Genomic DNA, 55,753 nt, shown 5'->3' with positions numbered 1-55,753 from the left:
TGCGGTGACCCGTGGATGGGGCAGTACCAGTGGGGTACCGGTGGTCGGATCGGTGATCACGGTGGCCTCGACACCGAAGACGTCGCGGACCATCGCAGCGGTGATGATCTCCTCCGGCGGCCCCTGAGCCGCGATCCGGCCGTCGCGCACGGCGATCAGATGGTGGGCGTAGCGGGCGGCCATGTTGAGGTCGTGCAGCACCAGGACCACGGTGCGCCGGTGCGCCCGGTTGATCTCGCCGAGCAGGCCGAGCACATCGAGTTGGTGCGCCAGGTCCAGGTAGGTGGTCGGCTCGTCGAGCAGCATGACGTCGGGGTCCTGTGCCAAGGCGAGCGCGATCCACACGCGTTGACGCTGACCGCCGGAGAGTTCGTCGATCGGGGTTTCGGCGAGGTCGGTCAGTCCGGTGGATCGCATGGCGCGGGTGACGGCTTCGTCGTCGGCGGCGCTCCACTGGCGGAACCAGCGCTGATGGGGGTGGCGACCACGGCCGATCAGGTCGGCCACGGTGATGCCGTCCGGCGCGGCCGGCTGCTGGGGCAGTAGACCGACTTTCGTCGCCAGCACCCGGCTCGGGATGGTGGCCAGATCGCGGCCGTCGAGGTGCACGACACCGCGCGTCGGGGTCAGCAGGCGGGCCAGGCCGCGCAGCAGCGTCGACTTGCCGCACCCGTTGGGACCGATGATCGCGGTGATCTTGCCCGCGGGCAGCGCCGTACTGGCCGCCTCGATGACGGTGCGGCCGGCGTAGCCGAGGCGCAGCCGGTGCGCAGTGAGGCTGGTGGGGGCGTCGTGATTCATCCGGCACTTCCGATCCGGTGGGCGCGGGCAAGCAGGAACAGCAGGACAGGAGCGCCCAGGACGGCGGTGACCACGCCGACCGGCATGCCGACGGGCGCGAACAGCAGCCGGGCCGCGAGGTCGGCGCCGACGACCAGCAGTGCCCCGATCGCCGCGGCCGGTCCCAGACCCGTGTGCCGTTCGGCCAGCAGCCGCCGCGCGATCTGCGGGGCGACGAGCGCGACGAACCCGATCGGGCCGGCTGCGGCGGTCGCCATTGCCGCGAGGGCCACGGCCACCAGCACCAGGGCAACCCGATGACGCTGACGGCTGCCCAGGGAGGTGGCGAGGTCGTCGCCGAGCTCGAGCAGCCGCAGCTGTCGGGCCAGCACGGCCAGGATCGGCACGGCGATCCCCAGCGCCGCGCCGACGACGGCGACATGCAGGCTGTCGCGGTTGGACAGGCTGCCGGTCAGCCACGCCGCGGCGCTCATCGCCTCGTGCAGGTCGGCGCGGGTCAGCAGGTAGGAGATGCCCGAGGTCAGCATCGCAGCCACGCCGATGCCCACCAGGACCAGACGGAACCCGTATAGACCTCGTCTGTAGGTGATCAGCAGGATGGCGGCCGCGGTGAGCAGCGCCCCGGCCAGCGCGCTGGCGACGAGCAGCGCGCCGCTGCCGCCGATCACGGTCAGGACGAACAACGCGCCCAGCGCGGCACCGGAGTTGATCCCGATGACGTCGGGACTGACCAGTGGGTTACGCGCAATGCGTTGCAGGATCGCCCCGGACAGCGCGAACGCGGCACCTACGCCGAGACCGGTCAGTGCCCGCGGCAGGCGGTCGCCGAGGACGACGTCCCGGTCGATGAGGCTGCCACCGCCTGCGAGCACGTCGAACACCTCGGACACCGTGATCGGGAACTCCCCGAGCGTCAACGACGCGGTCGCCACGGAAAGCGCAGCGGCCCAGCCGATCACCGTGATCAGCGTGGCGCGGCGGCTGACCCGGACCGCCAGCCGCCCGCCACCGGCGGCGAGGACGACGGCGTCCGCGCTCACAGGCCCGACACCTTCCGGTTGCGCACCAGATAGAGGAAGAACGGTGCACCGGCCAGACCGGTGATGATGCCGACCTGAAGTGTCTGCGGCGACACCAGGATCCGGCCCAGGACGTCGGCGGCCAACAGTAGCGTCGGCGCCAGCAGGACCGTCCACGCCATGATCCACCGGTAGTCCGGTCCGGTGATCAGCCGGGCGATGTGCGGCACCACCAGACCGATGAAAGCGATGGGCCCGGCGATCGCGGTGGCACCGCCCGCCAGTAGTACGACCGCCAGCGCGGCCAGCACGCGCGCCGACCACAACGTCGTGCCCAGGCTGCGGGCCATGTCCTCGCCGAGGGCGACGACGTTCAGGGTGCGGCTGGTCGCGAACGCGGCGACGGCGCCGGCCCCGATGAACGGTGCCACTGCGGCCAAGGACGCACCGTCGGCGCGGGTCAACGATCCGACCACCCAGAACCGGAAGTCGTTGAGCGTGGTGACATCGAGCAGCGTGATCGCCGTGGTGAGCGCACTGACCAGCGCCGTGAACGCCGCTCCGGCCAGCGCCAGCTTCACCGGGGTGGCCCCGCCGAACCCGAGCGAGCCGAGCGAGTAGACGAACACCGCGGCGATCGCCGCGCCCGCGAACGCGAACCACACGTAGCCGCTCGCCGTCGTCACACCAAACACCGTCATCGCGATCACCACCGCCAGTGCCGCACCGGAGTTGATTCCCAGAATCCCCGGTCCGGCCAACGGGTTTCGCGTGATGCCCTGCATGACGACCCCGGCGATGCCCAGCGCCGCCCCGGCCAGCAGACCCGCGACGGTGCGCGGGATCCGGACGTGGCGGACGATGCGCTCGGTGTCGGTGTCGGCAGGGCCCGACACCGCGGCCAGGACGTCGTCGACGCCGATCGCGTAGTTGCCGACCAGGGCCGACGCCAGCACGGCGGCGGCCAGGCCGACTGCGGCGACGACGAGTCCCAAAACCCGGATGGGCTTGCCGCGCAACAGTTGTCGGCGACTCGCGGGAATCCGGCGGTTGGGAGGTGCCGTGGAGTGGGTCAGCGCTGCGGACACGGGATGCCGGTCGTCAGTCGACCCGGTCGGGGTGCAGGATCGCCGCCACCACCTCGACCGAATGAGCGGCGCGGACGCCGGCGGCCCGATCGGCGAACAGGAACGGGTGTACCCGGTTGTTCCGGACGGCCGCCACCTCCGCCAGCGCCGGGTTGGCCGCCAGCGCCGCGGCTTCCCCGGCGCCGGTCTCGGCGGTGAAGGAGGCATCGCAGCAGACGCTGGTCAGGATGACGTCGGGGTCGCGACGGATGATCTCCTCGATGTCCACCTCGACATGCCGGCGCTGCTGAAGATCGGCGAACACGTTGACCCCACCGGCATGCTCGATGATCTGGGTACCGAAATCGATGCCGCCGGCGACGCGGTAGCCGCCGTCGTCGTCGAGCAGCATGATCGCGACCCTCGGCCGATGGGCGCCGGCCACGGCCTCCTCGACGGCGGTGATCCGCGCCTGCTGGTCGGCGATGACCTGCCCGGCCCGTTCCCGCGCGTCGAAGATCTCCCCGAGGTCGCGCAGGTCCCGATAGATGGTGTCGATGCGCACCGACGCCGGATCGATGGCCTCGTCGGACATCCCGTCCCGGCTGGGACACAGCGGACTCAGGATCCAGGACTGGATGCCGAGTGCGGACAGGCTGGCCCGGGTGCCGACACTCTCGTCGCCGTCGCCCGCGGCGAAGAAGTTGTTGTAACCGGACAACACGAAATCCGGTCGCGCCGCCAGCAGCCCCTCCCGGCTGGGCAGTTGCGCCACGTAGGGCACCTCCTGCTGGGCCGCGGCGTATTCGGGCAGCACCTGCGAGTCCAGGTAGGCGGTGCCCACCAGGCGGTCGCTGATGCCCAGTGCGTGCGCGACCTCGACGGCCGGCTGATAGGCGGCGTAGACCCGTCCGGGTGGTCCGTCGACGGCCACCTCGATACCGCAGTTCTCGACCACCGCATCAGCGCCCGGTGGACGGTCCTCGGGCGTGTCCGGGGATGAACAACCCGGGACCGCGGCGATGGTGACGACCGCGGCTGCCGCGGTCAGGGTTCGGCACAACGTAGGGACCACTGGTCGCCCGCCTCTCCAGATCCTCGTGGATGGGGTACTGCGTCGCCGTGGCCGGTCTCCTGGCTGACGGGCATGACGCGAGCGCTCCGCCTTCCCAAGACCGGTGTGGTCTCAGTGGCCTCATCGCGACTGGCGCGGTGAGAAGGAACGTCGCAGATCCCGATCACAGTGGCGAGGGCCGCGCCGGTGTCGCACCGGCTTCCCGTTCACCACGGCTGCGCTGACGGTAACAGTCGCCCACCTGGGGCGGGGCCGTAGGGTCGCCGGCCGCCGGTTCAGCCGCGCGGGGGTGTCTGCACCGCGCGCCGAGGAGGGCTTCCGCTGCGCGGGGCCCACGCCGCCACGAGTGCGTGCGCGTCGTCGGGGGTGACCGGGCCCCACCAGTCGTCGTCGGGATGCACCGCGACCACGGGTGCGTGGTTGCACGGGTACAGGCACCCGGTCTGAGTGAGCAGGACGTCGTCGTCGCCGAGTTTGTGCGCCTTGAGTTGTTCGGCAATCGCCTGCGCGGTAGCCGCCGAACCCTTTGCGGTACAACGTGGTCCGCGACAGATGAGAACGTGACGGGCGAATGCGGGGACCTTCTCCCAGGCCGGCGAGGTGAGGCCCGGGCCCCAGCCGGTGACTGCACCGCTGGTGACCTCGATGGTCAGCAGGTCGGGCCGGCGGCGAACCCACTCACCGGCGATGCGGCGCAACCACGACCGCGCGGGCGACGGTGCCCCGCCGGCGGGGAGGGGCAGCAGCCGTACCGCCGATCCCGGTGTCGTAGCCGCGATGTCGTCGAGCACCTCGAACAGCGTCGGGGTGCCGAGTTGCAGGTAAGCCAATCGCGCTCCCACATGCTGGGCGAGCAGAGCCGATTCACTGTGGCGGGTGTGCGCATCGGCGCCCATCCCGACCAGGACGAGGTGGCGGGCATGGTCAGTCATCGACCCACCCCTTTCTCGGGGAGATCCGCCCCGGTGGAAAGGAATCGGCCGTGGTGAGTATCTGGCTCACGAGACGTTGTCTCGCACACAGTGGCGGTACCGCGCCGGAATCGCACCGGACTTCCTCTGGCCAGGGCCGAAGGACAGCTGACTGTAACAGTCCGGCTCGTGGCGATGAGTTCCCGCGCTCGCCGCGGTCTGACTCTCATGACCGAAGAGACCATGATCGTGCACACCACCATCGATGCGCCCGCCCCCACCGTCTTCGCCGTGCTGGCCGACCCCGCCAACCACGCGGAGATCGACGGCACCGGCTGGGTGCGGGAACCCGTCGACGGCGAGCGGCTCACCCGCACCGGTCAGTTGTTTCGCATCGCGATGTTCCATGACAACCACCCCGAGGGGCACTACGAGATGGCCAACAAGGTCATCGCGTTCGAACCCGACCGGGTGATCGCCTGGGAGCCGGGTCAGGCCGGCGCGGACGGCGTCGTCGAATACGGCGGTTGGACATGGCATTACGCGCTCGAGCCGGAGGGCTCGGACCGGACCCGGGTCGTGTTGACCTACGACTGGTCAGCGGTCCCCGCACAGCTGCGCGAGCACATCGAGTTCCCACCGTTCCCCGTCGAGCATCTGTCGAACTCGCTGGCCAACCTCGCCAAGCTGGCGGCCGGCTGACCTGCCGGGCGTCCTCAGGCGGTCAGCTCGCGTTGCAGCACCCGGACCGCTTCGATGCGGGCCTGCAGCTGTTCGCGCGTCGCCGCGGCCACCGGCGGGCCGCCGCAGCGGCGACGCAATTCGTTGTGGATCCAGCCGTGCGGTCGGCCGGTGCGGTGATGGGCCAGTGACACCAGGGTGTTGAGTTCGCTGCGAAGCTCGCGCAGCTGGCCGTGCGTGGTCCGCGGTGCGGGGGGTGTACCCGCTTCGGTGCGTTTGGTCAGCTGCTCTTCCTGCCTGCGCCGCAACAGATCCCGCATCGCCTCGGCGTCCAGCAGGCCGGGGATGCCGAGGTAGTCGGCCTCTTCCTCGCTGCCGGCGGGCGTGGCGGTACCGAACGACGACCCGTCGAAGATCACCTGATCGAGCTCGGCGTCGGCGCCGAGGTACTCGATCTTCTTGTCCTCGTCGCCGGGCTCGTCGCGCTTCTGCTCGGCCAATTCCGCGTCGAGCGGATCCTCGAGTGTCTCTCGGTGCGGCTTACCCAGCACGTGGTTGCGCTGAGCCTCCATCTCGCTGGCCAGCAGGAGCAGGTTCGGCACCGACGGCAGGAAGATGCTCGCGGTCTCACCGGTCCGGCGGGAGCGCACGAACCGCCCGATCGCCTGGGCGAAGAACAACGGCGTCGACGCGCTGGTCGCATAGACGCCGACGGACAGCCGGGGCACGTCGACTCCCTCGGAGACCATGCGCACCGCGACCAGCCACCGCGAGGTACCCGCCGAGAACTCCGAGATGCGGTCGGAGGCGCCTTTGTCGTCGGAGAGCACCACGGTCGGTGTCTCGCCGGTGATCGTGAACAGCAGCTCGGCGTAGGCGCGTGCGGTGGTCTGGTCGGACGCGATGACCATGCCGCCGGCGTCGGGCACGTGTTGGCGTTTCTGCTGCAGTCTGCGGTCGGCCGCGGCGATCACCGCGGGCATCCATTCGCCCTTCGGGTTCAGCGCGGTCTTCCACGCCCGCGCGTTCTGCTCGGCGGTCAGCGGCTCGCCGAGGCGGGCGGCGTGTTCCTCACCGGCGCTGTCGCGCCAGCGCGCCTCGCCGGAATACGCCAGGAACACCACCGGGCGCACCACACCGTCGGCCAGCGCGTCGCTGTAGCCGTAGGTGTAGTCGGCCTGTGAACGGGCGAAGCCGTCCGGACCCGTCTCGTACGACACGAACGGGATCGCGCTGTCGTCGCTGCGGAACGGTGTCCCGGTCAGCGCCAGTCGGCGCGTCGCATCGTCGAACGCCTCGCGGATGGCGTCGCCCCAGCTCTTAGCGTCACCGCCGTGGTGGATCTCGTCGAACACCACCAGCGTCCGGCGGTTCTCGGTGCGGATCCGGTGCCGGGCCGGGTGCGTGGCCACCTGGGCGTAGGTGACGACCACACCGTGGTACTCCGAGGACGTCTGCGCGTTGGAGTTGGAGAACTTCGGGTCCAGCGCGATGCCGTGCCGGGCGGCGGCCTGCGCCCACTGGATCTTGAGGTGCTCGGTGGGCACCACGATCGTGACGGCGTCGACGGTGCCCTCGGCGAGCAGCTCGCCCACGATGCGCAGCGCGAAGGTGGTCTTGCCCGCGCCCGGGGTCGCCACCGCCAGGAAGTCCCGCGGTTTGGCGGTGAGGTACTTGACCAGAGCCCGCCGTTGCCAGCCCCGCAACGCCTGGGTGCTGGGCGCTGCATCAGCCCGCACCCACGACTCCTTTCTCAACGGAATGCAGTCTAGGCCAACCGGTTCCGTGACCGCACTTTCGCGGCGTGTCCGGGCCCGGCGTGTCTGTCGGTGATCAGTCGACCCAGTGGTTGTCGTGCCGGGTGAACCACTCCCGGCGCTGCTCGTCGGTCAGCTCGCTCAACTGCGCCAATCCCTCGAAGTAGTACTTGCGCGGCGCACCCGGTGCGAACAGGATCAGGATCGCGGCGGGCTCGTCGGTTTCGTTGCGGAAGCCGTGGACGCCGCCGGGCGGGACGTAGAGGAAGTCGCCGGTGTTCCCATCGACCCATTCCGTGCCGTCATAGAGCGACAGCGTGCCCGACAGCACGTAGAACGCCTCGGACATGGTGCGGTGGAAATGCGGGCCAGGTCCGCCGCCGCGCGGCGCGATCTGCACCCGGTAGAGGCCGTAGTCACCGCCAGTGTCCTGCTGCCCCGCCAGATACCGGTATTGCACCTGGCCGAACGCGTCGTAGTCCGGCGGCTCGTCTGCCCGTTTCACCCAGGCCGAGGCCTCGGGTTCATCGGCGGTGTAGCGCAGCGGCGGGTAGGGCGGCACCTGCTTGGGGTCCCACAGAGACACCGCGTCAGCATAGGCACGCCCGTGGTGCCGGCTCCGGCGAACCGGCCCGCAACCTGCCCCGCCGTGACATGCTTTTTGCATCTCCGCCGGAGCGGTCGAGCGGGAGAAGTGAGATGGCCGTATCGCGCACGTGGCTCGTGGCCCTGGTCGCGATGGCGTCGGTGTTCGTGTCGGGCTCGACGGTGGTGAGCCCGGCCGGTGCGGCTGAGCGAGCCGTGCTGATCCCTGGAGCCACCGTCTTCAAGAGGATCAACCCGATCTATCCGATCATCGCGGCCACCTACCCGTACATCGGTATCGACTTCCACGCTGACGACCACCCACAGGTGGTCGACTATTCGCAGGATGCGCTGGCGTCGGACCGCGCCCTGCGCGACGGGGTCGCCAAAGCCGACATCGCGGTGCGCGACGTCGACGGTCCGGTGGTCGTGATCGGCGAATCGATGGGCAGCATGGTCGCGTCCCGGCTTGCTGCACAACTAGCCGCGAGCTCGGAGCCTCCTGCGCAGAATGAGCTGCGGTTCGTGCTGATCGCCTCGCCGGAGGAGGGCGTCGCCCAGTACTTCAAGGTGGGCACCTTCATCCCGATCCTGAACTATCGGGTCCGGCGGGTGGCGCAGTCGCCCTACCCGACGGCGGTGGTCATCGGCGAATACGACGGCTGGGCCGATCCACCCGATCGGCCGTGGAACCTGGTCGCGCTCGCCAACGCGCTGTTCGGGGTGCTCTACGTGCATGGACCGCCGTCGTGGTTCATCGATCCCGCCGACGCGCCGGCCGAGAACATCACCGTCAACGGCAATGTCACCACTTACTTCGTGCCCACGGAGCATCTTCCGCTGACGCGGCCGTTGCGGGACATCGGTGTCCCCGCCCCGGTCGTGGACCTGGCCGATCGGTTTCTCCGTCCCGTCGTCGACGCCGGCTACCGCCGCCACGACGAGCCCGGCGACACCCGGCCGTACCTGGCTGACGGTGAAATCCAGCGCGGCGCCGCCCTCCCGCAGATTCCGGACAGGCGACGTCGGGAGGACGCCGACACCGAACGACGTCCGCATCTCGGTCGGCAAGAGCCGTTGGCGGACGGGCGTCGTGCCGAGATGCGGCAGCGGCGCGCCTCGGAGTCGACGGCACGGGAGACCCGACGCCAGTCAGCGGAGCGGGCCGGCGTCAGCTGAGCGGGAAGGTCACCTTGGTCAACTCCTCGGACACCGTCCATAGCCGCTGCTGGAGAGCGACGTCATAGGACTGGTTGCTGGACGCCACCACGACCGGGTTGCCGCGCTGCTGAGCCACGCCATCGGGTCCGTAGTACTGCCCGCCGAGCACTCCGGGGTCGGTCGCGGCGCGCAAGGTCGGCAGCGCACCGTGGTCGGGGGTCTGGGCGAACAGCGTGGGCGCGGCGGCCAGGAAGGCTCGCTCGATCGGCCTGGGCAGGTTGCGGGCCAGCTCGGTGGTCGAGGTCCCCGGGTGCGCCGCGACGGCGATGGTCTTGCCGCGTGGAGCGAGGCGACGCTGCAACTCGTAGGTGAACATCAGGTTGGCCAGCTTGGACTGGGAATAGGCGCGCATCCGGTTGTAACTGCGCTCGCCCTGCAGGTCGTCGAAGTGGATGGCGCCGCCCATCTTGTGACCGTTGCTGCTGACAGTGACCACCCGGGCGCCGGGCACGTCGAGCAGCCGCTCCAGCAGCAGCCCGGTCAGCGCGAAATGGCCCAGGTGGTTGGTGCCGAACTGCAACTCGAAGCCGTCGGCGGTCCTGCTCTTCGGGGTCGTCATCACCCCGGCGTTGTTGATCAACAGGTCGATACGGTCGTAGCGGCTCTTCAACGCGTCGGCCGCGGCGCGGATCGACTCCAGCGACGTGAGGTCGAGCTTCTGCACCACGACGTCGCCCGACATCCGTGCGGCGGCCGCCTCACCCTTGGCGGTGTCGCGCACCGCGAGCACGACGTGCGCACCGTGGGCGGCCAGCGCCTTGGCCGTCTCGAAGCCGAGGCCGGTGTTGGCTCCGGTGATGACCGCGGTGCGGCCGGTCTGGTCGGGGATGTCGGCGGTCGTCCAGTCGGTCATGTCGTCGACTTTACGGAGCAGGTCATCGGTCGGGTGGTCTACCGAGCCCGAACCTTGCACTCGCCCTGGTCGAGTGCTAAGAATGCAGTTGGCACTCGCGACCGGCGAGTGCTAGGTCGGGACGGTGAGGCCGGGGCGCAGCAGAGTTCTGCGAGCACACCTCGGTCGTCCGTCGCGGGCACTGCGCCCGACCAGCAAGACGTGCATCCCCAATCCGGAGGAACACTTCGCAATGGCCAAGACAATTGCGTATGACGAAGAGGCCCGTCGCGGCCTCGAGCGCGGGCTCAACGCCCTCGCCGACGCGGTGAAGGTGACGCTGGGCCCCAAGGGTCGCAACGTCGTCCTCGAGAAGAAGTGGGGCGCCCCCACGATCACCAACGATGGCGTGTCCATCGCCAAGGAGATCGAGCTCGAGGATCCCTACGAGAAGATCGGCGCCGAGCTGGTCAAGGAAGTCGCCAAGAAGACCGACGACGTCGCCGGAGACGGCACCACCACGGCCACCGTGCTGGCCCAGGCGCTGGTCCGCGAGGGCCTGCGCAACGTTGCCGCCGGCGCCAACCCGATGGCCCTCAAGCGTGGCATCGAGAAGGCTGTCGAGAAGGTCACGGAAGGCCTCCTCAAGAGCGCCAAAGAGGTCGAGACCAAGGAGCAGATCGCTGCCACCGCCGCGATCTCGGCCGGCGACACGCAGATCGGTGAGCTCATCGCCGAGGCGATGGACAAGGTCGGCAACGAGGGTGTCATCACCGTCGAGGAGTCGAACACCTTCGGGCTGCAGCTCGAGCTCACCGAGGGTATGCGCTTCGACAAGGGCTACATCTCGGGTTACTTCGTGACCGACGCCGAGCGCCAGGAAGCCGTCCTGGAGGATCCCTACATCCTGCTGGTCAGCTCCAAGGTGTCGACCGTCAAGGATCTGCTGCCGCTGCTGGAGAAGGTCATCCAGTCGGGCAAGCCGCTGCTGATCATCGCCGAGGACGTCGAGGGCGAGGCCCTGTCGACCCTGGTGGTCAACAAGATCCGCGGCACCTTCAAGTCCGTCGCCGTCAAGGCCCCGGGCTTCGGTGACCGCCGCAAGGCGATGCTGCAGGACATGGCGATCCTCACCGGTGGCCAGGTCGTCAGCGAAGAGGTCGGTCTCTCGCTCGAGACCGCCGACGTCTCGCTGCTGGGCAAGGCCCGCAAGGTCGTCGTGACCAAGGACGAGACCACCATCGTCGAGGGCGCCGGGGACTCCGACGCCATCGCCGGGCGGGTGTCTCAGATCCGCGCCGAGATCGAGAACAGCGACTCCGACTACGACCGCGAGAAGCTGCAGGAGCGCCTGGCCAAGCTGGCCGGCGGTGTTGCGGTGATCAAGGCCGGCGCTGCCACCGAGGTGGAGCTCAAGGAGCGCAAGCACCGCATCGAGGACGCCGTGCGCAACGCCAAGGCCGCGGTCGAGGAGGGCATCGTCGCCGGTGGCGGCGTGGCTCTGCTGCAGTCGGCCCCGTCGCTGGAGGAGCTCAAGCTCGACGGTGACGAGGCCACCGGTGCCAACATCGTGCGCGTCGCGCTGTCGGCTCCGCTGAAGCAGATCGCCCTCAACGGTGGTCTGGAGCCCGGCGTCGTCGCCGAGAAGGTCACCAACTCACCTGCCGGCACCGGCCTGAACGCCGCCACCGGTGAGTACGAGGACCTGCTCAAGGCCGGCGTCGCCGACCCGGTGAAGGTGACCCGCTCGGCGCTGCAGAACGCGGCGTCGATCGCGGCGCTGTTCCTCACCACCGAGGCCGTCGTCGCCGACAAGCCGGAGAAGGCCGCCGCACCTGCCGGCGACCCGACCGGTGGCATGGGCGGTATGGACTTCTAAGTCCAGGTATTTCCGGAAGGCCCGGTCTGCTTCGGCAGGCCGGGCCTTTCGCAATGTCGGTCTGAGAGCGCCGCCATGGATATATCTGCGCGACACTGCCCTCAGGGTGACATTGCGGTGGGAAAGCGATGGGCGCGCCGGCGGATGACAAGCAGGATGTCCTCGAGAATCACGTCCCAGCGATAAACGACGTCCTCATAGGTCAGTCGAATCACCAAGTAGCCCAATCCGATGGCCACTCTGTCCCTCGTTCGGTCAGATTGATACTTGGGGAGGTGGTGCTCGCGGCTGTCGGCTTCGATGATCAGTCGATCGCCCACCAGAAAGTCGACTCGCCCTACTCCCGCGATGTTCACCTGAGTTCGAACGTGGATTCTCCTGGCGCGGAGGCGTAGTCGGATGATCGTCTCGGTACCGGATTCACTGTTGGCATCGCATCGCTCGGCCAGATTCGCCCGTGCGAAGGGCGATGCCGCCACGATCGCTCTGGCGTCGGCGATCTCGATCATCCGCTTGTTGAGCATCGAGTCCAGCACAATGACCACTCCCTCGGCGTCGAGGCAGTTGGCCGCCGAAGCGACCGCAATGTTGATCGGGTCGACCGCGCCGACGATGGGTGGATCCAGACGATACGGATGGCAAGATCGAACTCCCGGACGGGATTGGCGTGCCCGCGACGGATACCGGATGTGGAGGGCGGAGTCCGGTACCCAGACCTGGGAGCGGCGCAGCGCGGAGACACAACCCAGTACACCGCCGGCGGAGACGGCGCGGACGACCTCCGGGTTGGCGACCTGACTGGCGTACCAGCCTCGTCGCAGGCGCCGCCAACCCTGCTCGGGCAATTGCCTGATCCGTTGATGCGTCCAGCCCGCGGCCCGCAGCTGCGCGGTGGACACCACCCCACCATGTGCCGCGAGGACGTGTGCGATCCCTCCCACCGCTCCATAGCAGCGAACGGTTCCTGACAGCGGTAGGCCGATTCTGCGATCTGGGGATAACCGAGTCGCGTAGCCGCGCCCTCGGAGTGGACGGCGCTAAAGCGGCACGCAGTCGTCGCCGCAACCAGAGGCCGGTGCGGGGGAGTCGGGACCCGCTTTGCGGTGCAGCACCGCGCCGGCCGGCCGGACCTGCAGGCCGCCGCCGTCGATACCGGCCTGGCCGTCGACGATCAACGTGTAGCCGCCGGGCTCACGGGGCGGCCATACCAGCGTCACGTCCGGATGCGCGGACGCGTTGCGTCGGGTGCGGTTGCCCACCGACTCGATCCGCAGCACGCCGTCGGCCAGCACCGGGTCGACGGCGACGGTGTGGGCGTGGAAGTCGTCGTCGACAGTGACCAGATAGGCGTACGCGAAGTCGCCGAGGGTGTCGGCCAACCGGTCGATGTCCACCTTGACGCTCATGGGCCGAGCGTACGTTTATCGGCATGCCTCTCCCCGCCCCCTCACCTGACACCACCGCCGTGGTCACCGGAGCCTCCGCCGGGATCGGTGCTGATCTCGCAACGCGAACTCGCTGGGCGGGGGCATGGCGTCACGCTGGTGGCGCGCCGCGAGGACCGGCTGCGTGCGCTGGCCGAGGAACTGTCCGGCGCGGTGCGCGTCGAAGTGGTCGCCTGCGACGTCGCCGACGCGGCGGCCCGCGCCGATCTGCTCGCGGAGGTGGCGCGCCGCGGCCTCACCGTCGACGTGCTTGTCAACAACGCCGGCATCGGCACCATCGGGCCGGTGGCCGAGTCGACGCCGGAGGCCGAGGTCGCCCAGGTGCGGGTCAACGTCGAGGCCCTCATCGACCTGACCACCCGGGCGGTGCAGCAGATGGTGCCGCGTGGACGCGGTGCGATTCTCAACGTCGGTTCCACCGCGGGTTTCCAGCCGTTCCCCGGCCAGTCCGGGTATGCCGGCACCAAGGCGTTCGTCCGCACCTACACCGACGGGCTGCGCGGGGAGCTGGCGGGTACCGGCGTCACCGTGGCCGCGTTGCACCCTGGCCCGGTGCGCACCGAATTCCTGCAGACCGCCGGCATGGACGAGCGCACCTTCGCGTCGGCGTTTCCGAAGCAGCTGTGGATGCCGTCGCGCGCCGTCGCCAAGGCCGGTATCGACGCCCTGGCCGAGGACCGTGGTGCGGTGATCCCGGGTCTGCAGAACGAGATTCCGGCGCGGCTGTTCGAGTTCATGCCGCGCCGGCTGCTGCTACCGCTGTTGGCCAGCCGCCATCCCGCGCTGCGCCGCCGGCGCCGCTAGATCGGCCAGCGGCGCATCCACTCCTCGATCGGCAGATCGAGTCCGTTGCACAACGTGCAGATGGTCCGGTACCAGCCGACAGCGATGAGTAACTCCATGCGCTGTTCCTCAGATAATGTGGCGCCCAGAGCATCCCAGGTCTGTGCTGCCCAGGATCCGGTGCGCTCCACCTCGTCTACCGCGGCGATGAGCACGCGTTCGTCCTGTGACCATCCCGGATCGATTCCGGTGACCAGTGCGTCGCACTCGGCGCCGGACACCCCGGCCAGCGGACCCCAGAAGGCGGCCTGCCCGCCCCACTCGTAGGCGCAACCGAGCAGAGCGCAGATGCGCAGGATCGCCAGGGTGCGCACTCGCGGCGGCAGCTGAGCATCCACATACAGCGACTCGCCGAGTTTGCGCAGCTTGGCCGCCAGAGCCGGATGTCGCTGCAGGCAGCGGACCAGCAGCAGCGGCTCGTAGGTGCGGTCGGGATGCCCCCAGCTGTTGATGCCTGCTGCATCGGCGTCGCTGTACGGCGGGCGCAGCGGCGCGACCCGGCTCATGCGGAAGGCTCCGTCTCGCTCTCGGGGGCGGGCTCCGCGTCCTCGGCTTCGGTGTCGACCCCGTCACCGGGGTCGTCGGGGTCATCGCCGGTGAGCAGGCGTTTGCCGGCGCTGTTGATGAAGGCCAGCAACGGCACTGCCAGCAGCGCGCCGATGATCCCGGCCAGCACCGCGCCCGCGGTGATCGCCAACAACACCGCCAGCGGGTGCAGGCGCACCGCGCGACCCATGATGAACGGTTGCAACACATTTCCCTCGAGCTGCTGCACCGCCAGCACCAGCGCGAGCGTCAGCGCGGCGATCAGGAAGCCCTTCGACAACAGCGCGACGACGACGGCCAGGAACCCGGTGACCACGGCTCCGACCACCGGGATGAAGGCGCCGAGGAAGACCAGCGACGCCAGCGGGAGCGCCAGCGGCACACCCATGATCGCCAGGCCGACGCCGATGCCCACCGCGTCGACCAGCGCAACGAGGAAAGTGGCCCGCACGAACCCGGTCAGGGACCCGAAACCGGTCTTGCCGGCCTCGCGCACTCGTTCGCGTGCCGTCTCCGGGATGATCTGGGTGACGTAGGCCCAGATGCCCCGCCCGCCGTAGAGCAGGAAGATCACGGTGAACAAGATCAGGAAGGTCGCGGTGACGATCTGGGTGACGGTCGTCGCGGTGGAGATGGCACCCGTGGTCAGCCGCGTCTGGTTGTCGGTGATCGCCGAGATCGCGGCGTTGGCCGCGCTGTCGATCTGCTCGCGGCTCAACCCGAGAGGACCCTCGGTGAGCCAATCGGTGAGCGCGGCGATGCTGCGTGTCACCTGACCACTCAGTTCGGGCAGGCCCGCGATCAGCTGGGTGACCACGAACGTCAGCACCCCGCCGAGCAGTGCGCCGCTGATGACCAGCACCAAGGCCACCGACAGGCCACGCGGGACACCCCACCGCGTCAACCGGTCGACCTGCGGCACGAACAGGGCGGTCAGGATGATCGAGATCGCCACCGACACGACGATGAGCTGCACCTGAGCGACCACCCAGATGACCGCAACCAGTGCAGCGCCGATGACGAGCAGCCGCCACGCCCACGCTGTCGTCTTTCGTACCAGCAGCGGAACTGCGTCGAGCACCGGGTCGGAGGCGGGGGAGTTTTCCATCGGTCCAGGCTAGCCACTGCGGGCCCGGGTAAACAGGTTGTGAGACAGCGTTATTGCATTCGCCACCTCGGGGTCATCAGACTTGCGGGACCGGCCGGCGCCCGCGGATCAGCCGGCCGGGCCGGGCGTCGGTGGGGATCCCGTTCTCGGCGATCACCGCGCCGGAGACCACGGTGGCGACATAACCGTCGGCAGTCTGGTCCAGGCGGCGGCCGCCCGCGGGCAGATCCCGGCGGATCACCGGCCGGTGCAGACGTATCGCGTCGGGATCGATCACGTTGAGATCGGCTTTGTAGCCCACCGCGATTCGTCCCCGGTCGTGCAGCCCGGCGACCCGCGCGGGCACCGAGGTCAGCTCGCGGACCGCCTCGGGAATCGACAACCGGCCCGTCGGCCGGTCGCGCACCCAGTGGGTCAGCATGTAGGTCGGAAAGCTTGCGTCGCAGATCATTCCGTAGTGTGCGCCCCCGTCGCCGAGGCCCAGAACCACATCGTCACGGCGGATCAGGTCGGCGACGGTGTCCAGGCTGCCGTCGCGGAAGTTGGCCAGGGTGACCAGGAGCATGGCGTGGCCGTCGTCGTCGAGCAGCCGGTCGTAGGCTTCCTCGAGCGGGCTCACCCCCCGTGCGCGGGCGCGGGCGCCGATCGAATCCGACGGCGCCGGTTCGTAATTCGGCGGGTCTGTCAGTGGGAACATGTAGTCCCACGCTTGCGCCGCGAACATCAGCGGGTGCCCGTCGGAGGCCGGCTTGTCGCCCAGGATCCGTTGCCGCACCTCGGGTTTGCGCATCTCGGCGACCTTCTCGGCCAGCGGGAGCGCGGCGATCTCCCGGAAGCTCGGGTACATCACGAACGGGTTGCCCGACAGCTCGAGGCCCAGCACCAGGCCGATGGGCCGGGGGAAGATCTGCGCGGTGATATCGCCTCCGTTTGCGTTGGCCTTCTCGACCATGGTCAGTGCGTCGAGGAAGAACGGCTCGCCGGCGTTGCCGATCGCCAGCGTGAAGGTGACCGGCAGGCCGACTTCGGCAGCGACGTCGAAGACCGTGCGCAACACCGGCTCGTAGTCACCGGCGACCAGGTCGGGCACGAACTGGATCAGACCTCCGCCCCCCGCTTCGACGCCCCGGGCGATCGCCTCGATCTCCGACCGGTCGGCGTCGTAGCTGGGAATCGGCCGGCCGCTCTCGGTCTTGTGCAGCGTGAAGCGTGACGACGCGAAGCCCAGCGCGCCGGCCCGGACCGCCTCCTCGGCCAGCTTGCGCATCAGGTCGAGGTCTTCGGTGGTGGCCGGTTCGCGCTCCACCCCGCGCCGGCCCATCACGTACACCCGCAGCGGCGAGTGCGGCAGCAGCGCCGCCACATCGATGTCGCGCGGCCGCGATTCCAGCGCGTCGAGGAACTCCGGGAACGTCTCCCAGTGCCACGGCAGCCCGTCGACCATCACCACACCCGGGATGTCCTCGACGCCGGCCATCACGTCGACGAGCACGTCGTGGTCCTCGGGCCGGCACGGCGCGAAGCCGACGCCGCAGTTGCCCATGACGGCGGTGGTGACGCCGTGTGCCGACGAGGGGGTCAGCCGGTCCGACCAGATGGCCTGCCCGTCGTAGTGGGTGTGCAGATCGACGAAGCCCGGTGTGATCAGCAGCCCGGTGGCGTCGATGACGCGGTCGGCGTCGCCGTCGAGGCCGGCGCCGATTCCGACGATGATCCCGTCGCGCACCGCGACGTCCCCGACGACGGGTTCGCCGCCCGATCCGTCGACGATGGTGCCGTTGCGAATCAGCAGATCGAATGTCATACGACGAATGTACGGTGAGGCCATGATCGACCACTTCGGAATCAACTGCGCCGATTGGGACAGCTCGAAGACCTTCTACGACAAGGTGCTCGGGGTCCTCGGTTACTCCAGGCAGATGGACGTCGGAGTGGCGATCGGGTACGGCGCGGACGGCCACCCCGCCTTCTGGATCGCCGACGCGTCGGAGGGCAACGTCGCGGGCCCGAACCGCGAGGTGCATGTCGCGTTCGCCGCCAAGGACCCCGAGTCGGTGCAGGCGTTCTACCAGACAGCGCTGGCGCTGGGGGCCGAGCCGCTGCACGAGCCGCGGCTGTGGCCCGAGTACCACCAGAACTATTACGGGGCGTTCGTACGTGACCCGGATGGCAACAACGTCGAAGCGGTGTTCCACGGCGGCGGGCCGGAGCGGCGGGCGTAGCGTGGAGTGATGTCCGACGCTGACGCTTCCCGCGAACTGCTGCGCGACTTCTTCACCCGGCTGATCGAGCATGTCGACGACCTGACCGACGGCCTGACCGACGAGGTCGCCCTGTACCGCCCGACGCCGGAGGCCAACACGATCGCGTGGCTGATCTGGCACAGCGCGCGCATTCAGGACGCCCAGGTGTGCGACCTCGCCGGCGCCGAGCAGGTGTGGTTCCGTGACGGCTGGGTGGACCGCTTCGCGCTGGACCTGCCGCGGGATGCGCACGGGTACGGCCACACTCCGGAGGACGTCGGCAAGGTCAAGGCGCCGGCCGACCTGCTGGCCGGCTACTACCACGCCGTGCACCGGGAGTCGCTGCAGTATGTCGCCTCGGTGACGGCCGAAGAACTGGGCCGCGTCGTCGACCGGAACTGGAACCCGCCGGTGACGGCCAGCGCCCGGTTGGTCAGCATCGTCGACGACGCAGCCCAGCATCTGGGCCAAGCGGCCTACCTCCGGGGTATCACGCCCAGGCCTTGACGCCTGTCAACACGGCGCGAGACCCATGTCACAGCGGTCGTTAGCATGGACGTCATGACCGCGACGCCCGACGTTGAGTTGCCCGACCCGTTCACCGGCACCGGCACCATCAGGAACCCGGCGACCGGCGCAGTGGCCGGTGAGGTGCACTGGACCGATCCGGCCGACGTGCCGCACCTGGCCGCGGGGCTGCGCGCGGCCCAACGCGAATGGGAGGCGCGCGGCGCCAAGGGCCGCGCCAAGGTTCTGGCCCGCTACGCGGTCTGGCTCGGGGACCACCGCAGCGAAATCGAGGAACTGCTGATCGCCGAGACCGGCAAATCAGCCGTCGACGCCGCGCAGGAAGTCCCGCTGATCCTGATGATCACCTCGTACTACATCCGGACCATGGAGAAGGCGCTGGCGCCGGAGACGCGGCCGGCCGCGCTGCCGTTCCTGTCCATCAAGAAGATCTCGGTGCACTACCGCCCCCGTCCGGTCGTCGGCATCATCGCGCCGTGGAACTATCCGGTCGCCAACGCGTTGATGGACGCGATCGGCGCGTTGGCCGCCGGTTGCGCGGTGCTGCTCAAACCGTCGGAACGCACCCCACTGACCGCGGAGTTGCTGTTGCGCGGGTGGCTGGACTCGGGCGCGCCGGACGTGCTGGCGCTGGCGCAGGGGGCCCGGGCGGTCTCCGAGGCGGTCATCGACAACTCCGACTTCATCCAGTTCACCGGGTCGAGCGCGACCGGCGCCAAAGTGATGGAGCGCGCAGCGCGTCGGCTCACGCCGGTGAGTCTCGAACTCGGCGGCAAGGATCCGATGATCGTGCTCGAGGACGCCGACGTCGACCTGGCGGCACACGCCGCGGTGTGGGGAGCGATGTTCAACGCCGGCCAGACCTGTGTCTCGGTGGAGCGGGTCTACGTGCTCGAGCAGGTCTACGACCAGTTCGTCGACGCGGTGGTGCGCGATGTGAAGAACCTGGCGGTGGGCAGCGGCGCGGGCAACGACATCGGTTCGATGATCGACGAGAGCCAGGTCGACGTCGCCGAGCGGCATGTCGCCGATGCACTGGCCAAGGGAGCGCGGGTGCTGACCGGCGGTAGGCGCGGCACCGGGTCGGGTAGCTTCTTCGAGCCCACGGTGCTCGTCGACGTGGACCATTCGATGGCGTGCATGACCGAGGAGACCTTCGGTCCGACGCTGCCGATCATGAAGGTGTCCTCGGCCGACGAGGCGATCCGGCTGGCCAACGACAGCCCCTACGGGCTCTCGGCGGCGGTGTTCTCCAAGGACGTCGACCGGGCCAAGGAGGTTGCGCTGCAACTTGATTGCGGCGGGGTCAACATCAACGACGTGATCTCGAACCTGATGTGCACCACCGCGCCGATGGGCGGCTGGAAGACCTCCGGTATCGGAGCGCGGTTCGGCGGCCCGGAGGGGCTGCGCAAGTACTGCCGGGTGGAGACCGTCGTCAGCCCGCGTACCGCCGTCGGTGCGGGCGGCAACTACTACAACAATTCGCACCGGGCGTTGCAGCGGATGAACACGATGATGACCAAGCTCGCGCTGATCCGGCCCCGCCGGATGGCCAAATAGGCGCTCTCGCAACACCGATGCGCTTTCTCGCTGCGCTGCTGTTGTGGCTGCTCACGACCGTCGCGCTGGCTGCGGCCGTGCCGGCGCTGTGGGCGCAGGCGACGGTCGTCGACGAGGACGGGTACGCCTCGCTGGCTGCCTCGGCCGCTCGGGACCCCCGGCTCCAGCAGGCGATGGCCAGTGAGCTCGCCACGCAAGCGGTGACGCTGGCCGAGGACAACGGTTACTCCCTCAACCCGCGCCTGGTCGGCCAGGTGGCCGACTCGTACACCCACAACGAGGGCTTCGCCGGACAGTTCGGCCAGGCCAACCGGATCGCGCATCGGTGGATGTTCACCGGCGCGGTGCCCAGTGGCAACTCGACAGATCAGTGGCTGATCGACGTCGCGCCCATGCTCAACGACCCGTCGTTCGACGCGACACTGGGCAGTCTGGATCTGCGGGTGCCCGACACCATGACCGTCCCGATCACCGTCGACTCCCCGGAACTGCGCCCCGGCAAGTTGCGGTGGCTGGCGTCGTGGGGCCCCTGGATCAGTATCGGGGCCGCCGCGGTGACGGTCCTGCTGGCGTTGCTGACGGTCGCGGCAGCGCGTTCGCGTGGCAAAGCCCTGACAGCGCTGGGGGTTTCGGCTCTGTTGGTCGGTGCTGCCGGCTGGGCGGGCATCGAGGTCGCCGACCGGCCTCTCGACGCGGCGCTCGATCGCACCACGGGCGACATCCGCACGGTCGCCGAGGTGATGGTCGAATCCGCCATCGACAGCCTGCATCACTGGCTCAACGTCACCATCGTCGCGGGGGTCGCACTGGTGGTGCTCGGCGCGGTGGCGGCGGGCCTGGGTAGCGTGCTGCGCCGCGGCACGTGAATCAGCTTGGTAGCAAGCCGATCTGCCGGTACACCGCACGCAGGTACCGCCGCATCTCGGGGGTGTCGGGCGGGTCGGGCTGCAGCACCCGGTAGGTGATGGCGCCCACCATCATGTCGATCGCGACCTCCACGTCGGTGTCGGCGGACACCGTGCCGAGGTCGCGGGCCCGCTCGAGGAGCGCCGCCGCCAGCTTCCGGCGCGGGACGATGTAGTGCTGCCAATAGGTGGCCATCAATTCCGGATGGCTGACCGCCGATCCGAAGACCCGCGCCACCAGCGCCCGGTACTGCGCGGTGGTGGTGGCCGCGGCCGCGCCGTCGATCGCGGCTTCGACGAGGGCATAGGGCGATTCGGTGGCGATCTGCTCACTCGACGCCCACTGCACCTCGTCGGCGACCAGGGTCTCCATCGCCGCGGCGATCAGCTCCTCCTTGCCCGACCACCGGCGGTAGACCGTGGGCTTGCCCACCCCGGCCTTCTTGGCGATCTGCTCGATGCTCGTGCCCTCGACACCGCGCTCGATGAACAGTTCCAGGCCGGCGCGCAGGATGGCCCGGTCGGCCTCGGCGTCTCGTGGCCGTCCGCGACCGACCGCACCGGCGGTCACCGGGCCCGACCGGTGTGCAGAGCGTCGGTCAACCAGCGGGAAAGACCGGCGACGTCACCGGCCGCACCGCGCCAGGCCAGATGCGCGTCGGGACGGATCAGCCACATCTGTTCTCCGGTGTGGTGCAGGCCGGTCACGAAGTCGCCGAGATGGGTGCGGGCCACGTCGATCGGGGCCTGACCGTCGGCGCCGGCCGGCAGCAGCAACACGAACCGTCCCCCGAGTTCGCGGTGCACGCTGGTGGGGGTGCCGTCGCGGCGGCGACACGCCAGATCGGGCACCCGATCCCCGGGCCGGGGTTTGCGCCCGGAGCCGCCCAACGGGCCTTTCCGGTAGCTGACCCACAGCTGAGACGCGGTGTAGGTGGTCCAGCGCTGCACCGCCGGCAGGCGGAAGATCCGTGCGGCGACGCGATCGCGCAGGAACCGGCCGACGGGATGGTTGGCGATGTTGACCCGGGTCACCGCACTGGTGCCGCGCAGCACCTCGGTGGCCAGCGGCCGGCGTTCGGCTTCGTAGCTGTCCAGCAGCGGCTCGTCGGCGCGCGCATGGACCACCAGAGCCAGCTTGAAGGCCAGATTCTCGGCGTCGCCGATACCTGTCAACATGCCCTGCCCGCCGAAGGGCGCGTGCGCGTGGGCGGCATCACCGGCGATGAACACCCGCCCCTGCCGGTACCGGTCGGCCAACCTGCGGTGCACGGTGAACACCGACAGCCAGTCCGCGCCGTCGATGCGTGCCTGCCGGCCGGTGCGTTCCGGCAGGATCCGGCGGATGCGTTCCAGGATCTCGTCCTGGTCGGGGCGTTGCGCGAGGCCGGGGTCGTAGGCGAACAGCCGCCAGAGGTTGTCGCCGCCGGACTCGTCGGGCATGGGCATCGCTCCGACGACACCGGCGGGATGGACCCAGCCCGTGGTGCCGGTGCGGTCGACGTCCCAGTCCAGGCGGAGATCGGCCAGTAGCCAGCGTTCGGTGAGTTTGACGCCCGGGAAACCGATACCGGCCAGGGTGCGGGTAGTGCTGGAGGTGCCGTCACAGCCGACCAGCCACCGCGCGCGGATGCCGGTGCCGTCGTCGAGCTCGGCGAGCACGGTGTCGCCGTCACTGCGCAGGCCCGCCAGTCCGTGACCCCATTCGGGGGTCACGCCGAGGTCGGCGAGGCGGGCGCGCAGGGCGGCTTCCACCTTGGCCTGCGAGATCACCATCGGGGGCGCGGCGGTGTGCATCGCGGGATCGCCGAACTCGAGGGTCGCCAGGGGCCGGTCACCCAGATAGTTCGTGATCCGCATGGCGCGCAGCGACTCGTCGGGCAGGCTGCCCAGCGCGCCGATGCGTCCGAGCACCTCGGATCCGCGGGCGTGCAGAAAGTTCGCGCGCGACGTGGTCGCCGGTCCAGCGGCGCGGTCGACGACGCGCACGTCGACGCCGTGCAGGCGTAACCCGCAGGCCAGCGTCAGACCGGTCGGTCCCGCTCCCACCACGACGACATCGGTGTCGATCATGCGTCCAACATAACGAAACGGTTCCGTAACGAAAAGGGTTAGGGCTCGATGATGTGGGACGGATCGGGGCGGCGATGCGGGGGAGCCTGGCTGTAGTCGCCCCAGGGGCCGTCGCGACGGGTGACCGCCGCGCGCACACCGTCGGTCGCGGCGGTGTCGACGAACCGCAACGCATCGGGGGTGTTGCGCATCAGCCCGTCGAGGATGCCGCCGAGGGTCTGCGTCGACGCGAGCCCCATGTTCTCGTAGGCCTGGTTGACGATCAGCTTCTGCGCCTGCAGCTGGGACAGCGGAATCGTGGCGAGCTTGCCGGCGATCTCTGCCACGCGCGCCTCGAGGCGGTCGAACGGGACCGATTCGTTGATCAGCTCGACCGCGGCGGCCTCCCGGCCGGTCAGCGGTTCACCGGTGAGCGCGTGCCATTTCACCTTCGCCAGGGACAACCGGTACAGCCACATCCCGGTCAGGTAGGCGCCCCACATCCGGGAGTAGGGGGTCCCGATGACCGCGTCGTCGCTGGCGATGACCAGGTCAGCGCACAGCGCGTAGTCGCTGGCCCCGCCGACACACCAGCCGTGGACCTGTGCGATCACCGGTTTTGACGCTCGCCAGATCGCCATGAACTTCTGCGTGGGGCCGGTTTCGCGGGCGCTGACCATCGCGAAGTCCTTGCCGGGGTCCCAGCGGCCGTCGGTGTTCATCGCCTCGCCCCAGTGGGTGAACCCGCCGCCGAAGTCGTAGCCGCCGGAGAACGCCCGCCCCGCGCCACGGAGCACGATGACCTTGATGTCGGGGTCGCGTTCGGCCAGACCCACAGCGGCCTCGATCTCGTCGGGCATCGGCGGGACGATGGTGTTGAGCTGCTCGGGCCGGTTCAACGTGATGGTCGCCACCGGCGGTTGCGTCCGGTACAGGATGGTTTCGAACGACGCCATGCCCGACAGTGTGCCCCGCTGGGGTCACTGCGCCGTCGGTACTCTCGGAAAGGATTGTGCCGTCGATCGTCGCGGCGCACGGATCTCGCCACGGAAGGCTGCTCGTTGTCGACAGATAGCATCGCCGAACTCGACGGCCTGGCCGGCTGGACCGTGGATGTCATGGAGCTGCTCGGCGGCCCGGGCGCCGGACTGGCGATCTTCCTGGAGAACATCTTCCCCCCGTTGCCCAGCGAAGTGATCCTGCCGATGGCCGGCTTCGCCGCTCACCTCGGCGTGTTGTCGGTCGCCGCGGCGATCATCTGGACCACCCTCGGCTCGGTCCTCGGCGCCTGGTTGCTCTACTGGCTGGGCGCGAAGTTGGGCCATGACCGCATGCGCCGGGTGCTGAGCCGGTTCCCGTTGATCGACACCGAGGACATCGACAAGTCATCGGCGTGGTTCGCACGGCACGGCACCAAGGCCGTGTTCTTCGGCCGGATGTTGCCCCTGTTCCGCAGTTTCATCTCCGTCCCCGCGGGCACCGAGCGGATGAACTTCCTGGTGTTCACCCTGTTCACCGCGCTGGGCAGCCTGGTCTGGAACAGCGTGTTCGTCGGGCTGGGGTACGGCCTGGGGGCCAATTGGCGTTACGTCGAACCGTATTCGGCGATCTTCCAGTACATCGTGCTGGCAGTCGTCGCGGCGCTGGTGGTCCGGTTCGTGTGGTCGCGGCTGCGCCGCCGCAGGCAGCGGGCGGACGACGACGCGATGGCGGCTAGCGACCGGGTGCCGGCGGATCCGGTATCCGGTGCGCTGGCTGCGCCGAACGAATCCGCCCACCGATCTTGAGGTACGGCGTACGGAAGTAGGCCCATCCGGTCATCAGGATCGCCGCGGCGGCCAGGAACGCCACCGCGCTCTGCAGATCGGGGAGCCCGCCGGCGAACAGCAGGGCCGCGCCGATCGCGCTGCCCGACCAGTAGATCCGCCGCTTGACCGCCCGCGCCGGAAGGTGGGCGGTATCGCGACCGGGGACGACGGCGGCCAGCACCAGCGCCACGGCCCCGGCGATCAGCAGCACATTCGATGCCTGATCCATGTCAGCGCAGCAGCATCTGGAAACCGTCGACGATCTGCTCGGCGTCCCGCTGATACGTCGGGTTCGCACCGTCGGAGGTCTGGATGGTCACCGTCGCCAGATAGGTGGCGTTACCGCTCTGCGCGACCACGGCGTGCATGATGATCGGGCGCCGTGGCGCCGGCCCCATCGGCGGGGCCATGTAGGTCGTCGTCTCCGAGGGCAGCCCGCAGGTGGTGTTGTCCTCGGTCTGCAGATCCGTGGCGTTCATCATGCGGATCAGGTTGGCGCGGTTCTCGTCGAACACCTCTGCGGGGTCGGCTACGCCTCGGGCTTGCTCGAGCGTGACGACGGCGTTCGGCGCGAAACCGTTGGCGATCAACTCCTCGGCGACGATCGCGTACCGGATCACCTGGCTGTCCATCATCGAATTGCGTTTCCAGCCCGCCGGGACCGGGATGCGCAACTGCGGTTCGCGGGGACTCACCGCGGGGATGTCGGCCAGCGGTGCGTCGACGGTCGTGCACTCCGCGGACGATCCCGACGGCCCGCCGGCATCCTGGCCGCCGGCCAAAACCGGTGTCCCGGTGATCTCGCGGGCGCATCCCGTCACCAACAGCGTGGCCGTACAGGCGATCAACACCAGGGCCCGGGTCATGGTCGACATGTCAGCTCCCGTCGAGGATTCGGAGGAGGAACTCGTAGATCAGTGCGGCGCGAAACGCGGTCTGCGGGTTGTCGGCAGCGCCGGCGTGCCCGCCTTCGATGTTCTCGTAGTAGAGCACCGGGTGGCCGGCCGCCTCCAGGGCGGCGGTCATCTTGCGCGCGTGGCCGGGATGGACCCGGTCGTCGCGGGTGGACGTGGTGATCAGCACCGGGGGATAGCGGTGGTGCGCCGAGATGTTCTGATAGGGCGAGTATTTCGAGATGAACGCCCAGTCGTCGGGGTCGTCCGGGTTGCCGTACTCGGCCACCCAGGACGCGCCGGCGAGCAGCAGATGGAAGCGCCTCATGTCCAGCAGCGGCACGCTGCACACCAAAGCGCCGAACAGGTCGGGGTACTGCGTGAGCATGATGCCCATCAGCAGCCCGCCGTTGCTCCCGCCCTGGGCGCCCAACTGTTCGACCGTGGTGATGCCGCGGGCCACCAGATCTTTGGCCACCGCGGCGAAATCCTCGGCGACCAGGTGCCGGCCCTCTCGCATCGCCTGGGTGTGCCAGGTGGGTCCGTACTCGCCGCCGCCGCGGATGTTGGCCAGCACGTAGGTGCCGCCGCGGGACAGCCACAGCCGGCCCAGCACCCCGTCGTAGGACGGGGTGCGGGCCACCTCGAAGCCGCCGTAGCCGCCCAGCAAGGTCGGTCCCGGGCCTTGCGAGTGCCGATGGCCGACAACGAAATACGGGACCGAGGTCCCGTCGGCGGAGGTGGCGAAGTGCTGAGTGACCTCGAGATCGGCCGCATCGAAGAACGACGGGGCCCGCTTGATCTCGCGGAGCTCCGCGCCGGCCGTGCCGTGCAGCAGTCGGGACGCAGTGTCGAAACCCGAGGAGTCGAGAAAGATCTCGTCGCCGTGTTCGTCGGCGGCGACGATCACGGTGTTGGTGTTCTCCGGCAGCCCGCGCACGGGTTCGCTGCGCCACGAGCCCGGCGTGTAGATCTCGACCCGGCTGGCCACATCGGCGAGCGTGACGACCACGAGGTGGTCCCGGGTCCACGCGTAATGATGCAGGCAGGTGTGCGCGTCCGGCTCGAAGACCGTCGTCAACTCGGCGGTGCCCGCCAGGAATTCGTCATAGGGCGCCGCCAGGAGCGAGCCGGCCCGGTACAGCCCGCCGCCGCGCTGCCAGTCGGTGCGCAACTCGATCAGCAGCCACTCCCGATGCAGCGAGATACTCGCATCGGTCGGGGTGTCGATGCGGATCAGCTCCCCGTCGCGCAGCTCGTAGACCTCCTCGTTGAAGAAGTCCAGCGCGCGGGCGATCAGGGTGCGTTCGAATCCCTCGGTACGGTCCACCGACGCCGCGACCACGACGTCGTCGGAGGAACCGCTGAACACGAGCTCGGCCTCGGCAAGGGGTTGGCCGCGCCGCCAGCGGCGCACCTGACGCGGATATCCGGAATCGGTCAGCGAGCCGTCGCCGAAATCCGTTCCGACCAGCAGGGTGTCGTGGTCGGCCCAACCGACCTGCGACTTCGCTTCGGGAAGCTGGAACCCGTCGGTGACGAATTGCCTTGTCACCATGTCGAATTCGCGGACAATGGCGGCGTCGGAGCCGCCGCGGGACAGGCTGACCAGCGCGCGGGAGAAATCCGGCTCGATGACGTGGGCGCCGGCCCACACCCAGTTGGTGTCGTCGGCGGCGGCGAGCGCGTCGACGTCGATCACGACGTCCCACTCGGGTTGCTCCTGCAGATAGCTCTCGAGCGTGGTGCGTCGCCACACGCCTTTCGGGTTGTTCGCGTCGCGCCAGAAGTTGTACAGGTGCTCGCCGCGGCGACGTACGTACGGGATCCGGGTATCGGTGTCGAGCACCTCCAGCGCATCGGCGCGCATCTGTTCGAAGCGTTCACCGCCGAGTTCGGCGAGCGTGGGCTCGTTGTGGGCGCGCACCCAGGCGAGCGCGTCGTCTCCGGTGACGTCCTCGAGCCACAGGTGCGGATCCTCCGTGTCGGCCATCTCCCCATTCTGCGCACCCCGCCCGCGCGCCGCCGTGCCGGGCCGGGCCCCCGGCGTTATCGTCAGAACCGTGATTCCGCTGCCGAGAGCGTCGGCGCTGGCCGGCGTGATGATCGTCGGAGTGGCGATCGGCATGATCGGCGCCATCGCCGCGGCGGTCGAGATCACCGCGACCGTGCGCCCGGACATCGTGATCGCGCTCGTGGTCGGCATCCCCGGAGTGATCGGCCTGATCACCATCCTGGTCTCCAAGCGCCGCTGGGTCACCGCGGTGGGCGCGATGATCCTGGCGATCGGGCCGGGCTGGTTCGGCGCGTTGACCGCCATCCAGGTGGCCACCGGTGGCTGACATCGACCGCGACGGCGGGCCCGGCGAACCCACCGAGGCCTTCACCCCCGAGTTCACCGGTGCCTTCACCGCCGCGTCGGTGCTCGACCAACCCGCGTCCGAGCCGGACGTCTCCCCGCACCCGGCGCAACCGGTCCTGGTCCCCGGGGCCGCCCAGTACCTGAGCCGCTGGCGCTTCGTGTTCGTCATGCTGGCGGTCTGGGTGGTCGCCGCGGCGGCCGGTGCAGGTCTCTACTACTGGTGGTTCCATTCGCTGGACAAGACCATGCCGGTGTTCGTCGTGCTGGTCTACGTGGTGGCCGCCACGGTGGGCAGCCTGCTGACCGCGCTGGTCCAGAACCGGCCTCCGATCGCCGCACTGGCGATCGGCTTGATGTCGGCGCCGATGGCTTCGGTCGCCGGGGCGGCCCTGCTGTACGGCGGGTACGTGTTCGGTTTCCTTTCGGTCTAGCTCGCCGCGCCGGAACCGCCGGCGTCTCCCGAAGTTCCGGCTGTGCCGGCGCTGCCGGCTGAACCCGTCGCCCCGTTGCTGCCCTTGGTGCCACCGGATGTGCCGTTGCCGCCGGTGCCGACCGACCCCGGACTGCCGGCGGTGCCGCCGCTGTTGCCGGAACCGGCAGCACCACCGGTGCCGCCGACGGATGCGCCGCCGTTACCGCCGTCGCCGCCGGGCCCACCGGAGCCGCCGTCGCCCGCGTCTCCGCCATTGCCGCCGTCGCCGCCGCCGGAGACCCCGGTGCCGCCCGCGGTGCCGTTACCGCCCCGCGCGCCGTTCCCGCCCCGGCCGCCGGTACCACCGGCACCGCCCTTGCCGGAGCCGAGGTTCTCTCCACCGTCGCCGCCTCGGCCACCGGCACCACCATCACTGGCGTCACCGCCGCTACCGCCGTTCTGGCCGGTGCCCGCAGCGCCCGCGACACCGTTGCCGCCCACGGCGCCGGCACCGCCGTTGCCGCCGTTGCCGCCGACCCCGGCCGTGCCGCCGCCACCAAGCACGTCGCCACCGTTGCCGCCGTGACCGCCGCTGCCGCCGCCCACCGGTGAGTCGGTGCCCGAGGCTCCGGCGCCGGACCCGGCCGTGCCCGGCGTGCCCGCGGCGCCGTTGCCGCCGTTCCCGCCGCGACCACCGTTGCTGTTGAGCGTGCCCCCGGTGCCACCGTTGCCGCCGTTGCCGCCATTGCCGCCCGGGGTGGTCGCGGTGTAGCCGCTGCCACCGGCACCGCCACCGCCGTTGTTCAAGGTTCGCGGCGGTCCATCGGGGCCGTCGGTACCGTCGACCGACCCGCTGCCGCCCTGGCCACCGGTACCGACACTGCCGACCAGGCCGGCATTGCCGCCATCGCCGCCGTCGGGGTGCGCGGCCGTGCCGGCAGCACCGGCACCACCCCCGCCCGCACCGCCCTGGGTGCCGCCGTTGCCGCCGTTTCCGCCGACACCGTCGGTGCCTGCGGCCCCGTTGGTGGCCGTGCCCGCGGCGCCGCCGTTGCCGCCGTTTCCGCCATCTCCGCCGTCCCCGCCGCTGCCGCCGTCCCCGCCGCGCCCGTCGTTGACGTCGAACGTGCCGGCGCCACCGCTGCCGAGCGCGGTGCCCCCGTCACCTCCCCAGCCGCCGTTACCACCGCGTCCACCGTCGCCGGCCGCGCCCGAGATCACCCCGCCGTTGCCACCGGAGCCGCCGTTACCGCCGGCTCCACCGTCGCCGCCATCGGTGCCGTCGCCTCCGTTGGCACCCAGCTCGGTGGCTCCGGCGCCCTTGGTGCCGACGCCGCCGTAGCCGCCTCTGCCGCCGTTGCCTCCGTCACCGCCGTCGCCGAGGTTTCCGGCGTCGCCGCCGTTGCCACCGGTGCCGCCGGGCTTACCGCCGACGACGGGATCGGTGTAGTTGCCGGTCGAATTGCCGCCGCTGCCGCCGGCGCCGCCGTGACCGCTGGGGATGCCGGGGAGCTGGCCGTCGGCGCCGTCCGCGCCGCGGGTGCCGTCGCCGTTGTCGCCGCCGACGCCGCCGGCGCCGACCAACCCGGCGTTTCCGCCGGCACCGCCGTTGCCTCCGGCACCGCCGGCGCCCGCACTGCCGGTGCCGTTGACGAGGTTTGCGCCACCGATTCCGCCGGCGCCGCCGACACCCCCGTCGCCCCCGGCTCCGCTGTCGCCTCCGGTTCCACCGGACCCACCGGCCCCGTGCGCACCGTCGGAGTAGCCGGCGGCCTGGGCCGATCCTGCGGCGCCGCCCGCACCGCCGGCACCGCCTGCGCCTCCGGCGCCGCCGTTTCCGCCTGCCCCGCCATCGCCGCCGGCCCCGGCAGTCGCGTCGCCGCGCGTGGACGGAACACCCTGAGGCGTCGTGGGATCCTGCAAGCTGCTGACGGCCTGGCCGCCGGTCCCGCCCGCACCGCCGTCACCGCCGCCAGCGCCGTCACCTCCGCTGGCACCGCTACCGCCGGCGCCGCCGTCACCGCCGCTGCCCCGGATGGCTCCGCCGAGCCCACCGGCGCCACCCGCGCCGCCGGCCCCACCGGCCTGGCCGGCCGCTCCGTCGCCGCCCTTGCCGCCGTCCCCGCCGTTGCCGCCGGCCGCGTCGTCATACGCGTCCGCGCGGCCGCCATTGCCGCCGGCGCCGCCGGTCTGCCCGGCTCCGCCGTTACCGCCGCTGCCGCCGTCACCGGCGGTGGCATTGCCGGTCTCCGACACCACGCTGTCACCGACGCTGCCGTCGGCCGCCGGATCTCCGGGATCGGGGTTGGCCCCGTTGTCACCCGCCGCGCCGCTACCGCCGGCGCCGCCGTCACCGCCGTTGCCGATCAGCCCGCCGGCCCCACCGGCACCACCGGCTCCGCCGTTTCCGCCCGCGGCGGTCGCATGGCCGCCGGCGCCGCCGTCGCCGCCGTTGCCGAACAGCCCGGTCTCCGGTCCGGCGCCGCCGTCTGCCCCGTCGGCAGCGTGCACACCTCCGCCGCTGAGCCCACCGGCGCCACCGGTACCGCGGGCGCCCGTGTCACCGCCGGAGCCGCCCGCGCCGCCGGCCCCGCCTGTCGCGCCATCAGCGCCCGCAGCGCCGTTACCGCCGTCACCCGGGGTTCCGCCGTTACCGCCGTCACCTCCCACGCCGCCGACCCCGTGTCGGCCGAAGAATCCGCCCACTCCACCGGCGCCACCACTCCCACCGGCACCCCCGGCGCCGCCGTGGCCGCCCCGTGAACCGTCTCCACCGGCACCGCCCGCGGTGGTCGCGGCCAGACCGTCGGCGCCCCGACTCCCGATCCCGCCGTCACCGCCCACACCGCCGGCGCCGCCGTTGCCTGCGACGCCGAACAGGCGTCCGCCGTTGCCACCGTTGCCGCCGTTGCCGCCGGCGAAACCGGCTCCGCCGTCGACGTGACCGTCGGTGCCGGCTGCACCGTCAGCGCCGTAGCCGCCGTCACCGCCGTCTCCGCCGCGTCCGAAGAACAGCCCGCCGTTGCCGCCGTTGCCGCCGTCGAGTCCGGGGCCTGCGGCATCCCCGCCGTTGCCGCCGTCGGAGTAGAAGAGCCCGCCGTTTCCGCCGTTGCCACCGTTGGCGCCGTTGCCGCCGTTGCCCCAGAGGAGGCCGCCGTTGCCGCCGTTGCAGGCATCGCCGGTGCAGTCGATGGCGGCGTTGAGACCGTTGCCGATCAGCCAGCCACCGTCGCCGATCATCGGCCGCAGCGGGACGCCCGCAGTCAGCAGCGGGTTCGGCGTCGGTGTGGATGACCCGCCGATGAAGCAGTCGACGGCACCGGGCCGGCATTCCGACTCGGTGGACATCAGCGCGATGTTCGCGGTGACCGGGGCCGGGTCGCCGGGCGGGGAAGCGACCAAGACGCCGATCCCGACCAGAGCGGCACCGGCCATCCCGGTGCCCAGAGGTGAGTGACCGCTGGTCCTGACCGCCCGATGTTTTCCGGTCTTGCGCTGCGTCGACATATCTGAGCCTCCCCGGTCGCCCCCGCGACCGTGTACGGAACGCGCGACCGAAATCGACATGATCCGTCGACGACAGCAACGCTGCGGGAGATCGGCGTAGCAATTGCACCGAAAGGCTAAATAACAGCTCTACGTGGCACAAACGGCCGATCCACGGGGAGGTTAGCATCGACTATTACGGTCCCGTCAATATTTCAGTGAATTTCGTTACTCACAGTCGCGATAGCGGCCGGGGGTCTCTGTCGACACTCTTGTCATCATGTGTTCAGATAGACAGATGAATTTGCGGGGACCGCGCGGCACGGTGCTGATGCTGATGGCGAGCCTCGCGCTGCTGGCGGGCTGTGCCACGCCCGCCGGCGATCCGGAGTCTGACCAGATCGTGCTCGCCGAGAGCTATGAGCTCGGCGGCTACAACCCCGTGAACGGGTACTCCGAGTCCGGGGTCTCACCGATCTACGACGGTCTCTACCGCCCCAGCGCGACCACCGACAGCGTCGTCCCCGACCTGACTCCGGCGCTGGCCGCCCGGGAACCCGAGCCGGCCGGCCCGAACCGCTGGCGTATCCCGCTGCGCACCGGCGTGGTGTTCTCCGACGGGAGCTCGTTCGATTCGGCCGACGTGGTCGCCACCTACGCCGCCGTCGCTGATCCGCGGGTCGCCTCGGAGATCTCCACATCGGTGTCGCCGATCGTGTCGCTGACCGCCGATGGTCCAGAGGCCGTCACGGTGGAGTTGACCACCGCGGCCGACCCGCGGCCCTACCTGCTGATCGGGATCCTCCCCTCCGAGCGGGTGGAGGACGCGCCCGCGGCCGACTGGGCGGTCAACACCGCGCCGGTGGGCACCGGCCCGTACCGATTGGAAAGCCTGCGACCCGATCAGGCCGTCATGGTGGCGCGCGACGACTACTGGGGTGAGCCCGCCCAGGTGAACCGACTGGTTTATACCTACACTCCCGACGACAACGCCCGAGCCCAGAGCATGGTCTCCGGCGCCGTCGACGGCACCACCCTGCCGCCGCGGCTGATCGACTCGGTCCGCAGCGACGAGGTGCAGACCGTCGGCGTGCAATCCGCCGACTGGCGCGGTGTCGCGCTCCCGGCCGGCAACCCGTTCACCGCCGACCCGGCGGCCCGGCTCGCAATGAATCTCGGAGTCGACCGCGAGGCCATCGTGGGCGACGTCCTTCGCGGCTACGGCCGCCCCGCCAGCACCCCGGTGGCCGAGGCGTACGGCGATGCGTACAACCCCGATGCCCGCTTCGCTTTCGACCTCGATCGCGCCAAAGCCGTTCTCGACGAGGCCGGCTGGCGCGCCGATGCCGGACAGGTCCGCGAAAAGGACGGCGCACGAGCATCATTCGAGCTGCTGTACAACGCGTCGGACACCCTGCGCCGCGATCTGGCCGTGGCGTACGCCGCGGCGATGAAACCGCTCGGCATCGAGGTGCGGCCGCGCGGCAGCAGCTGGGACGAGATCGACACCCGGTTCGGCGACTCGGCGGTGCTGCTCGGCGGCGGCGCCACGCCCTACAGCATCGATTCGCAGGTCTACGACACGCTGCACACCCGGGTCGCGAACTCCTCGCCGTACTCCAACCCCGGGAACTTCACCGCCCCCGGGCTGGACGAACTGCTCGAGCGCGCGGTCCGGTCGGCGCCCGGACCGGGCAAGGACCAGCTCTACCGCGACATCCAGGCCGGCTACGCCGGCGAACCGTCGCACGTGTTCCTGGTGTTCCTCGACCACACCTACAGCTACCGCGACCGGGGCTGGACGCAGACGCCGCCGATCATGGAGCCGCATTCGCACGGGGTGTCGTGGGGGCCGTGGTGGAACGTGGCGGCATGGACACGCTGACGCCGACCGCGGTCATCGAGCACGCCCCCGCGGGGCGGGGAGCCCGGCCGCTGCGCGCCGCCGGGCGACTGCTGGCTGTGCGGACCGCGATCGCCGTACCGCTGACGGTGGCCCTGTCGGCGGCGATCTTCGCGGTGGCCTCCCTGTCGCCGTTCGACCCGCTGGCCGCGTATCTGGGCAGCAACTACCAGTTCGCCACACCGGCGCAGCGCGACGCCATGCGCGCGGCCTACGGCACCGACCAGTCCTGGTACGCGGCGTGGTGGCAGTGGCTCGGTGGACTGGCCCGTGGCGACCTCGGCTGGTCGTCGACCCAGTCGCAGCCGGTCAGCACCGTGCTGGCCGAACGGCTGCCCTTCACCCTCGCGCTGTCCGGGGCGGCACTGCTGACCGCGACGGTGCTGGCGATCGTGCTGGGCTGTCTGGCCGGCATGCGCCGCGGTGGTGTGCTCGACCGGGCGCTGACGGGACTGTCGGTGGCGTTCGCGGCGGTCCCGCCGTTCGTGGTGTCGCTGGCTCTGGTGGTCGTCGTCGCCGTGGGGCTGCGCTGGCTGCCGGCATCGGGAGCCGCGGCGCCGGGGGCCGACTACACCGTGGCAGGAGTGCTGCGCTACGGGATTCTGCCGTGGCTCGCGTTGACGGTGTCGATGATCCCGTGGCTGCTGTTGACCACGCGCGCGGCGGTGGTGGCGAGCATCGACTCCGACGCCGTGCGCGGGGCCCGAGCGCGCGGCGTGCACGGCTGGGCGTTGCTGCGCGGCCACATCGCGCCGGTCTCGGTGCTCCCGACGCTCGCGCTGCTGGGCACCCGGCTGCCGGAGCTGATCGCCGGTGCGGCGATCGTCGAGACCGTCTTCGGCTGGCCCGGCATGGCCGCGGTGTTGGTCGATTCCGCTGCCGCACTGGACTTTCCGCTGCTGGCCGCGCTGACGGTCGCGGCTGCGGCCGCGGTGCTGGCCGGCTCGGCGCTGTCCGACGCCGCCGCGGTGGCCATCGACCCCCGGATCCGGATGGCCGGATGAGTACCCCCACCCTGCAGCGCGTCCGGTCCGGTCTGACCTGGCCGTGGATCGTGCTGGGCGTCATCGCGGTTGCCGCGGTGGGGATTCCGTGGGTCGCCGGCGAGCAGGTGGCCGACTTCTCGGCTGCGCTGGCACCGCCGAGCACCGAACATCCTGCCGGGACCGATCATTCGGGATATGACCTGTTGACCCGCACCGCCGAGGGTCTGCAGATGTCGCTGCTGATCGCGGTGGTCTGCGCGATCGCCGCCACCGTGCTGGGGGTGGTGATCGGGGTGGCCGCGGCGCTGGTCGGCGGCTGGCCGGACGCGGTGGTGATGCGTCTGGTCGATGGTGTCAACGCGCTGCCGCATCTGGTGGTGGGCATCGTCATCGCCGCGATGTGGCGCGGTGCGCCGCTGGCGATCATCGCCTCGATCGCGCTGACCCACTGGCCCGCGGTGGCCCGGGTGGTGCGCGCCGAGCTGCTCGCGGTCGCCGAGGCGGGCTGGGTCGAGACCGCGCGCTTGGCCGGCGCCTCGCGGTGGTTCGTGGCCCGCCACCACCTGCTGCCGGCGGTGACGGCCCAGGCGCTGGTCGCCATGGTGGTGCTGCTGCCGCATGCGGTGTGGCACGAGTCGACGCTGTCGTTCCTCGGTGTCGGGCTCTCACCGGACCGCGCCAGCCTCGGCACCCTGCTCAGCGAGGCCCGCGGCGACGTCCTCACCGGCGCGTGGTGGACCCTCGCAGTCCCCGCGGCGGCACTCGTGGCGACCGCTCTGGCATTCGCGATGGCGGGCGCCACGCTGCGCAGCCGCAACCGACCACCGACGGGAGCAGTGTGGTGACCTTCTCCGCGGCCCTGACCGGACTGACCGTCGACATCGACTTGCGGCGGGGCCGGCGCTGCGCTGCCGTGCCGGTCCTCGACCAGGTGAACCTCGAGGTCAACGCCGGTCGGGTCACCGCGCTGATCGGCGAATCAGGGTGCGGCAAATCGCTTGTCGCCGCGGCGCTTTCCGGCCTGATGCCGCCGGGGTCGCGGGTCCGGGGTCAGGTGCGCATCGGCGACCGCGAACTGCGCGCCGGCGACGAAGCGGGCTGGCGGGCGCTGCGGGGCCGGCACATCGGCGTCGTCCCCCAGTCGGCCGCGACATCGCTCACCCCGGTGCGGACCGTCGGATCCCAGTTGGCCGAGATCTGCTCGCGGCTCGGCGCCGATCGCACGCCCGAGCAGTTGTGCGCCGCCGTCGCACTCCCTGCCTCCGTGGTGGGGCGCTACCCGCATGAACTGTCCGGCGGGATGGCGCAGCGCGTCGCGATCGCCGCCGCGCTGGCCGGACGTCCCGCCCTGCTGATCGCCGACGAACCGACCTCGGCGCTGGATCCCGACAACGCCGCGCTGGTGTGGCGGCTGCTCGGCGAGGCGGCCGCCGACGGGGCTGCCGTGCTGGTGATCACCCACGATCTGCCGTCGCTGCTGCGCGCCGCGGTGTGCGATGAGGTCGCGGTGATGGCACGCGGCACGGTGCTGTCGCACGAACCGCTCGAGGACACGTTGAGCAGCGCCGACCCCTATCTGCGGGCGCTGCTCGGCACGGTGCCGGTGTGACCGGGATCCGCGCCGCCGGCGTCTCGGTCACCCTGGCCGGCCGGACGGTGCTCGACGGCGTCGACCTGGTCGCCCCGGCCGGTGCCGTCACCGGCGTGACGGGGGCGTCGGGCAGCGGAAAGACCACGCTGTTGCGGGTGCTGGCCGGCCTGCGCGCACCCGACGCCGGCGAAGTCCGTTACGACGGCGGCCCGGTGCCCCCATCCGGCTCGATCGCGCTGCTCGCCCAGCATCCGCGCCAGGTGTGCAACCCGCGCTGGACGCTGGCGCAGATCATCGCCGAACCCGCCGCGATCCGCGGTGCATCGTCGGCCTCGGCGGCCCGGCAGACCCTGGACGAGGTCGCGTTGCGGGTCGGCCTGGAACCGGAGTTGCTGGACCGATATCCCGGCCAGGTCAGCGACGGCCAATTGCAGCGCGCCTGCCTGGGCCGGGCGATGCTCGCCCAGGCGCGTTTCGTGCTGTGCGACGAACCGACGGCGATGCTGGACCCGATCGCCACCGGCTCCGTCGTCTCGGTGCTGAGAGACTTCGCCGCCGCCGGCGCGGCCGTCGTGCTGGTCAGCCACGACCCCGGGTTGGTCGAGACCCTCGCCGATGAGGTGCTGGCCTTGCCGCGACCACTAGGGTTGAGGACGTGACTCACTATGACGTCGTCGTCCTCGGAGCCGGCCCCGGCGGATACGTCGCAGCCATCCGCGCCGCCCAACTCGGGCTGAAGACCGCCATCATCGAACCCAAGTACTGGGGCGGTGTGTGTCTGAACGTCGGGTGCATCCCGTCGAAGGCCTTGCTGCGCAACGCGGAACTGGCCCACCTCTTCACCAAGCAGGCCAAGACCTTCGGCATCACCGGCGAGGCCGAGTTCGACTACGGCGCGGCGTTCGACCGCAGCCGCAAGGTCGCCGACGGCCGCGTTGCCGGCGTGCACTTCCTGATGAAGAAGAACAAGATCACCGAGATCAACGGCTACGGGAAGTTCACCGGCGCCAACAGCATCGAGGTCGATCTCAACGAGGGTGGGACCGAGTCCGTCGAGTTCGACAACGCGATCATCGCGACCGGGGCCAGCACCAAGCTGGTTCCGAACACGTCGCTGTCGGAGAACGTCGTCACCTACGAAGAGCAGATCATGGAGCGCGAACTGCCGGGCTCGATCATCATCGCGGGCGCCGGAGCGATCGGCATGGAGTTCGCGTACGTGATGAAGAACTACGGCGTCGACGTGACCATCGTCGAGTTCCTGCCCCGCGCGCTGCCCAACGAGGACGCTGAGGTCTCCAAGGAGATCGAGAAGCAGTACAAGAAGCTCGGCGTGAAGATCCTGACCGGCACCAAGGTCGAGTCGATCCGTGACGAAGGGGCCGATGGGTCCGTTTATGTGAAGGTCAGCAAGGACGGCAAGAGCGACGAGCTCAAGGCTGACAAGGTGCTGCAGGCCATCGGCTTCGCGCCCAACGTCGAGGGCTTCGGCTTGGACAAGGCCGGCGTGGAGCTGACCGAGCGCAAGGCCATCGGCATCGACGACTACATGCGCACCAACGTCAGCCACATCTACGCGATCGGCGACGTCACCGGCAAGCTGCAGCTGGCCCACGTCGCCGAGGCGATGGGCGTGGTGGCCGCCGAGACCATCGCCGGTGCCGAGACCCTGGCGCTGGGCGACTACCGGATGTTGCCGCGCGCCACGTTCTGTCAGCCGCAGGTGGCCAGCTTCGGGCTGACCGAGGACCAGGCCAAGGACGAGGGTTACGACGTCGTCGTCGCCAAGTTCCCGTTCACCGCGAACGGCAAGGCGCACGGTCTGGGAGACTCCACGGGCTTCGTCAAGCTGGTGGCCGACAAGAAGCATCTCGAGCTGCTCGGCGGGCACCTGATCGGGCCGGACGTCTCCGAGCTGCTGCCCGAGCTGACGCTGGCGCAGAAGTGGGATCTGACCGCCCACGAGCTGGCCCGCAACGTGCACACCCACCCGACCTTGTCGGAGGCGATGCAGGAATGCTTCCACGGCCTGGTCGGCCACATGATCAACTTCTAGTTGAGAGCGGTCTGGGTCGCCGGTCTCGGCGGACTGCTGGTCGGCCACATCCTGTGGCTGGCCGGCATCTCCGCGGCCATCGCGACATCGAACGTGTCGACCTGGGTGCTGGTGGTCGCCGCGGCGTCACTTTTGCTCGGCGCCGCCGCGGGCTGGGCGGGCCGGACCACCTGGCAGCGTCGCGCCAACCCGAACTGGCGGGTCTGGACCGCGTTCTGGTGGACGCTGCCGATATCCCCGGTCTTGCTGTCGCTCGTCGTCCTCGGCGTGACATACCTTTAGCTGTCGTAGACGGGATTTGTCGATGACGTCGAATGTTGCTGCTTGACGTTGTTCACCGGCGACTTCGACAATGAGCCGGTGAGCGATGGCGCTGTGGGGGGCCTGCTGCGCCAGTGGTGGCGTCAGCGTGACGACTATTCGTGGCGCATCGAGTTCCTCCGAAGTCGCGGTCTGCTGCCGGTGCTGCGCTATGTGATCGCCGGCATCGGCGCCGTGATGGGTGTGTTGTCGGTGATCAACGCGGTGCAGCCGCCCGGTGTGGACAGCGCGCTGCTGCGGGCGGGCTGGGCGGTGGTGGCGGTGGGCTCGCTGGCCTGGGCGGCACGCTGGGCGCTGCTGCCGTGGCCGGGGGTGCGGGCATCGGCGGCGCTGGTGGTGTACGTCGACGTGCTCATGACGCTGTCGACCCTGCTCTTCGGGGACCCCAATCTCGCCATGTCCGGCATCCCGATCCTGCTGTGTGCCGGCGGCTACGTCGTCTTCTTCCACGGTCCACGCCTGCACCTCGTGCACATCGCCTGGTGCACGGCCAGCGTGGTCGGCATCGCCGTGTGGCTGGCGGCGACCACCCCGGACTACGGCCTGCAGGTCGCGGTGTCGCGGGCGGTGATCGCGTTGCTGGTCACCGTGTGCATCCTGCCGGCGCTGCAATTCGGTTTCTGGCTGCTGCAAGACAGTTCGATGCAGTCACTGACCGATCCGCTGACCGAACTGACCAACCGGCGTGGTCTGGGAACCGCGGTCAAGCGGCTGCACGAGGCCGCGCGCGCCGATGCCGACCTGTCTGCGCTGCTGATCGACGTCGACGGCTTCAAGAACGTCAACGACAGCCTCGGTCATGCGGTCGGGGACGAGGTGCTGATCCGCACGGCGCGGCGGATCCGGTCGGCCGTGCGCGGCGATGCCGTCGTGGTGCGCTGGGGCGGTGAGGAATTCCTGGTGCTCGACCGGATATCGGCGCGGAAGGCCGGCGCGCTCGCCGAGCGGATCTGCGCGGCGGTGTCGGCACCCGCCGAACCGGCGGTCAGCGTCAGCATCGGGGTGGCGACCTGCGCCGCGGGTGACCGCGACCAGCTCGACCAGGTGATCAAGGCGGCCGACGCGGCGATGTACGAGGCCAAGGAACGCGGCGGGAACTGCGTCGTGGTCTCCGCCGACGGGTTCAGTCCGGGAAGTCCAGCGGTACGCCCAGCGTGGTGATGGTGGCCGCCAGGCCGTCGTATTGCGCTGCCAGCATGCAGAATTCGATCAGCTGCGTGGTGCTCAGATGCGTGGCCAGCCGCTGCCAGGTCTGGCCGGACACCCCGCGGGTGACGACGAATTCATCGGTGGCGGTGATGAGGGTCCGCTCCCGGTCGGACAGGCCGTCGGCGTCCGGGCCGGTGAAGATGCGCACCTGGGTGTCGGCGTCCAGGCCGCGGCTGCGCGCCAGGCGCCGATGCTGCTGTAGTTCGTACTCGCACCCGCGCAGATGGCCGACCCGCAGGATGACGATCTCGGCGTCGCGGCGGGGCAGCTTGCCGGCGTAGAGCAGGTAACCCGACAGCGGCAGCCACGCCCAGAACAGCAGGCGGTGCCGGCCCAGCACGTTGAACAGGCTGAACCGCGGGGCGCGGATACCGCGGGCGCCCAGTTTGGCGGCGACCCAGTTGATCGGGCCGAGTTCCTTGAACCCGCCGGGCGCGACGCGGACGGGGTACGGGTCTGGGGCAGTCATGCGGGCCTCACGAGGTAGGGCGACACCGTCGAGCGGTGTTCGTCGATGTCGAGGGCGCGGCCCAGCGCGGGGAACGCCCGCTGCGGGCAGTTGTCGCGTTCGCAGACGCGGCAGCCGGCGCCGATCGGGGTGGCTCGAACGTTGGAGTCACTGGTGACCAAACCTTCCGAGTAGACCAGCCGGTGGGCGTGCCGCAGTTCACAGCCGAGGCCGATCGCGAACGTCTTGCCCGGCTGACCATAGCGCGATGCGCGCCTTTCCACGGTGCGCGCCACCCACATGTAGCTGCGCCCGTCGGGCATCTCGGCGATCTGCACCAGGATCTTGCCCGGGTTGGCGAACGTCTCGTAGACATTCCACAGCGGGCAGGTGCCGCCGCTGGAGGAGAAGTGAAAGCCGGTGGCGGACTGGCGTTTCGACATGTTGCCGGCGCGGTCCACGCGGACGAAGGAGAACGGAACGCCGCGCATCGAGGGGCGCTGCAGCGTGGACAGCCGGTGGCAGATGGTCTCGTAGCTGGCCGAGTAGTACGCCGAGAGCCGTTCGATGTCGTAGCGGAACTGTTCGGCGACCTGATGGAACTGCCCGTACGGCAGCACCGTCGCCGCGGCGAAGTAGTTGGCCAGGCCCATCCGCGCCAGCCGGCGGGACTCGTCACTGGTGAACTTGCCGTCGTCGGTGAGCTTTTCGATCAAGTCGCCGTACTCCAGGTAGGCGAGTTCGGCGGCCATCCGGAACACCGTCTGCCCGGGTGCGAGTTGGGCACTCAGGTGCAGTGTCTTGGATCCGGGGTCGAAGCGGTGCAGCACACTCTCGCCCAGGTCGTGGCGGCGGATCGTCACGCCGTGCACGAACCGCAGCCGGTCGGAGAGGTCTCCGGCCAGTTCGCCGCGCTGGATCCGCATCCCGGAGGTCAGCTCCTCGGCGGCGGTGTCGAGGTCGTGCAGATAGTTCTGCCGTTGGTAGAAGTAGTCGCGCACCTCTTCATGCGGCATGGTGATCGCCCCTGAGCCCGAACCGCTTCCGTCGTCGAAGCGGCCCTCGGTGGCCGCGGCGAGCTGTGTGGTGGCCAGCTGGTAGCGCCGGTGCAGGTTGACCATCGCGCGGGCCAGCGCCGGGTGGGCGCCCACCATGTCGGCGACCTCGGCGGCGTCGGCGTCGACGTCCAGATCACGGTCGAGCAGCACCTCGCGCAGTTCGGCGATCAACCGGGTGTCGTCCTGGGAGGCGAAGAACGTCGCGTCGACGCCGAACACCTCGGTGATGCGCAGCAGCACCGGAACGGTCAACGGCCGGACGTCGTGTTCGATCTGGTTGAGGTAGCTCGGCGAGATCTCGAGCATCTGGGCCAGCGCCGCCTGGCTGAACCCGCGTTCACTGCGCAGCTGACGCAGGCGCGCGCCGACGAACGTCTTGGCCACGGAACCACCATAGCTGCGATGCGAAGCATGGATTCGCAAAGTTGGGAACCGCCGGCGGTGTGGCAGTATCGATTTTCGTGAGCTTGGCCAAGACCCTGATGCCGGTGCCGGACCCGCACCCTGACGTCTTCGACATCCAGTGGCCGCTGCGGGTCGCCGACGTGGATCGCGAGGGCAGGCTGAAGTTCGACGCGGCCACCCGCCACATCCAGGACATCGGTACCGATCAGCTGCGCGAGATGGGCTACGAGGAGACCCACCCGCTGTGGATCGTGCGGCGCACCATGATCGACATGATCGAGCCGATCATGTTCAAGGACATCCTGCGGCTGCGGCGCTGGTGTTCGGGCACCTCGAACCGTTGGTGCGAGATGCGGGTGCGCATCGAGGGACGCAAAGGCGGCCTGGTCGAATCCGAGGCGTTCTGGATCAACATCAACCGCGAGACCCAGGGGCCCGCGCGCATCTCCGACGACTTCATCGAGGGCCTGCGCCGCACCACCGACGAGAACCGGTTGCGCTGGAAGCCCTACCTGAAGGCGGGCAGCAGAGACGACGCCGAACACATCCGCGATTTCCCGGTCCGGGTCAGCGACATCGACATCTTCGACCACATGAACAACTCCGTGTATTGGAGCGTGGTGGAGGATTACCTGCTCTCCCAGCCGGAGCTGATGCGCGCGCCGCTGCGGGTGACGATCGAACACGATCTGCCGGTTGCCCTCGGCGACAAGCTCGAGATCATCCGCCACGTCTACCCGCCCGGATCGACCGACAAATTCGGTCCGGAGCTGACCGACCGCACTGTTACAACGCTCACATATGCGGTCGGCGAGGAGACGAAAGCGGTCGCCGCCATCTTCGCTCTGTGATCTTGATCGCTTAACAGTACGGGCGTACTGACCTGCGGATATTCGCTACTGTTGGGTAACTTCTGAACCGGTCCAGCTGTTGCAGTCTTCGCAAACTTTGCAAGTTCGGCGTCGCCGTTGGCGAAAGTTCACAACGGAAAGTTCTGGACCTGCGGTTATGGCTTGAGGCATTCTCGGGTTAACGCGCCAGTCATCTCACTGGAGCATTAACAACGGCGACAGGCCCCGGCCTGGACGCTATTTGCAAACCGAAGGAGTTGCGCAATGTCGACCGTTGGCATGCCGAAGAGTCCGGAGCAGATCCAGCACGACTGGGACCACAACCCCCGCTGGAAGGGCGTCACCCGCACCTACACCCCGGCCGACGTCGTCGCCCTGCAGGGCCACGTCGTCGAGGAGCACACGCTGGCCCGCCGCGGCGCGGAGGTGCTCTGGGAGCAGCTCCACGACATGGACTTCGTCAACGCGCTGGGCGCGCTGACCGGCAACATGGCCGTGCAGCAGGTGCGCGCGGGCCTCAAGGCCATCTACCTGTCGGGTTGGCAGGTCGCCGGCGACGCGAACCTGTCCGGCCACACCTACCCCGACCAGAGCCTCTACCCGGCCAACTCGGTGCCGCAGGTGGTGCGCCGCATCAACAACGCGCTGCTGCGCGCCGACGAGATCGCCAAGGTCGAGGGCGACACCTCGGTGGAGAACTGGCTGGCCCCGATCGTCGCCGACGGTGAAGCCGGCTTCGGTGGCGCGCTCAACGTCTACGAGCTGCAGAAGGCGATGATCGCCGCCGGCGTCGCCGGTTCCCACTGGGAGGACCAGCTGGCCTCGGAGAAGAAGTGCGGTCACCTCGGTGGCAAGGTGCTGATCCCGACCCGGCAGCACATCCGCACCCTGACCTCGGCCCGGCTCGCCGCCGATGTGGCCGGCGTGCCCACCGTCGTGATCGCCCGCACCGACGCCGAGGCCGCGACGCTGATCACCTCCGACGTCGACGAGCGCGACCGTCCGTTCATCACCGGCGAGCGCACCTCCGAGGGCTTCTACCGGATCAAGAACGGTCTCGAGCCGTGCATCGCCCGCGCCAAGGCCTACGCGCCATACTCGGACCTGATCTGGATGGAGACCGGCACTCCGGACCTCGAGCTGGCCAAGAAGTTCGCCGAGGGCGTCAAGAGCGAGTTCCCGGACCAGATGCTGGCCTACAACTGCTCGCCGTCGTTCAACTGGCGCAAGCACCTCGACGACGCGACGATCGCGAAGTTCCAGAAGGAACTCGGCGCGATGGGCTTCAAGTTCCAGTTCATCACGCTGGCCGGCTTCCACGCGCTGAACTACTCGATGTTCGATCTGGCCTACGGCTACGCCCGCAACCAGATGAGCGCCTACGTCGACCTGCAGGAGCGCGAGTTCGCCGCCGAGGAGCGCGGTTACACCGCCACCCGCCACCAGCGCGAGGTCGGCGCCGGCTACTTCGACCGGATCGCCACCACCGTGGACCCGACCAGCTCGACCACCGCGCTGACCGGTTCGACCGAAGAGGGCCAGTTCCACTGAGCCTGTAGGCCCTGGTGACTGCCATCAGGCCCCGTCCCTATATTTGGGCGGGGCCTGATGCCGTACTGAGGAGAACTTGTGAGCATGGAACGTGTGGGCGTCGTCGGCGCGGGGCAGATGGGCAGCGGGATCGCCGAGGTGTGCGCGAAAGCCGGCGCGAACGTCGTCGTCTACGAACCCAGTGACACCCTGGTCAATGCGGGGCGCAATCGCATCACCTCGTCGCTGGAGCGCGCGACCACCAAGGGCAAGCTCTCCGAGGACGAGCGCGACGCCGCACTGGGCCGGCTGCGGTTCACCACCGACCTGACCGACCTCGCCGACCGCCAGCTCGTCATCGAGGCGATCATCGAGGACGAGGCAGTCAAGGCCAAGGTCTTCGCCCAGCTCGATGAGGTCGTCACCGACCCCGACGCCGTCCTCGCGTCCAACACCTCCAGCATCCCGATCATGAAAATCGCAGCGGCGACCAAGAATCCGAGCCGCGTGCTCGGGCTGCACTTCTTCAATCCGGTGCCGGTGCTGCCGCTCGTCGAAGTGATCAACACCCTGGTGACGTCCGACGAGGCGGTGGCCCGGGTCGAGCAGTTCGCCGGCGAGGTGCTCGGCAAGAAGGTCGTCCGCTGCGGCGACCGCTCGGGCTTCATCGTCAACGCGCTGCTGGTCCCGTACCTGCTGTCGGCGATCCGGATGGCCGAGGCGGGCGTCGCGACGGTCGAGGACATCGACACCGCCGTCGTGGCCGGGCTGTCGCACCCGATGGGGCCGCTGCGCCTGGCCGACCTGATCGGTCTGGACACCATGAAACTCATCGCCGACTCGATGTACGAGGAGTACCGCGACCCGCACTACGCACCGCCGCCGCTGCTGCAGCGCATGGTGGAGGCCGGCCAGCTCGGCAAGAAGACCGGCAAGGGCTTCTACACCTACTAGGGGGACCTCCTAGCCGCGCCTCGACCGCCGAGTGTGCACTTGTTGGAGGCATTCTTCGAGTGAGGCGTGCGAGATCTGCACTTTCGGCGCAATACCGAGAGCGGACGCGACGCGCTCGACCACCCGTTCGGGTTGGTCGCGAAGCTGGGCCCAGCTGACGCGGACGATCGTCCAGCCCTGCTGCGAGAGGAACTCGAGTCGCTCGATGTCGTGAGCGCGCTGGCGGGAATCGGTCCAGTGCTGTTCGCCGTCGTACTCGACTGCGACTTCGGGTGTCTGCCAGCCCATGTCGAGTCGATACAGGCGCCCATGGCCGCGGACCGGAATCTGAGTTTCGGGCCGAGGCAGTCCGGCTGCGACGAGAAACAGGCGCGTGAGCGTCTCGGGCGGCGACTCCGAGCCGGCATCGACGAGTCGCAGGGCATCCTGCGCGCGCCGAACTCCGCGGGCACCGGGATGGCGTCCGATGACGGCGAGCACGTCGGCCGGGCGGCAACCGGTCGCGTTCAGCAGGGCGTCGATTCGCTGCACGGCGACGAGGAGCGGGGCACGGCGACCGATGTCGAACGCCGTCCGGGCGGGCTTGGTGACGGGCATGTCGCCGATGTGGAAGATATCGCGCGCGCTCACCGTGTCGCTGAAGACCGAGACACCCGCCGGCGCGCGACGGTGGGTGCGGATCAGTTCCGCGGGTGCAGATCCGTCAAGGTAGCGGCTCCCGAGCAAGGCAGCCGCACTCGTGCCGGCGATCGTCGCTGACCGTCCCGACCACAACCACGCGGCAACTGCCTTGTCGCGCGCGGTCACACGGGCTCCGGTGCGCACGTACACGTTGCGGAACAGTTTGGTGTAGTCGCGCGCGAGTTCGCGGCGTGTGACCTGGCCCACCTGCAGTGCTTCGCTCGCCACGATGATGTCGTGTCGCATGGTCGCATCGTCGTTTCCGCCCCCGACGAATCACGTCGACCGTGCTGTAGTTATACACAACCCCCAGGTGAAGCGTGCACCACCTGCACACTCGGCGCACCGCGACTACGCCGAGGCCAACCGCTTCTTCTCTGCCTCGACGTCGAAATCCGGTGGCGGCCAGGCCATGTTGAGTCGCTTGAGGGCCTCGATGAGCAGCTCGGTGACCGCCAACCGGCTGTACCATTTTCGGTTGCACGGCACGATGTGCCAGGGCGCGTAGGGGGTGGACGTGCGGTCCAGCATGGCCTGATAGGCCTGTTCGTAGAGCGGCCATTTCAGCCGCTCATCGATGTCGGCGGGGTTGTACTTCCAGTACTTGTCCGGCCGTTGCAGCCGTGACGCGAGCCGCTTCTTCTGCTCGGCGAGAGAGACGAACATCGCGACCTTCACCAAGGTTGTTCCGCTGTCGGTGAGTTCGCGTTCGAAGGCGTTGATCTCGTCGTAGCGCGGTTCCCAGACCTCCTGCGGCACCAGGTTGTGCACGCGCACGATGAGCACGTCCTCGTAGTGGGACCGGTCGAACACCCCGATATGGCCCGCTGCGGGTAGCGCCTTGCGGATTCGCCACAGGTAGTGGTGGGACAGCTCCTCGGGGGTCGGCTTGCCGAAGCTGTGATACTGGATGCCCTGTGGATTCGCTCCTCCGACAACGTGCTTCACGATGCCGCCCTTGCCGGCGGTGTCCATCCCCTGCAGCACGAGCAGCACCGATCGGTGATCACCGGAGCGGCTGTTCGCGTAGAGCTTCTCCTGCAGCTCGGCGAAGCGGACATTGCGCTCCTCCTGCAGGGTCGGCGCATCTTGCTTGTTGCCGCGGAAACCGGGGGTGGCGTCGGCATCGATGTCGGCGACGAGGTCGCCGGGACGGAACTTGAGGTGCTCGTGCGGTTCGTGCGACCACAGCGACGGCAGATCGAGAGGTTCGCTCATCCGCTCAGTCAAGCAGGAAGGATGGGCGACGGGTGCGGGCTCTGACGGAACCGCTCCAGGGACCCGTTCACCTCGACGATGCCGCACAGCGCGCTCCACGACAGCATCGTCAGGTAGTCGATCAGCTCGTCGGCGGTCATCCTCGGATGCGACATCCACGAGTGCGTGGCCAACTGCACCCCGCCGACGATGTGGAAGGCCCACGGCTCCACGCCGCCGGTGTCCATGCCCACGGCCACCATCCGCCGGCGCAGCATCACCGCCAGCATCCGCGCGATGATCTGTTCGGACTCGGCGACGGCCTTGCTCTTGCTGGCCGAGTTGTTGGCCATGACGAAACGGTAGGGCTCGGGTTCGGCGGCGACGGTCGCGACGTAGACGCGGATGATCTCGCGGGTGAGCTCGTACCCGTCGAGGTTTGACGACAGTGCGGCGGCCATGTTCGGGATCAGCGTGGTCTGCGCGAACCGCATCATCACCGCGGTCGTGAGGTCGTTCTTGTCGACGAAGTAGCGGTAGAGCACCGTCTTCGACACGCCGATCTCGGCGGCGATCTCGTCCATGCTGACGTTGCTGCCGAGCCGGCGGATGGCCTCCAGTGTGCCGTCCACCAGCTCGTTCCGACGCTCGACCTTGTGTCGATGCCAGCGGCGTTTGCGCCCGTCGGTCTTGACCGCCACCTGCGGTGATGTTTGTGCCACGTTCGCGCTGATCCGTTCCGTTGTCCCTGCCGATAATACGGTGACCGACCACCTGCGGCATTGCTGGGACGGAGCAGTCGGTGACGTAGCGGATGATGGTGGACGTGGCACACCGACTACCAGCCGCCGGACCCGCGCGGACGAGCTTCGCCGAGGCGCTCGCCGGTGCCGATTCGGCGGGCGACGCCGAGCGGCGCCGTTCGCTGCGCCGGATGAAGATCGTCGCGCTCAGCTTCCTGCTCGGGGCGACGGTGATCTTCCTGCTGTGCAGCTGGGCCCAGTCCCGCGGTGCCGACCCGTGGGTCGGGTACGTGCGCGCGGCCGCCGAGGCCGGCATGGTCGGTGCGCTGGCGGACTGGTTCGCGGTCACGGCGCTGTTCAAGCATCCGCTCGGGATCCCGATCCCGCACACCGCGATCATCAAGCGCAAGAAGGACCAGCTGGGGGAGGGCCTGGGCACCTTCGTCCGGGAGAACTTCCTGTCCCCGGAGAACATCCGCACGAAGCTGCGTGACGCCGAGGTGGCCGGCCGGGTCGGAAAATGGCTGTCCGACCGTCGGCACGCCGAACGCGTCGCGGCCGAGACGGCGACCGTGCTTCGCGTGCTCGTGGAGATGCTTCGCGACGAGGACGTCCAGCACGTGCTGGACCGGATGATCGTCAAGCGGATCGCCGAACCCCAATGGGGCCCGCCCATCGGCCGGGTGCTGTCGACGATGCTCGCCGAGGGCCGCCAGGAGGCGCTGTTGCAGCTGTTGGCCGACCGGGCGTTCCAGTGGTCGCTCAACGCCGACGAGATCATCGAGCGGGTGGTTGAGCGGGACTCGCCGACCTGGTCGCCGCGTTGGGTCGACCACCTCGTCGGTGACCGCATCCACCGCGAGCTGATGGACTTCACCGACAAGGTGCGCCGCAATCCCGATCACGAGTTGCGCCGCTCGGCGACGCGGTTCCTGTTCGACTTCGCCGACGATCTACAGAACGACACGGTGACCATCCAGAAGGCCGAGAACGTCAAAGAGCAGATCATGGCCCGCGACGAGGTGGCGCGCGCCGCCGAGACGGCGTGGGGGGCGGCCAAGCGGATGATCCTCGAGGGGGTCGACGACCCGTCCTCGGCCCTGCGGGCCCGCACGGCCGACACTGTGGTGCGCATCGGCGAGTCGCTGTGTGAGGACGCCGAGCTGCGCGACAAGGTGGACAACTGGATCGTGCGCGCGGCCGAGCACCTGGTCGGTCAGTACGGCGTCGAGATCACCGCGATCATCACCGAGACCATCGAGCGCTGGGACGCCGCGGAGGCCAGCCGGCGCATCGAACTGCACGTCGGACGGGACCTGCAATTCATCCGCATCAACGGCACGGTGGTGGGCGCGCTCGCCGGGCTGGTGATCTACACCATCGCCCACTTAGCCTTCTGACCTGCGCTAACTAGTGCTTGCAAAAGTTAGCACCCGCGCGTACCGTGGTGATTGTCGGTAACGGATACCCATCGCACGAGGGGGCGACTCATGGCGCAGGAGGAGAATCTCGCCGCTGTCGTGTCCAACGCTGCGCAGGACATCGGTTCGTTCATCCGGAGCCAACGGGAGGCCGCCCAGGTCTCCGTGCGGCAGTTGGCCGAGAAGGCCGGTGTCAGCAATCCGTACCTCAGCCAGATCGAGCGCGGTCTCCGGAAGCCGTCGGCGGACGTGCTCAACCAGATCGCCAAGGCGCTGCGCGTCTCTGCGGAAGTGCTCTACATCCAGGCTGGGATTCTCGAGCCGAGTGAGACGAGCGAGGTTCGGGACGCGATCGTCACCGACACGGCGATCAATGAACGGCAGAAGCAGGTGTTGCTCGACATCTACACCTCGTTCTGTCAGCAGAACGAGGCGGCCCTTGACGCAGCAGGGGCGCTCGACACTGTCAGCAACCCAGACGAGGAGTCGACCACTGAAGCCAAACGCCCATTAGCAATTACGAACTCAGTGTTGATTGACCCCACGCACGTGAATTGAAAGGAACGACCATGGCTGATGACAAGAACCAGTTCGACATCGACGATCTGAAGGCTCCGCTGCTCGCCGCCGTCGGCGCCGCGGACCTCGCCCTCGAGCGCGTCAACGAGATCGTCGCGACGCTGCGCGAGCGCGCCGGCGAGGCTCGCACCGACGCCGAGACCCGCGTCGAGGAGAGCCGCGCCCGGATCAACCGGCTGCAGGAGGACCTGCCCAGCCAGTACGCCGACCTGCGCGGACGGCTCAGCTCGGAGGAACTGCGCAAGTTCGCCGAGACCTACGCCGACGCCGCGCAGACCACCTACAACAAGCTGGTCGAGCGTGGCGAGGCCGCGCTGGAGCGGCTGCGTGCCCAGCCGGCGCTGGAAGAGGCCGCCAGCCGGGTCGAGGGATACACCGACCAGGCCGTCGAGCTGACCCAGGAGGCGCTGGGCAACGTCGCGTCGCAGACCCGCGCGGTCGGTGAGCGGGCCGCCAAGCTGGTCGGCGTGGAACTGCCCAAGCGCGCCGAGGAGACCGCCGAGCCGGTCAAGCAGGCCGCTGAGAAGGCTCCGGCCAAGAAGGCTCCGGCCAAGAAGGCCCCCGCCAAGAAGGCTGCGGCGAAGAAGGCCCCCGCCAAGAAGGCTCCGGCCAAGAAGGTCACCCAGAAGTAATTCGACGCCGACGTTGACGCCCGCATAGGCTGGTGAGGTGATACTTGCCGACCTTGCGGGCGTCATCATTTTGGCGTTGACCCTGATCGTTCTGGTCGTGGGTGTGTACTCGTTCGTGCACGCCGCGATGCAGCGACCGGATGCCTACACCGCAGCCGATAAACTCAGCAAGCCCGCTTGGCTGGCGATCCTGGGTATCAGCATCCTGTTGCTCCTGCTGTTCCGCGGCGTGTTCGGCGCGGCCATCGCGGCCGTCGCCGCGGGCGTCTACCTCGTCGATGTTCGGCCGAGAATCCTCGAGGTGCAAGGGAAGTCACGATAGTGCGGCGCGCCGTGCTCGCCGCCGTCGCGGCGGCGGGTGTGTTGCCGGTCGTCCTCGCACCGAGCGCGGCCGCCACCCCGGCGGGGTCCCCGCCGCCCTATGTCGACCACGTCGAATGGGCCAAGTGGGGCGACCTGTCCAGCCTGCGCGTCTACCCGACGCCGGCGGGGCGGGACACCTCCGGACGGCCCGGCGCCGCCCCCGCGGGTGAACAGGCCTGGGCCGAGGTGCTGACGTTGTCGCCCGACGCGGAGATCCCCGGGATGAAGGAACAGTTTTTCTGCCACTGGAAATTCGCCGAGATCTTCGAACCGGGCAAGACGAGCTGGAATCTGGAACCGTGGCGCCCGCTGGTCAGCCCCGACCAGCTGGTGGCCACCGGCTGCAACCCGGGCGGCACCGAAGAACCCTTCTGATGGGTTCCTACACCCGCGCCCAGGTGGCGGCGCTGATCGATCACACCCTGCTCAAACCCGAGGCGACCGAGCACGACGTCACCGCGTTGGCCGCCGAGGCCGCCGAACTCGGCGTGTTCGCCGTCTGCGTGTCCCCGACGCTGGTCGCCGCGGCCGTCCAGGCCCTGCAGGGGCCGCAGGCGGTGGCCTCGGTCGTGGGATTCCCGTCCGGAAAGCACTTCTCGGTCGTCAAGGCGCAGGAGGCGTCGTTGGCGGCGGCCGCCGGCGCCGTCGAGATCGACATGGTGATCGACGTCGGCGCCGCGCTGCGCGGCGACACCGCCGGAATGCGTGCCGATATCGCCGCCGTGCGCACCGCCGCGCCCGATACCGTGCTCAAGGTCATCGTCGAGTCCGCGGCGCTGCTGCGTCTCGGTGGCGATGAAGCGCTGCGTGGCGCCTGCCGGGCCGCCGAGGACGCCGGCGCGGACTTCGTGAAGACCTCCACCGGTTTTCATCCCGACGGCGGCGCCTCGGTGCATGCGGTCGCGGTGATGGCCGACGCGGTGGGCGCCCGCCTGGGCATCAAGGCCAGCGGCGGGATTCGCACGGCCGCCGATGCCGCGGCGCTGCTCGACGCCGGCGCGACCCGGCTGGGCCTGTCCGCCAGCCGGACCGTGCTGGACGGCTTCGGCTAGACGGTCACAGCCCGCTGAAGCAGGGGTCCTGCGACTGCTTCGGGATGGTGGCGTTGCGGGTCGAGAATTGGCTCACCACACCGGAATCGGTGACCTCGACCGAGTCGGCCTTGATGTCCATGGGGTAGTTCTGCGTCAGCTCGGAGGTGAACGCGTCGAGTGCGGGCTGGACGGCTTCGCGCGGCAAGGTGAAGCCCAGACCGGTGACGCGCTGCACCTGCAGCGCGATGCCGCCGTCGACGACCTGCGGGCGCGCGGTGATGCTGCCCAGCGCACCCTCGAGCTCGATGGTGCCGTCGCTGGGGTTGGTGGTCACGCCGTTGACGAAACTGCCCACCAGCGGGATGGCGCCCTGAATGGTCTGCTTGATGCCTTCGGCGCTCCAGGTGATGTGGGCCAGCAACGACCCCACCGTGCCGCTGGAGGTGGCGGAGTCCTCCAGCCGGACGTCGTTGATGTCCAGCTCGACCTTCATGCCCTGGGCATCGCGGACCTGATTGCCCGCGGTCTCGATCCGGATATTGGTGTAGTGCCCCGATACGTGCTGCAGCAGGAAGGGCGGCAGGGCGCCGAACGACGCTTCGGCGTCGTCCTGAACGACGCACTCGACCACGCCCGCCACCACCGAGTCGGCGCGGTTGCGCGCATACAGCTCGACGGCGAGGAACCCGGCGAACACCAGGGCCACGACGATCACGACCGCCAGGACGACCGACAGCGGGTCGGAGAAAAAGTTCTTCAGCTTGGCCGGCAACGAGGACTCCTCGTGGTCGGTCGGGGGCGGCGGATACCCGGGTGCGGTGCCCGGTGCCGAACCCTGCGGAGCGTTCGGGGGGAACTGTGGTGGCGGTGGGCCGGGTTGCTGAGGCTGACGGGCCCAGGGATCGGTCACGCCCGCGATTCTGCCTTACCGACATGAGCGAACGCTGAGCGGTTGTCCATGACCGCGACGGTGGCGCGTGCCTTGCGGGCCGCGTCGAGGTCGACGTCGCAGACCAGAAGCTGCGGGTCGGCGCCCGCTGACGCGACCACCTCGCCCAGCGCCGACGCGACCACACTGCCCCCCACGCCGGTCGGGCCCAGCTTGGCCAGCTCGTCGCCGGGGTAGGCCTGTCCCACCGCGGCGACCACGCTGCTGGTGTCGATGGCCCGGGCGCGGGCCAGCAGGGTCCATTGGTCGAGTTTGCCGGGACCGGTGCCCCACGACGCGTGCGCGGTGATCACCTCGGCCCCGCGTTCGGCCAGCTCGACGTAGAGCTCGGGGAAGCGGATGTCGTAGCACAACGTCAACCCGACGGTCACGCCGTCGACGGTGATGAGGCAGGGCTCGGTGCCGGGCGCGACGGTCTTGGACTCGGTGAATCCGAACGCGTCGTAGAGGTGGATCTTGTCGTACCGTGCGTCGACGCCGGGCCCGGTGGCGATCAGCGTGTTGGTGACGCGACCGTGGTCGGCCGGCACGAACATCCCCGCGACCACGACGACGCCGGCCCGCTGCGCGATCGCGCGCACCCCGGAAGCCCACGGGCCGTCGAACGGTTCGGCGATCGGGGCCAGCGGTACGCCGAACCGGCACATCGTCGCCTCCGGGAACAGCACCAGCGACGCGCCGGCATCCACGGCCTGCCGGGTGTACTCCTCGACCAGGGCGAGGTTGGCGGTCGGCTCGTCGCTGCTGCGGATCTGGGCCAGTGCGATACGCATGCCACCAGCGTAGTGAGCGGTCCGGGTCCGCGTGGTCAGCCGACCGGCGCCACCGACGACCACGGCACCGTCAGCACGGCGTCCCGGATGCTGCGCCGCGGCGTGGCCACCGGAACACCCTGCCCGGCAAGGACTTCGGTCATCGCTCGCCACCGGGCGCGCGGTCCGAAAACCCCGTGACCGGCCACCGTGGCCCAGGCCTGATCGGCGGCGCTCAGCAGCGCGTGGACGGGCTGGCCCTCGACGTTGTGGTGGATCAGCGCCTTGGGCAGACGTTCGGCCAGGTCGGAGGGCCGTTCGATGGCGAACGGATCGCAGGCCAGCGTGAGGCTGACCGGCGCGTTGGCGTCGAGCAGCACCCAGCAGCACCGGCGGCCCAGCTCGTCGCACGTGCCGTCGACGATCAGGCCGCCCGGCGCCAGGCGCCGTTGCATCTGCGCCCACGCGTCGGGCACGGCGTCGACGGGATACTGGCGCAGCACGTTGAACGCACGCACCAGCAGCGGGCGGTGCCCGGCCAACTCGAAACCGCCGAGCGCGAAGTCGACCCCGGGTGTGGTGGACGCCTCCTGCGCGGCCCGCACCCGGTCCGGGTCGATCTCCAGCCCGACGACGCGGACGTCGGCGCGAACCTCACGCAGGCGGGTCGCGAGCTCGAGGGTGGTGATCGGCTTGGCGCCGTAACCCAGATCGACCACCAGCGGATCGCGGCCGGCCTGCAAAGCGGTGCGGACCCGGGAAGAGTGCACCAGCCAGCGATCGCTGCGGCGCAATCGATTGTGGCCGGTGGTGCCCCGCGTGATCGCACCGACGGGGCGCGCAGGTGGCATGCCTCGATGGTAGGGCCGGACTCAGCTGTTCTCGGTGATCCACCCCGTGGTGAATCGCTGCTCGGCGATCAGCAGGTCCACCAGCTGGTTGCCGATGAAGTTCTCGATCTTGCCGCCGACCAACGGGACGCGGACCTCGACGACGGCGGTGAGGTCCAATCGCGCACGGACGCCTTCGGGAGCCGGGAGCAGCAGCGCGTTGCCGGTGAGGCTGGCCGGGGCACCGGGGATGGAGCCGCTGACCACCGCGCTGGCCTGCCCGTCGACGACGGGTGTCCACATCTCTTCGCGCACGAAACTGAGGTCTCCGCGGTGGAACTGCGTCACCACGGCCGGCAACCGGTCGGCCCGCAGGATCTGGGTGGTCCGGACCCGGATGGCTCCCGAGTCCTCGATGGTCATCTCGTCGAGCCGCACGTGGTCGGCGCCGGAATCCTCCAGGCGCACCAACCAGTACTGCTCGTCGCTGAAGGCGCGGTGAACCTGTTCGACGGTGCCCTCGTATTCGGCGGCCAAGTCGAATGAACGCGGCATAGCAAACCACGCTACCGTTAGCGGCCGTGGTCACTTCGACGCTAGGGGGCGTGGCGGTCGCCGAGCGGGTGCCGCTGGCGCCGCTGACCACGCTGCGCGTCGGACCGGTGGCCGCACGGCTGGTCACCTGCACCAGCACCGACCAGGTGATCGACGCCGTCCGCGCCGCCGACGCCGACGCGCTGGTGCTCGCCGGCGGCTCCAACGTGGTGCTCAGCGACGACCTCGACAACCTGACGGTCATCCGCCTCGCCAACCGCGGCATCGCCGTCGACGGCGAGGTGGTGCGGGCCGAAGCGGGCGCGGGCTGGGACGACGTCGTCGTCACGGCCCTGGCGCACGGGCTGGGCGGGCTGGAGTGCCTGTCCGGCATCCCCGGCTCGGCGGGCGCGACACCGGTGCAGAACGTCGGCGCGTACGGCGCCGAAGTCGCCGACACCCTGCGCCGGGTGCGGCTGCTGGACCGTCGCACCGGCGACGAGCGCTGGGTGACCCCTGACGTCCTCGAATTCGGCTACCGCACAAGCATTCTGAAGAATTCGTCGGCGATGGTGGTGCTCGAGGTGGAGTTCGCCCTCGACAAGTCGGGTCGCAGCGCTCCGCTGCGCTATCGCGAGCTGGCCGCCGCGCTGCACGTCGAACCAGGTGAACGCGCCGACCCGGCCGCGGTGCGGTCGGCGGTG

The 55,753-nt window shown here is 69.6% G+C and carries 58 protein-coding genes, 1 pseudogene and 2 riboswitches (3 of these 61 running past the window's edge); of the genes and pseudogenes, 30 read left to right on the top strand and 29 right to left on the bottom strand.

Annotated elements, in window-relative coordinates:
- A protein-coding gene (locus G6N31_RS18800) for a TIGR03621 family F420-dependent LLM class oxidoreductase (RefSeq protein ID WP_098001123.1) crosses the window boundary here: on the top strand, positions 1-8 show its final stretch. Its footprint begins 925 nt before the window's first position; only the last 8 of its 933 coding nucleotides appear in the window; the start codon falls outside the window, past its left edge; its stop codon occupies positions 6-8.
- On the opposite strand, the gene G6N31_RS18795 is transcribed toward G6N31_RS18800, so the two are convergent.
- The 5 genes from G6N31_RS18795 to G6N31_RS18775 form a co-directional block, all read right to left on the bottom strand.
- Positions 1-801: the 5' portion of an ABC transporter ATP-binding protein gene (locus G6N31_RS18795; protein WP_098000950.1), read on the bottom strand. The gene continues 12 nt to the left of window position 1, outside the view; only the first 801 of its 813 coding nucleotides appear in the window; it begins with the start codon at positions 799-801; the stop codon falls past the left edge of the window. The genes G6N31_RS18800 and G6N31_RS18795 overlap by 20 nt on opposite strands.
- Positions 798-1,841, bottom strand: coding sequence for a FecCD family ABC transporter permease (locus tag G6N31_RS18790; RefSeq protein WP_197747141.1), 1,044 nt, complete (start codon positions 1,839-1,841; stop codon positions 798-800). The genes G6N31_RS18795 and G6N31_RS18790 overlap by 4 nt, the downstream gene beginning before the upstream one ends.
- Entirely contained in the window at positions 1,838-2,908 is a 1,071-nt protein-coding gene (locus tag G6N31_RS18785; protein ID WP_234815146.1) for a FecCD family ABC transporter permease, read from the bottom strand. The genes G6N31_RS18790 and G6N31_RS18785 overlap by 4 nt, the downstream gene beginning before the upstream one ends.
- 13 nt (positions 2,909-2,921) lie before the next feature.
- Positions 2,922-3,950, bottom strand: a complete 1,029-nt coding sequence (locus tag G6N31_RS18780) for an ABC transporter substrate-binding protein (protein ID WP_234815145.1) — start codon at positions 3,948-3,950, stop codon at positions 2,922-2,924.
- Positions 3,951-3,994: 44 nt separating this feature from the next.
- Positions 3,995-4,191, bottom strand: a riboswitch (cobalamin riboswitch).
- Between the two features lie 46 nt (positions 4,192-4,237).
- Positions 4,238-4,894: a (2Fe-2S) ferredoxin domain-containing protein gene (locus tag G6N31_RS18775; protein WP_098000946.1), complete on the bottom strand. Its 657-nt coding sequence runs from the start codon at positions 4,892-4,894 to the stop codon at positions 4,238-4,240.
- A 35-nt stretch (positions 4,895-4,929) separates the two neighbouring features.
- Positions 4,930-5,044, bottom strand: a riboswitch (cobalamin riboswitch).
- A 57-nt stretch (positions 5,045-5,101) separates the two neighbouring features.
- Here G6N31_RS18775 and G6N31_RS18770 point away from each other — a divergent pair.
- A complete protein-coding gene (locus G6N31_RS18770) occupies positions 5,102-5,575 on the top strand; it encodes an SRPBCC family protein (protein ID WP_098000944.1) in 474 nt (157 codons plus the stop codon).
- Between the two features lie 14 nt (positions 5,576-5,589).
- Here the strand turns inward: G6N31_RS18770 and G6N31_RS18765 are convergent, their stop codons facing one another.
- Positions 5,590-7,293 (bottom strand): DEAD/DEAH box helicase, encoded by a 1,704-nt coding sequence (locus G6N31_RS18765; protein ID WP_098000942.1) that lies wholly within the window; start codon positions 7,291-7,293, stop codon positions 5,590-5,592.
- A gap of 94 nt (positions 7,294-7,387) precedes the next feature.
- On the bottom strand, positions 7,388-7,897 hold the full coding sequence (locus G6N31_RS18760; protein ID WP_234815144.1) for a cupin domain-containing protein: 510 nt from the start codon (positions 7,895-7,897) through the stop codon (positions 7,388-7,390).
- Positions 7,898-8,010: 113 nt separating this feature from the next.
- Between G6N31_RS18760 and G6N31_RS18755 the strand changes: the two genes are divergently transcribed.
- Positions 8,011-9,075 (top strand): PE-PPE domain-containing protein, encoded by a 1,065-nt coding sequence (locus G6N31_RS18755; RefSeq protein ID WP_098000938.1) that lies wholly within the window; start codon positions 8,011-8,013, stop codon positions 9,073-9,075.
- Here the strand turns inward: G6N31_RS18755 and G6N31_RS18750 are convergent.
- Positions 9,068-9,970, bottom strand: a complete 903-nt coding sequence (locus G6N31_RS18750; RefSeq protein ID WP_098001117.1) for an SDR family NAD(P)-dependent oxidoreductase — start codon at positions 9,968-9,970, stop codon at positions 9,068-9,070. The genes G6N31_RS18755 and G6N31_RS18750 overlap by 8 nt on opposite strands.
- A gap of 232 nt (positions 9,971-10,202) precedes the next feature.
- On the opposite strand from G6N31_RS18750, the gene groL reads away from it, so the two are divergent.
- Positions 10,203-11,828: a chaperonin GroEL gene (gene groL / locus G6N31_RS18745; RefSeq protein ID WP_098000935.1), complete on the top strand. Its 1,626-nt coding sequence runs from the start codon at positions 10,203-10,205 to the stop codon at positions 11,826-11,828.
- Positions 11,829-11,929: 101 nt separating this feature from the next.
- Here groL and G6N31_RS18740 read toward each other — a convergent pair whose 3' ends face one another.
- The gene (locus G6N31_RS18740) at positions 11,930-12,727 is read right to left on the bottom strand and encodes an endonuclease domain-containing protein (protein WP_234815143.1); all 798 of its coding nucleotides are present in this window, start codon (positions 12,725-12,727) and stop codon (positions 11,930-11,932) included.
- Between the two features lie 138 nt (positions 12,728-12,865).
- Entirely contained in the window at positions 12,866-13,234 is a 369-nt protein-coding gene (locus tag G6N31_RS18735; RefSeq protein ID WP_098000931.1) for a hypothetical protein, read from the bottom strand.
- A 23-nt stretch (positions 13,235-13,257) separates the two neighbouring features.
- On the opposite strand from G6N31_RS18735, the pseudogene G6N31_RS18730 reads away from it, so the two are divergent.
- Positions 13,258-14,077, top strand: a pseudogene (locus G6N31_RS18730) (SDR family NAD(P)-dependent oxidoreductase).
- Here the strand turns inward: G6N31_RS18730 and G6N31_RS18725 are convergent.
- The 3 genes from G6N31_RS18725 to G6N31_RS18715 form a co-directional block, all read right to left on the bottom strand.
- Positions 14,074-14,622: a carboxymuconolactone decarboxylase family protein gene (locus G6N31_RS18725; RefSeq protein WP_098000929.1), complete on the bottom strand. Its 549-nt coding sequence runs from the start codon at positions 14,620-14,622 to the stop codon at positions 14,074-14,076. The pseudogene G6N31_RS18730 and the gene G6N31_RS18725 overlap by 4 nt on opposite strands.
- A complete protein-coding gene (locus G6N31_RS18720; protein ID WP_098000927.1) occupies positions 14,619-15,770 on the bottom strand; it encodes an AI-2E family transporter in 1,152 nt (383 codons plus the stop codon). Before G6N31_RS18720 ends, G6N31_RS18725 begins: the two co-directional genes overlap by 4 nt.
- Positions 15,771-15,846: 76 nt before the next feature.
- Positions 15,847-17,574 carry an N-acyl-D-amino-acid deacylase family protein gene (locus G6N31_RS18715; RefSeq protein ID WP_098000925.1) on the bottom strand — a complete coding sequence of 576 codons (1,728 nt, stop codon included), beginning with the start codon at positions 17,572-17,574 and terminating at the stop codon, positions 15,847-15,849.
- A 22-nt stretch (positions 17,575-17,596) separates the two neighbouring features.
- On the opposite strand from G6N31_RS18715, the gene G6N31_RS18710 reads away from it, so the two are divergent.
- The 4 genes from G6N31_RS18710 to G6N31_RS18695 are packed head-to-tail and all read left to right on the top strand — an operon-like array spanning position 17,597 to position 20,970.
- Complete coding sequence (locus G6N31_RS18710) at positions 17,597-17,992, top strand: VOC family protein (protein WP_098001115.1); 396 nt, start codon at positions 17,597-17,599, stop codon at positions 17,990-17,992.
- Between the two features lie 6 nt (positions 17,993-17,998).
- Positions 17,999-18,520, top strand: a complete 522-nt coding sequence (locus G6N31_RS18705; RefSeq protein ID WP_420090024.1) for a mycothiol transferase — start codon at positions 17,999-18,001, stop codon at positions 18,518-18,520.
- 54 nt (positions 18,521-18,574) lie between these two features.
- Positions 18,575-20,104 (top strand): aldehyde dehydrogenase family protein, encoded by a 1,530-nt coding sequence (locus G6N31_RS18700; RefSeq protein WP_098001113.1) that lies wholly within the window; start codon positions 18,575-18,577, stop codon positions 20,102-20,104.
- Between the two features lie 17 nt (positions 20,105-20,121).
- Positions 20,122-20,970, top strand: a complete 849-nt coding sequence (locus G6N31_RS18695; protein WP_098000921.1) for a hypothetical protein — start codon at positions 20,122-20,124, stop codon at positions 20,968-20,970.
- A 1-nt stretch (position 20,971) separates the two neighbouring features.
- Here the strand turns inward: G6N31_RS18695 and G6N31_RS18690 are convergent, their stop codons facing one another.
- Genes G6N31_RS18690 through G6N31_RS18680 form a run of 3 tightly spaced genes read right to left on the bottom strand, consistent with a single transcriptional unit; the run spans position 20,972 to position 24,017 of the window.
- Complete coding sequence (locus tag G6N31_RS18690; protein ID WP_098000919.1) at positions 20,972-21,580, bottom strand: TetR/AcrR family transcriptional regulator; 609 nt, start codon at positions 21,578-21,580, stop codon at positions 20,972-20,974.
- Positions 21,577-23,082 carry an FAD-dependent oxidoreductase gene (locus G6N31_RS18685; protein ID WP_098000917.1) on the bottom strand — a complete coding sequence of 502 codons (1,506 nt, stop codon included), beginning with the start codon at positions 23,080-23,082 and terminating at the stop codon, positions 21,577-21,579. The genes G6N31_RS18690 and G6N31_RS18685 overlap by 4 nt, the downstream gene beginning before the upstream one ends.
- Positions 23,083-23,120: 38 nt before the next feature.
- Positions 23,121-24,017: a crotonase/enoyl-CoA hydratase family protein gene (locus tag G6N31_RS18680; protein WP_098000915.1), complete on the bottom strand. Its 897-nt coding sequence runs from the start codon at positions 24,015-24,017 to the stop codon at positions 23,121-23,123.
- A 105-nt stretch (positions 24,018-24,122) separates the two neighbouring features.
- On the opposite strand from G6N31_RS18680, the gene G6N31_RS18675 reads away from it, so the two are divergent.
- Positions 24,123-24,848 carry a DedA family protein gene (locus tag G6N31_RS18675; RefSeq protein ID WP_098000913.1) on the top strand — a complete coding sequence of 242 codons (726 nt, stop codon included), beginning with the start codon at positions 24,123-24,125 and terminating at the stop codon, positions 24,846-24,848.
- Here G6N31_RS18675 and G6N31_RS18670 read toward each other — a convergent pair.
- The 3 genes from G6N31_RS18670 to G6N31_RS18660 are packed head-to-tail and all read right to left on the bottom strand — an operon-like array spanning position 24,775 to position 27,755.
- Entirely contained in the window at positions 24,775-25,098 is a 324-nt protein-coding gene (locus G6N31_RS18670) for a hypothetical protein (protein ID WP_098000911.1), read from the bottom strand. The two genes, G6N31_RS18675 and G6N31_RS18670, sit on opposite strands and share 74 nt — an antisense overlap.
- 1 nt (position 25,099) lies before the next feature.
- Positions 25,100-25,744 carry an LpqN/LpqT family lipoprotein gene (locus tag G6N31_RS18665; protein WP_098000909.1) on the bottom strand — a complete coding sequence of 215 codons (645 nt, stop codon included), beginning with the start codon at positions 25,742-25,744 and terminating at the stop codon, positions 25,100-25,102.
- Between the two features lies 1 nt (position 25,745).
- Positions 25,746-27,755 carry a prolyl oligopeptidase family serine peptidase gene (locus G6N31_RS18660; protein WP_098000907.1) on the bottom strand — a complete coding sequence of 670 codons (2,010 nt, stop codon included), beginning with the start codon at positions 27,753-27,755 and terminating at the stop codon, positions 25,746-25,748.
- Positions 27,756-27,825: 70 nt separating this feature from the next.
- Here G6N31_RS18660 and G6N31_RS18655 point away from each other — a divergent pair, with 70 nt between their 5' ends.
- Complete coding sequence (locus tag G6N31_RS18655; protein WP_098000905.1) at positions 27,826-28,104, top strand: putative holin; 279 nt, start codon at positions 27,826-27,828, stop codon at positions 28,102-28,104.
- A 79-nt stretch (positions 28,105-28,183) separates the two neighbouring features.
- Positions 28,184-28,555: a hypothetical protein gene (locus G6N31_RS18650; RefSeq protein ID WP_420090050.1), complete on the top strand. Its 372-nt coding sequence runs from the start codon at positions 28,184-28,186 to the stop codon at positions 28,553-28,555.
- On the opposite strand, the gene G6N31_RS27670 is transcribed toward G6N31_RS18650, so the two are convergent.
- Positions 28,552-32,043 carry a PE family protein gene (locus G6N31_RS27670; protein ID WP_163722255.1) on the bottom strand — a complete coding sequence of 1,164 codons (3,492 nt, stop codon included), beginning with the start codon at positions 32,041-32,043 and terminating at the stop codon, positions 28,552-28,554. The two genes, G6N31_RS18650 and G6N31_RS27670, sit on opposite strands and share 4 nt — an antisense overlap.
- A 277-nt stretch (positions 32,044-32,320) precedes the next feature.
- Here G6N31_RS27670 and G6N31_RS18640 point away from each other — a divergent pair, with 277 nt between their 5' ends.
- From G6N31_RS18640 to G6N31_RS18605, 8 genes are all read left to right on the top strand, one after another.
- Positions 32,321-33,907 (top strand): ABC transporter substrate-binding protein, encoded by a 1,587-nt coding sequence (locus tag G6N31_RS18640; RefSeq protein ID WP_098000901.1) that lies wholly within the window; start codon positions 32,321-32,323, stop codon positions 33,905-33,907.
- Positions 33,895-34,929 carry an ABC transporter permease gene (locus G6N31_RS18635; protein ID WP_234815142.1) on the top strand — a complete coding sequence of 345 codons (1,035 nt, stop codon included), beginning with the start codon at positions 33,895-33,897 and terminating at the stop codon, positions 34,927-34,929. The genes G6N31_RS18640 and G6N31_RS18635 overlap by 13 nt, the downstream gene beginning before the upstream one ends.
- The gene (locus G6N31_RS18630) at positions 34,926-35,756 is read left to right on the top strand and encodes an ABC transporter permease (protein WP_098000899.1); all 831 of its coding nucleotides are present in this window, start codon (positions 34,926-34,928) and stop codon (positions 35,754-35,756) included. Before G6N31_RS18635 ends, G6N31_RS18630 begins: the two co-directional genes overlap by 4 nt.
- A complete protein-coding gene (locus G6N31_RS18625; RefSeq protein ID WP_098001107.1) occupies positions 35,753-36,520 on the top strand; it encodes an ATP-binding cassette domain-containing protein in 768 nt (255 codons plus the stop codon). Before G6N31_RS18630 ends, G6N31_RS18625 begins: the two co-directional genes overlap by 4 nt.
- Entirely contained in the window at positions 36,517-37,161 is a 645-nt protein-coding gene (locus G6N31_RS18620) for an ABC transporter ATP-binding protein (protein WP_098000897.1), read from the top strand. Before G6N31_RS18625 ends, G6N31_RS18620 begins: the two co-directional genes overlap by 4 nt.
- Positions 37,158-38,558 carry a dihydrolipoyl dehydrogenase gene (gene lpdA / locus G6N31_RS18615; protein ID WP_098000895.1) on the top strand — a complete coding sequence of 467 codons (1,401 nt, stop codon included), beginning with the start codon at positions 37,158-37,160 and terminating at the stop codon, positions 38,556-38,558. Before G6N31_RS18620 ends, lpdA begins: the two co-directional genes overlap by 4 nt.
- The gene (locus G6N31_RS18610; RefSeq protein ID WP_098000893.1) at positions 38,559-38,840 is read left to right on the top strand and encodes a hypothetical protein; all 282 of its coding nucleotides are present in this window, start codon (positions 38,559-38,561) and stop codon (positions 38,838-38,840) included.
- A 78-nt stretch (positions 38,841-38,918) separates the two neighbouring features.
- Positions 38,919-40,040 (top strand): GGDEF domain-containing protein, encoded by a 1,122-nt coding sequence (locus tag G6N31_RS18605; RefSeq protein ID WP_098001105.1) that lies wholly within the window; start codon positions 38,919-38,921, stop codon positions 40,038-40,040.
- On the opposite strand, the gene G6N31_RS18600 is transcribed toward G6N31_RS18605, so the two are convergent.
- Both G6N31_RS18600 and ramB read right to left on the bottom strand, forming a co-directional pair.
- Entirely contained in the window at positions 40,003-40,557 is a 555-nt protein-coding gene (locus G6N31_RS18600) for a carboxymuconolactone decarboxylase family protein (protein ID WP_098000892.1), read from the bottom strand. The two genes, G6N31_RS18605 and G6N31_RS18600, sit on opposite strands and share 38 nt — an antisense overlap.
- Positions 40,554-41,978, bottom strand: coding sequence for an acetate metabolism transcriptional regulator RamB (gene ramB, locus G6N31_RS18595; RefSeq protein WP_098000890.1), 1,425 nt, complete (start codon positions 41,976-41,978; stop codon positions 40,554-40,556). Before ramB ends, G6N31_RS18600 begins: the two co-directional genes overlap by 4 nt.
- A gap of 98 nt (positions 41,979-42,076) precedes the next feature.
- On the opposite strand from ramB, the gene G6N31_RS18590 reads away from it, so the two are divergent.
- The 3 genes from G6N31_RS18590 to G6N31_RS18580 all read left to right on the top strand — a co-directional run bounded on the left by G6N31_RS18590 (position 42,077) and on the right by G6N31_RS18580 (position 45,334).
- The gene (locus G6N31_RS18590) at positions 42,077-42,850 is read left to right on the top strand and encodes an acyl-[acyl-carrier-protein] thioesterase (protein WP_098001103.1); all 774 of its coding nucleotides are present in this window, start codon (positions 42,077-42,079) and stop codon (positions 42,848-42,850) included.
- Positions 42,851-43,114: 264 nt separating this feature from the next.
- Positions 43,115-44,401: an isocitrate lyase gene (gene aceA / locus G6N31_RS18585; RefSeq protein ID WP_098000888.1), complete on the top strand. Its 1,287-nt coding sequence runs from the start codon at positions 43,115-43,117 to the stop codon at positions 44,399-44,401.
- Between the two features lie 84 nt (positions 44,402-44,485).
- The gene (locus tag G6N31_RS18580; RefSeq protein WP_179964354.1) at positions 44,486-45,334 is read left to right on the top strand and encodes a 3-hydroxybutyryl-CoA dehydrogenase; all 849 of its coding nucleotides are present in this window, start codon (positions 44,486-44,488) and stop codon (positions 45,332-45,334) included.
- Positions 45,335-45,343: 9 nt separating this feature from the next.
- On the opposite strand, the gene G6N31_RS18575 is transcribed toward G6N31_RS18580, so the two are convergent.
- The 3 genes from G6N31_RS18575 to G6N31_RS18565 all read right to left on the bottom strand — a co-directional run bounded on the left by G6N31_RS18575 (position 45,344) and on the right by G6N31_RS18565 (position 47,934).
- Positions 45,344-46,261: a PDDEXK-like endonuclease domain-containing protein gene (locus G6N31_RS18575; protein WP_098000884.1), complete on the bottom strand. Its 918-nt coding sequence runs from the start codon at positions 46,259-46,261 to the stop codon at positions 45,344-45,346.
- A gap of 105 nt (positions 46,262-46,366) precedes the next feature.
- A complete protein-coding gene (locus G6N31_RS18570; protein ID WP_098000882.1) occupies positions 46,367-47,233 on the bottom strand; it encodes a polyphosphate kinase 2 family protein in 867 nt (288 codons plus the stop codon).
- A gap of 8 nt (positions 47,234-47,241) precedes the next feature.
- Positions 47,242-47,934 carry a TetR/AcrR family transcriptional regulator gene (locus tag G6N31_RS18565; RefSeq protein ID WP_098000880.1) on the bottom strand — a complete coding sequence of 231 codons (693 nt, stop codon included), beginning with the start codon at positions 47,932-47,934 and terminating at the stop codon, positions 47,242-47,244.
- A gap of 104 nt (positions 47,935-48,038) precedes the next feature.
- Here G6N31_RS18565 and G6N31_RS18560 point away from each other — a divergent pair, with 104 nt between their 5' ends.
- The 6 genes from G6N31_RS18560 to deoC all read left to right on the top strand — a co-directional run bounded on the left by G6N31_RS18560 (position 48,039) and on the right by deoC (position 52,002).
- Positions 48,039-49,355, top strand: a complete 1,317-nt coding sequence (locus G6N31_RS18560; RefSeq protein WP_163722480.1) for a DUF445 domain-containing protein — start codon at positions 48,039-48,041, stop codon at positions 49,353-49,355.
- 90 nt (positions 49,356-49,445) lie between these two features.
- Positions 49,446-49,934 (top strand): helix-turn-helix domain-containing protein, encoded by a 489-nt coding sequence (locus G6N31_RS18555; RefSeq protein WP_098000878.1) that lies wholly within the window; start codon positions 49,446-49,448, stop codon positions 49,932-49,934.
- Positions 49,935-49,945: 11 nt separating this feature from the next.
- Entirely contained in the window at positions 49,946-50,587 is a 642-nt protein-coding gene (locus tag G6N31_RS18550) for a heparin-binding hemagglutinin (protein WP_098000876.1), read from the top strand.
- Between the two features lie 37 nt (positions 50,588-50,624).
- Complete coding sequence (locus G6N31_RS18545) at positions 50,625-50,909, top strand: DUF2516 family protein (protein ID WP_098000874.1); 285 nt, start codon at positions 50,625-50,627, stop codon at positions 50,907-50,909.
- Positions 50,909-51,325: a DUF2599 domain-containing protein gene (locus G6N31_RS18540; RefSeq protein ID WP_098000872.1), complete on the top strand. Its 417-nt coding sequence runs from the start codon at positions 50,909-50,911 to the stop codon at positions 51,323-51,325. Before G6N31_RS18545 ends, G6N31_RS18540 begins: the two co-directional genes overlap by 1 nt.
- Positions 51,325-52,002, top strand: a complete 678-nt coding sequence (gene deoC, locus G6N31_RS18535) for a deoxyribose-phosphate aldolase (protein ID WP_098000869.1) — start codon at positions 51,325-51,327, stop codon at positions 52,000-52,002. The genes G6N31_RS18540 and deoC overlap by 1 nt, the downstream gene beginning before the upstream one ends.
- A 4-nt stretch (positions 52,003-52,006) precedes the next feature.
- Here the strand turns inward: deoC and G6N31_RS18530 are convergent, their stop codons facing one another.
- From G6N31_RS18530 to G6N31_RS18515, 4 genes are read right to left on the bottom strand one after another with little or no spacing between them, the layout of a single operon-like run.
- Positions 52,007-52,894 (bottom strand): LmeA family phospholipid-binding protein, encoded by an 888-nt coding sequence (locus G6N31_RS18530; RefSeq protein ID WP_098000867.1) that lies wholly within the window; start codon positions 52,892-52,894, stop codon positions 52,007-52,009.
- Positions 52,891-53,706 carry a carbon-nitrogen hydrolase family protein gene (locus G6N31_RS18525; protein ID WP_098001099.1) on the bottom strand — a complete coding sequence of 272 codons (816 nt, stop codon included), beginning with the start codon at positions 53,704-53,706 and terminating at the stop codon, positions 52,891-52,893. Before G6N31_RS18525 ends, G6N31_RS18530 begins: the two co-directional genes overlap by 4 nt.
- Before the next feature lie 35 nt (positions 53,707-53,741).
- Entirely contained in the window at positions 53,742-54,536 is a 795-nt protein-coding gene (locus tag G6N31_RS18520) for a class I SAM-dependent methyltransferase (RefSeq protein WP_098000865.1), read from the bottom strand.
- A gap of 21 nt (positions 54,537-54,557) precedes the next feature.
- Positions 54,558-55,070, bottom strand: a complete 513-nt coding sequence (locus G6N31_RS18515) for a DUF2505 domain-containing protein (protein WP_098000863.1) — start codon at positions 55,068-55,070, stop codon at positions 54,558-54,560.
- 26 nt (positions 55,071-55,096) lie between these two features.
- Here G6N31_RS18515 and G6N31_RS18510 point away from each other — a divergent pair, with 26 nt between their 5' ends.
- Positions 55,097-55,753, top strand: partial view of a UDP-N-acetylmuramate dehydrogenase gene (locus G6N31_RS18510; RefSeq protein WP_098000861.1) — the 5' portion only. It continues 393 nt past the right edge of the window; only the first 657 of its 1,050 coding nucleotides appear in the window; it begins with the start codon at positions 55,097-55,099; its stop codon lies beyond the right edge, outside the window.

The sequence above is a fragment of the Mycolicibacterium duvalii genome (genome assembly GCF_010726645.1).
Taxonomy (GTDB): domain Bacteria; phylum Actinomycetota; class Actinomycetes; order Mycobacteriales; family Mycobacteriaceae; genus Mycobacterium; species Mycobacterium duvalii.
This window is presented reverse-complemented; position numbering and strand designations above follow the sequence as displayed.

Bases quoted from the DNA above. Each gene is read 5' to 3' on its own strand.
- G6N31_RS18600 (WP_098000892.1), bottom strand. From the start codon at position 40,557: ATGACTGCCCCAGACCCGTACCCCGTCCGCGTCGCGCCCGGCGGGTTC.
- G6N31_RS18700 (WP_098001113.1), top strand. From the start codon at position 18,575: ATGACCGCGACGCCCGACGTTGAGTTGCCCGACCCGTTCACCGGCACC.
- G6N31_RS18755 (WP_098000938.1), top strand. From the start codon at position 8,011: ATGGCCGTATCGCGCACGTGGCTCGTGGCCCTGGTCGCGATGGCGTCG.
- G6N31_RS27670 (WP_163722255.1), bottom strand. From the start codon at position 32,043: ATGTCGACGCAGCGCAAGACCGGAAAACATCGGGCGGTCAGGACCAGC.
- G6N31_RS18550 (WP_098000876.1), top strand. From the start codon at position 49,946: ATGGCTGATGACAAGAACCAGTTCGACATCGACGATCTGAAGGCTCCG.
- G6N31_RS18670 (WP_098000911.1), bottom strand. From the start codon at position 25,098: ATGGATCAGGCATCGAATGTGCTGCTGATCGCCGGGGCCGTGGCGCTG.
- G6N31_RS18515 (WP_098000863.1), bottom strand. From the start codon at position 55,070: ATGCCGCGTTCATTCGACTTGGCCGCCGAATACGAGGGCACCGTCGAA.
- G6N31_RS18575 (WP_098000884.1), bottom strand. From the start codon at position 46,261: ATGCGACACGACATCATCGTGGCGAGCGAAGCACTGCAGGTGGGCCAG.
- G6N31_RS18770 (WP_098000944.1), top strand. From the start codon at position 5,102: ATGACCGAAGAGACCATGATCGTGCACACCACCATCGATGCGCCCGCC.
- G6N31_RS18775 (WP_098000946.1), bottom strand. From the start codon at position 4,894: ATGACTGACCATGCCCGCCACCTCGTCCTGGTCGGGATGGGCGCCGAT.
- G6N31_RS18660 (WP_098000907.1), bottom strand. From the start codon at position 27,755: ATGGCCGACACGGAGGATCCGCACCTGTGGCTCGAGGACGTCACCGGA.
- G6N31_RS18555 (WP_098000878.1), top strand. From the start codon at position 49,446: ATGGCGCAGGAGGAGAATCTCGCCGCTGTCGTGTCCAACGCTGCGCAG.
- G6N31_RS18580 (WP_179964354.1), top strand. From the start codon at position 44,486: ATGGAACGTGTGGGCGTCGTCGGCGCGGGGCAGATGGGCAGCGGGATC.
- G6N31_RS18525 (WP_098001099.1), bottom strand. From the start codon at position 53,706: ATGCGTATCGCACTGGCCCAGATCCGCAGCAGCGACGAGCCGACCGCC.
- G6N31_RS18750 (WP_098001117.1), bottom strand. From the start codon at position 9,970: ATGACCGACTGGACGACCGCCGACATCCCCGACCAGACCGGCCGCACC.
- G6N31_RS18570 (WP_098000882.1), bottom strand. From the start codon at position 47,233: ATGAGCGAACCTCTCGATCTGCCGTCGCTGTGGTCGCACGAACCGCAC.
- G6N31_RS18720 (WP_098000927.1), bottom strand. From the start codon at position 15,770: ATGGAAAACTCCCCCGCCTCCGACCCGGTGCTCGACGCAGTTCCGCTG.
- G6N31_RS18640 (WP_098000901.1), top strand. From the start codon at position 32,321: ATGAATTTGCGGGGACCGCGCGGCACGGTGCTGATGCTGATGGCGAGC.
- groL (WP_098000935.1), top strand. From the start codon at position 10,203: ATGGCCAAGACAATTGCGTATGACGAAGAGGCCCGTCGCGGCCTCGAG.
- aceA (WP_098000888.1), top strand. From the start codon at position 43,115: ATGTCGACCGTTGGCATGCCGAAGAGTCCGGAGCAGATCCAGCACGAC.
- G6N31_RS18630 (WP_098000899.1), top strand. From the start codon at position 34,926: ATGAGTACCCCCACCCTGCAGCGCGTCCGGTCCGGTCTGACCTGGCCG.
- G6N31_RS18680 (WP_098000915.1), bottom strand. From the start codon at position 24,017: ATGGCGTCGTTCGAAACCATCCTGTACCGGACGCAACCGCCGGTGGCG.
- G6N31_RS18635 (WP_234815142.1), top strand. From the start codon at position 33,895: ATGGACACGCTGACGCCGACCGCGGTCATCGAGCACGCCCCCGCGGGG.
- G6N31_RS18710 (WP_098001115.1), top strand. From the start codon at position 17,597: ATGATCGACCACTTCGGAATCAACTGCGCCGATTGGGACAGCTCGAAG.
- G6N31_RS18715 (WP_098000925.1), bottom strand. From the start codon at position 17,574: ATGACATTCGATCTGCTGATTCGCAACGGCACCATCGTCGACGGATCG.
- G6N31_RS18665 (WP_098000909.1), bottom strand. From the start codon at position 25,744: ATGTCGACCATGACCCGGGCCCTGGTGTTGATCGCCTGTACGGCCACG.
- deoC (WP_098000869.1), top strand. From the start codon at position 51,325: ATGGGTTCCTACACCCGCGCCCAGGTGGCGGCGCTGATCGATCACACC.
- G6N31_RS18520 (WP_098000865.1), bottom strand. From the start codon at position 54,536: ATGCCACCTGCGCGCCCCGTCGGTGCGATCACGCGGGGCACCACCGGC.
- G6N31_RS18735 (WP_098000931.1), bottom strand. From the start codon at position 13,234: ATGAGCGTCAAGGTGGACATCGACCGGTTGGCCGACACCCTCGGCGAC.
- G6N31_RS18685 (WP_098000917.1), bottom strand. From the start codon at position 23,082: ATGATCGACACCGATGTCGTCGTGGTGGGAGCGGGACCGACCGGTCTG.
- G6N31_RS18590 (WP_098001103.1), top strand. From the start codon at position 42,077: ATGCCGGTGCCGGACCCGCACCCTGACGTCTTCGACATCCAGTGGCCG.
- G6N31_RS18725 (WP_098000929.1), bottom strand. From the start codon at position 14,622: ATGAGCCGGGTCGCGCCGCTGCGCCCGCCGTACAGCGACGCCGATGCA.
- G6N31_RS18695 (WP_098000921.1), top strand. From the start codon at position 20,122: ATGCGCTTTCTCGCTGCGCTGCTGTTGTGGCTGCTCACGACCGTCGCG.